Genomic DNA, 57,671 nt, shown 5'->3' on the forward strand with positions numbered 1-57,671 from the left:
TCTAGAGAGAGTTTCGGTTGATTTATTATAATTTTTAAAAAATTTATATAATAATTATATAATGAATCAATTACATAGTTTGTAGGAATTTGTAATTTCAAAAAAAACAATAATATTAATAATATTTCAATTATATTAAAAACATTAGATAAATCAAGGTGTTTTTTCATATTTGAAATAAACGAAAAAAATTTCAAAAAAAACATTTCGACATTTGTTAAAAAATATGTCGAAACACAAAAATGATTGGTAAAATTTAGTAATTTTAATATAATGTTACAGAATAGGTAAACAGTAGAGAATGTTAAAAAAGTGTGAGAAGTTTTTACTCAAAACGGCATAGCTTTGAAAATTATAAAAGTAGTAGAAAAGTAATAGTTTTTTTAGATAGATTTGAAATCTATTTTATTTTGAGTTTCTTAATCTTTTTAATGCATAACGATAACTAGACCGAACGCTAGATTCTTTCATATTTAAACTTTTTGCAATTTGAGGAAATTCATGATTATAATAAAAACGTTTTATTAGGATTTGCTTCTGTAAGGGAGAGATCCCATCTAGCAAACTTGTAAAATTAACGAGTGAAAATGATTCATCAAAATAGATTAAATCTTCACCATGGTCAGATGCTACAATTTGTTCATCATACTTAATTGCTTTGGATAGCTCATTTAATAAATAGCCTCTCACTGTAATAAAAGCATAACTTGAAAAGCTGCCCTTCTCAGTTTGATACTGTTGGTAAGCCCTCCATAATGCTATTTGACCAATTTGATAATATTCATCAAAGTTTTTATAGATATGCAGTTTCTTCATCGTTGCTTTTATCATTCGGGAATACTGGTTTAAGCATTCCTCGAATGTACTTGGCTTTAATTTTCCTGAAATTACTTGATAATCTACTTGTTCTTCACTACGCTTCATGCTTATAGCCTTTCTTAAAGGCATGCCCTTTTGTTTATTCCGCGGTGAAGTAACTATATAAAAAAATAGGAAATATATCATATCTGGAAATATCAATTAAGAATAAATGAAATAGAGAGAAAGTTGAGTATTGAAATTAAAACTTTAAATTTACTGGGAAAAATCGATTGAAAATATAATTATTAGTATTTTTAAAGGAAGGTAAAGTTTACTAAATCACTGGTTAACTCGTCATAGAAGTTTCAAAAATGCGGGAAGATAATTTTGATATAATCGAAATGTAAAAAATCCTAAAAAGGAGACGTCTATGTCGAAATTAGATTATGTTGTATCTTATGAAACAATGCTAATTGAAGCTGCGGAACATCCAGAGTATTTAACCAAAATAACAGATAAAGACAAAGGAGTAATCTATTCAAGACGACCAATGAAAGCAATCTTGAATGAATCCGCCCTTTATCATAATCAATCTATTAAAGGCCATCTCGAAGTCGTAAAAAGTAAATATCCAACTATGAAAAAGATTCCTCTTATGATTAATCCCACATTATCAATTATTATGATTCCTACATCTTCTCAAAATAACATATCTTGCAAATGGTTAAATTTTATCCAAATAAATAAATATATAAAAGAAAAAAGAAAAACAAAGATTCAGTTTAGGAATGGGGAAGAGAGGACATTACCAATTTCTTATTACATTTTTGATAAACAAATCAGTAAAGCTTCAAAGATTATTAGTATGTATTTAAGTCAGAAAGTAGAATACAAGCTAAAATCAGATGAAGAAAAGTTAATGATGATTAAGGAATTAATAGAAGGATATTCTTCTAATAAATAGGCTTAGCAGGGGAAGGGAATACAAAAAGCAGGCCTTAAGATCCTATTTGATCATAAATCCTGCTTTTAGCTTAATTATGCTTTAAATAACTTCTTGATCAGGTACTCTAATTGTCCATTGCGAGAACGTATTTATCTCTATTAGATCCTTAGGGAAGATAAATGTCCATGGTTTACTCGTATTTGCCTGGATTGTTAATGGAGGTAAGGTAAATAAACCTTTCGCAATTATTTCACCATTCTCATTTAACATTTCTAGTGGTAGTAATTCTAGATTAACTGCTTGTGTTGAACCATTTCGAACTAAAATATTGACTCCTAAGTTTCCTTCTTCATTATAGCTCGCTCGTAAAGCGTGTAAACTTACTTCATTTATGCGTAATTTAGGTAAAGAATTTACAAGATTGCTTAATTCTGCAATTTGTTCTTCAGTAAGTCGGCCTTCCCATGATGGATCGATATCTAATCTGTGAATAGTTTTTGACAAATCAAATGCTAATTCAAATCCTTTTTCAGGCAAGTCCTCTTTTAGTAAATACTCTCGTTCAAATACGAAGCGCCACGGGCGGCTACTACAAGGAGGCATTTCGCCAAGTTCTTCCAATCTAAATCCTTTTCTTGCTAATAGTTCACCTTCTTCACTAATCAATAATAGTATAGCATCTTCTAAACGAACTAATTTTTCTAAACTGTTGCGAACGAATGCTGTAACAGTTGCACTTCCATCATCATTCGTTTCAAGTTCAATTGCAGATAATGACAATTGATTTGGTTTTAAAGGAGAAAGCTCATTATTTAAAAATTGATAGACATAACGCTTTTCATCTTCAATATGCATTAATGGATGGAATGAAATTTTAGGATGAATTTCAACCACTTCATTTTCTTCAACTTGAACTGCTTGATCAGTAGATGTTTGTTGCAATAATTCATTCGATGAGACTGTTGAATCTTTTCCCTTTTGTAATAAACGCTTAATCGATGATAACATTTTGTTTTTCTACCCCCTGTGGACAAGATCATTCTTGAAATGCTGAAGCAAGACTTGCTGATATTTCTCTTTGTACTTTAGCTATTAGTATGTTCAAACAGAGTAAATCCTTCATATTTAAATGGTTGAATTGGACATCTTGTTGATACTGTCTTAAGTGTATCCCCTCAATCAATTGTTGTAAATACTCTAAATGTTCAGTCTAATATAAAAATTTAGCACTTAATGCCATGCTTTTTAAAATAATAAATTGTTTTTTTTATTCAACTAATAGAGAATGTCCCTAATTCCTCTGTGGGGATAGGGATTTTTTATTTATTAATATAGTATTTTTAAAATAGGTCTTTTCAATTGTGTTAACAACGTATTAAACTTCTATTAAAAGAATTGGATTTTAAGCAAATAGATTAGATAATATGATAAGTGTATCTATTTATAACTGTAATAGAGGAGTGAAAGATTTTGGCTAATAAGGAAGAAAACAAAGTTGAAAGTCGTTCAGAACATAGAAAACTTAAGAATAAGGAAGATGGTTTTAGTATTAAACGATACTTTTCATTAATAATATCGATAGCTGGGGTACTTATAATAGGTGCTACAGCAATTTTTTATGTTTACCCAAAAATAATGAATGAAGGTAATTTTCATCCAAAAAATGCTTCTACAGAGGTAGAAACGAAAAAGGTCGTAAAAAAAGAAACAAAGAGTGAAAAGACGACTGAAACAAAATCTAAGGAAGTTGCTAAAGAAACGACTAAAAAGGAAACAAAAGTTACCGAAGAAGAGAAGCAATCAACAGATTACGTTTTACCAGATAGTAATAGTAGAAAACTAACGAGTGCAGATCTAAATAAACTAGCTCGAAATGAATTGCGTTTAGCTCGAAATGAAATTTTCGCTAGACATGGTTTGGTATTTAAATCAAGCGACTTGACGATTTATTTTTCTTCTAAGTCTTGGTATAAACCAAATCCTGCATATGGCGGAGAACTTAATGATATTGAAAAATATAATTTAAATTTAATTAAATCAAGAGAATAGTTGGAAATTCAACAGTACCTTCTTTAATTAATTAACAAGAAAGCAAAGTTCAGTGATTAATGAACTTTGCTTTTTATCATTTTCATAGCTCCGCTTTCCTTAACTACTTCCTTTGCTGTCATTCCATCCATCTGATAATTCTGCCCCTTTATGAATTAGGGTTACTTCCACTATCTTATAAAAAAATTTCTTTTTACCCTTTAAATAAAAAATAGTATGATAGACTATAGTCTACTTTTTTAAAGTATTTATTTAGATTCATTTTATATGGTAGAAACAAGCATTAGATAGAATGAAAATTTAAGGGGAAGTTAAAAATAAATGGAAACTCAATTAAGAGAACAAAATTCCTTGTCAAGAGCGGGTATACGAACCATGAGAAAAAAACGAATACCTAGTTTTAAAAGAAAATGGATGTTTATTTTAATACCAATATTCGCTATCTTAATTACACATTTAACATTAAAATACTTAAATTCACCAGAAAGAATAGTAAAGATTTTTGATAAAGCAGTGTCAGATAATAATTATAAAGAAGTAACACAGATATTACAAAAAGGTGGTACTGCAGCATCTCTAGATGAAGAGTCAGTAATCGCATTTATGGATTACTTGAATAGCTATAATGTATTAGATCAATTAGACGATATGATTCAAGATAATAAGGTGATTAATAGTAAGTTAATAGATGGGCGTGGAAATTATGTACTATCAATTAGTAAAGGTAGTAAATTTTTAGGGATTTATCAAACGTATTCAATAAGTGCTCAGCCATTCGAATTAAAGATTTCTTCGCCAATTGATGACATTGAGTTAAAATTAAATAATCATATTATCCATTTAAAAAAAGACGAATACGAAACAACATACCATAAAATTTTACCTGGAAAGTACACTATGGCTGTTTCATATAAAGGTATTTATAGTGATGTTAAGGATGCTGTTGATATCGATTTTTCTTCAGCATCAAAAAATAAGTTATCTCAGGAATTAACTTTTAATGTTAGTTATGTCCAAATTTACTCAAACGAACCTGAGGCAGAACTTTTTGTAAATGGAAAAGATACTGGGCAAAAAGTAAGTGAACTAGATCGCTTTGGGCCGTTTTTATTAAATGGTAAAACAGTAGTTCACGCTGAAATTGAAAAGAATGGTGAATTATTTAAAACGGATGATGTTCCAATTACAGGGAAATATGTGGATTTAATGTTTGATATGCCAGTTGAAGACCAGGATGAGAAACAAAACGATGGTTTCTTTGCAGGGCTTAAACGATTTTTTGATAAGTATTTACCTAGTCCTAAGCCTTCTTCTGATTTAGAAGAAAAGCAACTAATTAACGGATTGTTTAATCAAAATGGCCAAGCATTCTTACAGTCTAAGGAATATCAAGACAAAATTAAGAAAAAAGGTACAACGCAAAAACTCATAAGCTTTTCTATGAAAAATTCAAAGCAAGATGATACGGGTATGATTATTACAACAAATGAGTCGTATGAGATAACTGATAAACATGGTAAGACTAAAATGAAATCATTTGAAATTACTTACCACTTTTCAAGAGAAAATGATGAATTAAAAATGGATCGTATAGTAGGAGTAAAAGAAATAAAATAAATGATAGTAAAAGAGTCTAATTTAAGTTGGACTCTTTTTTTTGTTGATTTAAAGTTAGAGGATTTACATTTATTAGGTTAGGTTTCAAAAGAAGAACAATTCTATTAAATGTTTATAATAAGAAATATTTCTTTTTTCACATTTTAATGTCAAATATATGTAGTTTTGACACATAGCTTTTTTAAATAGGAATATTCGTTATAATGTATTAAAGAGAAATGTTTGGAGGTAATGGAAAAGTATAGAATGTGGAAATTTATTAAAAGACTTCTTTTATTTATACTTCTGATGTCAATTATTGGATTATTTGCGATTTATCGTTATTATTTCCAGGATGTACTGAAGTATGAAACACAAGTTTATTATGAATTAAAGACGTCAAATTTAGAAGATTACACCCCTTTATTACTAGGACTAATGATGCAAGAAACGAAGGGGAAAGGAACAGATCCTATGCAAGCTTCAGAATCGCTAGGCCTTGCAAAGGATAGTATACAAGATACTTCAAAAAGCATACAACAAGGTGTCTCACACTTTATAGATGTGTATTCCTATGGTAAAAAGCAAGGCGTTGATTTACAAACCATCATACAAAGTTACAATATGGGAATTGCCTATATTGATTTTGTAAAAACACATGGAGGTAAACATTCAGATCAACTTGCTAAAACCTATTCCTTATCGATGGTAGAAAAGAATCCTGAGCTTTATACGTGTAATAATAATAAGAAAAATTTCAGATATCCATATTGTTATGGTGACTTCACATATAGTCAAAAAGTAATGAAGAAATCAAAGTACTTCGAGATTCTAGTTCCGCTTAAACATAATATAGTAGGAAAACCATAGTCCATGGAGAAGAGTTAAATGTCTTCTTTATGGACTTTTTAACTTTTTTTTTTGAATTATGTCAAATTAATTACAAAATAGTTGTCGTTTCGATAAAATATAACAATTCCCTTTTTTTACCTATATAATAAATATAAAAAATATTTCAATTTCCGACATTTTATGACTTATACTTAACTTTAGGATTAATTTTTTATTAATTTTAATTTTAAAAAATTTATAGTTTATTAATTTTAGTAGCTTAATAGAATTGGATTATTTTATTTTACGTTTTAAATGTAAAAGAGGTAGGAAAGGGAAGTTAAATACATGAAAAAAATAGGAAGAGTTCTTTTGGTATCAACAGGTATTCTAGTAGGCACATCCAGCATATCCTGTCCTAATATTGGCTTGGAAAGATTAAAAGCGAGTGCAGCAATCATAAACATTAAAACAAAGTATCAAACGACAGCAAGTCTAAATTTAAGACAGGGTGCAGGTACAACCTATAAGTCAATCTTGACTATTCCAAAAGGAAAAGTAATAACTGCAACACAAATAAATGGTAAATGGTTTAAGGTGACTTATAATTCCAAAACTGGTTGGGTAAGTGGTACTTATTTAAAGGAATACTATAAATATACTACTCAAGCGACTGCTTATTATTTTACAAATAAAACGACTAAGCTATATCCAACGCCTGATACAAAAAAAGCTGCAGTCTATTCAGTAGCGTCAAATAATGGTTTTAGTAGTACTCAAAACATAGTGAATAGCATTGGCCAGACTTGGTACCGTGTTAGTTATAATGGTAAAACATTGTATGTAAATAGCTCAGATGTTACAAAAAGTGCTGTAACTACTTTTGCTAAGGCAAATTATAAAGCAATTAAAATAGCTGGTTTATATCAATCATTTGGAAATTCGTCTAAACTGCTAGCGAAAATACCAATTGGTACTATAGTTGCATCATCTAAACGAATTGGTAACTGGTATAACGTTACGTATAATGGAAAAACAGGTTATGTTTATATCAGTAATTTTACGAAAGCAAATGAAATAAAATATGAAACAACAAGTACTGCATACTATTTTTCGAAAGCAGTCACTAACTTATATGCAACTCCAGATACTACAAAACCTGTAGTAACTACAGTTAGTGGAAATAATGGCTTTGCTTCAACTCAAAAAGCGACAGATTTGGTAGGGAAGATCTGGTACCGAATTAATTATAATGGGCAAAATCTTTATGTTAAGAGTGAGGATGTAATTGCAAATAGCTTCACAACATTTACAACGACGAAGTATAAAGCAATTAAAATGGCTGGTTTATATCAATCATTTGGAAATTCGTCTAAACTGCTAGCACAAATACCAATTGGTACCATAGTTTCATCATCTAAACGAATTGGTAACTGGTATAATGTTACGTATAATGGAAAAACAGGTTATGTTTATATCAGTAATTTTACGAAAGCAAATGAAATAAAATATGAAACAATAAGTACTGCATATTATTTTACAAAAGCAGTCACTAACTTATATGCAACTCCAGATACTACAAAACCTGTAGTAACTACAGTTAGTGGAAATAATGGCTTTGCTTCAACTCAAAAAGCAACAGATTTGGTAGGGAAGATCTGGTACCGAATTAATTATAATGGGCAAAATCTTTATGTTAAGAGTGAGGATGTAATTGCAAATAGCTTCACAACATTTACAACGACGAAGTATAAAGCAATTAAAATGGCTGGTTTATATCAATCATTTGGAAATTCGTCTAAACTGCTAGCACAAATACCAATTGGTACCATAGTTTCATCATCTAAACGAATTGGTAACTGGTATAACGTTACGTATAATGGAAAAACAGGTTATGTTTATATCAGTAATTTTACGAAAGCAAATGAAATAAAATATGAAACAACAAGTACTGCATATTATTTTACGAAAGCAGTCACTAACTTATATGCAACTCCAGATGCGACAAAACCTGTAGTAACTACAGTTAGTGAAGATAATGGCTTTGCTTCAACTCAAAAAGCGACAGATTTGGTAGGGAAGATTTGGTACCAAATTAATTATAATGGGCAAAATCTTTATGTTAAAAGTGAAGATGTAACTGCAAATAGCTTCACAACGTTTACTGCTACAAATTATAAAACACTTAATGCAACCTATTTATACGAATCGTTCGGCAATGTATCGAAACAACTTACTCAAATTCCAAAAGATACAGTTATCTCGATTAGCGAAAAAATTGGTGATTGGTACCGTGTGAAATATAACGATATAAATGGATATGTAAAAGCGGTAGATTTCGAAAAAAGCGATGTCGTGACGATCACAAATATAACAGATACGACATATATTACGACTTCAGAATTGAATTTACGTCAAACTTATGATGCTTCTTCTCCATTACTTATAGTAATTCCGGTTAATATGGTTTTAATTGCAACTGATAAAACTTCTAACAACTGGTATAAGGTTAGTTACAATGGGAAAACGGGATATGTATCAGGAACATATATCAAACAAGTAAAAACTGGTGATCCAATGACATCAAGGGATAGCTATCAGTTTATTGATTTGCGTACACCTTCGCCTGTAACTGCTACGCAAATTAATAACTATATTGCTAGTAATGTGACAAGTGGCGTTAAAAGTATTCTGACTGGTCAAGGTCAATTATTTGTTGATGCTGGAAATAAGTACGGTGTAAATGCACTTTATTTAGCAGCACATGCCATTCATGAAAGTGGATTTGGTAAGTCTCAAATTTCTTTAGGAAAAAATAACTTATTTGGCTTTGGTTCATATGATGCAACACCATATATAGCATCTTACAAGTTTATGAGTGTACAAGAAAACGTAGAGTATATTGCACGCTCAATTAAATCAACCTATTTAAATCCAAGTAACTGGAAATATCATGGTGCATATCTTGGATTTAGTACAAAAGATATGAATAATGTAAGAATTGATCCAGCGAGTGAAGGAATGAATTTTTATTACGCGACTGATCCGAATTGGGGTATTTTGATTGCTCAACATATGCAAAAAATACTACCGTTTGATAAAGCGTACTATGATAAAGCTCAACCGAATACTATAATTCCAGGCAGTCCATCTACTCCTGTTGGTAGTGATGTATTCCCTGCTAGTATCCAAGCGGTTACAAAAGGAAACATCGATCTATATGCTGCAAAGGGAGACACGGCTAAAGTCAAATCGATAGCAGCAGGTACTGACTTCCTTCTGCTTGAAAAAACAAATGATTATTGGATTAAATTATCAATTGATGGGAATGTTTTTTGGACAAACAGTATCAAATTAAATGCTTATAGCCAAACTTTATCTGTTAAAAACTTAGGTAGAACAACAGGTGGTGTAAACCTACGCTCATCTGCAACTATTACTGGAAGCAATATAATTGATACGTTGAACGCTAATACTTATGTAAGTATTGTTTTAAATACAGATGGTACTTTAGCGATGGATAGTACAAAAAAATGGTTTAAAATCCAATTAGAGGATGGAAGCCTTGGATGGATATCTTCAAGCTATATTAAACAAGAATTAAAATAAAAAAAGTGACTCCGTGTGAGTCACTTTTTTACTAGTTTTAAAGAAAAGTATGTTTATATGATACAATGAAAAATAGAAAACTATTTAAGTAGATTGGGGAGGAGTGAAATTTTGAAATTAAAAATGTTAAAAGTAGGCCTATTAGCGACGCTTTCCATTGGCTTAGTTGCAGGAAAAGCATCAGCAGCAACGGATTGGTCTACTAAATGTTTACAAATGGGAGAAATTAAACAAAATGTAAATCCATCTACTCAACAAATTAACTGTTTATTAACGAATGCGGCATTAAGTAAGAATATTCCACCTGAGGTTGTAAAATCAATCGCAATGAAAGAATCATCTTGGAAACAATTTGATGAAAAAGGACAACCGGTAATTTCTTTTGATAATGGAATTGGAATTATGCAAGTAACGGATCCAAACATTGATACGGTAAAGTTAGAGAAATTAAAAAATGACATCGTATATAATATTGAGACAGGTGTTACTATTCTTAATCAGAAGTATGAATTATCATCATTACCAAAAATAAAGGATGCGGGCAGAGGAATTATCGAAAACTGGTATTTTCCTGTTATGGCGTATAACGGTACAATGCCCGTGAATAGTCCTTTGAAAAGAAATGATGGTCATTTAATCATAAGGAATTGGGAAACTTACCAAGATAAAGTGTTTAAAATCATTGAGGATCAAAGTTTATTAGGAAGTACAAAACTTGCTCAATATCCGTTTGCATATGATGATTTTAGTTATGATCCAAACCTAAACGAAAGTATAAAATTTAATAAATTGAACTATACAATGACAAGTGGATTACATGAATCTGCTTATTTATTAAAAAAAGGTGATATCGTCAAAGTAACAACAGCTGGCACAAAACTAAGAACTCAACCGAATACTTCATCTTCTTATACATCCCAAGCTTTAAATAAAGTATTTGTTATTGATGGAGAATTTAAATATACTGAACCAAATAGTAGCTTAAATCACTTTGTTTGGTTCCCAGTAAAATCAACTGATGGAAAAACATCGGGCTATATTGCTTCTTCATATATTGCCAAAAAGAAAGATTTTGTAGCTCCAATCGTAACTGGGGTTAAAAATACTATTTCTTATAATAAAGACGTAAAGATTACATTTGATGAAGGTACTGCTTTATTAAATGGTGCAGTATTTAAAAATGGTCAAATAGTTAGTAAACCAGGCAAATACACTTTAGTTGTAAAAGATGAAGAAAGTAATACAACGACAATCACGTTTACGATCGATAAAACGAAACCGACAACACCAACAATGAATACAGTTTCAGATCAATCAACTACTATCACTGGAACAGCAGAAGCAAGTTCTACAGTTAAACTATATCTTAATGGCAAGTTTCAAAAAAGCACAATAGCCGCATCGAATAAAAGCTATAAGTTTACAATTTCAAAACAAAAAAGTGGAACGACAGTTAGCGTAACTGCTACGGATAAAGCCGGAAATGTAAGTGCTACAAAGTCTTTAAAAGTCTTAGATAAAACACCACCAGCTCTTCCTGTTGTTAATAAAATTACTTCAAAATCAAAAACTGTAACAGGTAGTGCTGAGAAATATGCTTCAGTGAAGGTTTATCGAGGTACTACATTAATAGGTCAAAGCTCGGTGAATTCAAGTGGTAAATTTTCTGTTACAATAAAAGTACAGAAAGCAAACACATATTTAAAGGTTTATGCCATTGATAAATCAGGAAACAAAAATTTTCGTACAATTAAAGTTGTAAAATAATTAAAATGTGATGTGATAAGTATTTTTCTTATTGCATTGCATTTTTTTGTTTTTACTAGTTCTTAGTGGAAAGATGCTCGATCAATTAGTAATCGATCATCTGTTTTTACAAAATATATGTTTAAAATGAATGCAATTTGTTTTTAATATGTGGATAACTTGTGAATAAATTTAATACTTATCGACAGGAAAAAAGGTGTAACTTTTTTCATTTTAGAAGAATTTTGTCGTATCTTTATATTTCTTAGTTGCTTATATTAATTTATAAACAATTGGTTTGTGGATAAGTATTAAATGTTATCCACAAATTGTTAATAAACTTCTGAAATTGTGGGTAATTTTCGGAATTTAAAATGTTTTTTACTTTAAAATATATTTTATTAATCGACTCAATTTAATTTTAAAGAAATTAAAAGGCCTTTTCCCATGTGAGAAAAAGGCCTTTGCTAAACTATTCTAATTTTTAGTATAGAGAATTCTAAACTTTTCTTACATTCATTAACGAGCACCTTCACCGGTTAAGACAACTTTAATGGTTTTAAACATAATTCGAATGTCCAACATGATTGATTGATGTTCAATATAATGTAAATCCAAGGCTAATTTCTCTTTTGGTGTTAATTCATACCCGCCATTCACTTGTGCCCATCCAGTTAATCCTGGTTTGACTGTTAAGCGATTAGTAAAGCCTGGTACTTCATGATTAAATTTGACTAAAAAAAACGCTCTTTCTGGTCTAGGTCCAACAAGGCTCATATCTCCACGTAAGACATTGACAAACTGCGGTAATTCATCAATACGAGTTTTTCGCAGAAAGTGACCTAGTTTTGTAATGCGAGGATCGTCTGTACTAGCCCATTGTGGTCCATTTACCTCTGCATCCATACGCATTGTTCTTAACTTATAAATATTAAAAATTTTCCCATTTAATCCAACTCGTTCTTGGATGAAAAGAGCAGGACCAGGAGAATCAATTTTAATTAATGCGATAAAGAACAATACAAATGGTAAAGAAGTAACAAACGCGAGCGACGCAAAGACTATATCCAATGTTCTTTTTATAAATGAATAAAAAATACTTTTCTTTTTTAATGACTCAAGTTGTTGAATGGAATAGCGGCTTTCAACTTTTTGTTGAGTATTCTGTAAGGCCATTTAAACACCCCAGTTTATAATTTAGGCCCATTCTTGCAAGTGTATTGCAACATGTCCTAATGTATAACGTTTACGTTTTATAACATCATAACAATTATAAATGTTAGCAGAAAAAAATCAAATTATTTTTATGTTACAAGCTAATTACTCCACATAAAAAGTTCACAAGGGTACCTTACACTTATAGTGTGTGCAGTAAAATTTATTAATCGGCATTACAATAATTAGTAATTGATCAAATTCTTATCCAGGTCGACTTTTTAGGTATTATTATTTTGACATAAAGCAAGTGGAAAAATACGTTGAGTTGATTAGTACTTTTCCAAAGGAATTAGTACCCGCATATTTGCCTTTATACTTTATACGCATTATCAAACGTTATTGTAAGGAAATAACTAAACGCATTTTGTTATAAGGATTACCTTTGTATTGTAACTTGGTATGTAATAACAATATTTTGATGATTCTCCATATAATTTATTATGAATAAATTTAGCTATTTTATCCTTCCTTTAAATCGTAAGTAAATTTGTATTTCTTTTAAATATCAACTCCCTTATTAATTGATATTTCTTCGTTTAGCACTTTTCATTGTTTTTATATTGCTATTAAATTTGGTGAGCGCAATTTTATTATTTATGTAGTCCTAAAGGAAGACACTTTCACTTTAGTTTTAATTGCCGCATTATTAAACTTATTATCGGAGAAGAAATATAATTCTAATATTTTTACTTAAAAGGGGTAAGCAGAATAATTATTAAATGAAAAAACAAATAAATTAGTGGGGACATTGTTGAATATGACGAAAAATGAAATGTATTTATCACTTAGTTTCATTCATTTTAATTTAAATTGAGTAGAAATCTGTGGAATCAGTTTCTGTTCCAAATTTTTTATGCAAAGTAATAGAGTGTTTAATATTCGGATGAAATTGAAAATTTTACTGAGAAATGATTCGAACAATTGGTTAATGACATTAGCTGTTTAATGTTTTCAAACTGATTTTAAGCATTATTACCTATGTTACTTTATAAAATCCAGTCAGTAAATACTTACTTATGAAGAATTTTAGTATTTTTTAAGGAATGGAATGAATAATTGTAGTAATATATTGAAGTGAGTCGAAAAAATTTTGTTTAATTTAGTCGAAAGGTTAGGTGTTAAATGCTAGCGAATTATTTCACTGTTAGTGGCTTTGGTAGTCATGAGATTGAGATTGAAAAATCGAAATTTATTTGTTACATAAATGAAGCGAAGACTGAAGTTGATGCACAACGATTCATTTCAGAAATTAAAAAAAAGCATTTTGATGCTACGCATAATTGCTCAGCCTATTTAATCGGTGAAAATGATGAGATTCAAAAAGCCAATGATGATGGCGAACCGAGTGGTACTGCTGGGGTGCCAATGTTAGAAGTTTTGAAAAAAAGAGGTCTAAAAGATACTGTTGTTGTTGTAACAAGGTATTTTGGCGGTAAAAAGCTTGGAGCAGGAGGTTTGATTCGTGCATATGGACAAGCAGTCAGTGAAGGGTTAAACACTGTTGGAATTGTTGAGCGCTCATTAGTTAAAGTAATAAACATAAAGATTAATTATAAATTGTTAGGTAAAGTAGAATTCGCATTACGTAACTCGCATTATCATTTAGAAAATGTTAGCCACATGGAAGAAGTAAGCTTTGAACTATGGATTAAGGTTGATGAAGTAGATAGCTTCAAAAACTGGATCGTTGAGTTAACAAATGGTAGTTGTCATATAAATGAAAGTATTGTTAAATACATGTAGTAGTTTAGCTATTATAAATAGTTAATTTTTGATTAATTTCAAATAGAACAATCATACTAACTTTAAAGGAGGTCTCTTCGAACATATGAATTATAATCATTCTCGAAAAATGGCCAAGAGAAGAAGAAAGAGAAAGAGAGGCTTAATTGCTAGGGTATTATTACTAGTCATTATTGTAGCCTTAATCTTTGTAGGATATAAAGGCGTTAGAACATATCTTGAATTAAATAAAGCAACAAAAGGTGAAGACATTTCATCAAACTTAAGAAATGAAAAAGTTACAATATCAAAAGATCCAATATCAATACTCTTCTTAGGGATTGAAAACTATTCAACTGGCGGAAAAGGTGGACGAACTGATTCGATGATCCTTGCTACCTTTAACCCAAAAGAAGAAACAATTAAAACAATGAGTATTCCTCGTGATACATATGTAAGTATCCCAGGACATGATGGAAAAACTAAAATAAACCATGCATATTCATATGGTGGTTTACAATTAACAGTTGATACAGTTGAGCAATTCTTAAATGTACCAATTGATTATTACGTTACAGTCGACTTTAATGGTTTTAAAAATATAGTTGATGCAGTTGGTGGGATTGATGTAGAAGTACCTTTTGATTTCTGGGAAAATACAGATACTTCACCAAGGAAAAAGCTTTACTTTACAAAAGGTCCGATGCATTTAGATGGACAGCAGGCATTAGCATATTCTCGTATGCGTAAACGAGATCCTCGTGGTGATTTTGGGCGTGAAGAAAGACAACAACAAGTAATTCAATCGATCTTAAAGGAATTAAAATCACCTGAAACAATCGTGAAAATGGATAAATACGCGAAAGTGATTAGTAATAATATTAGTACGAACATGAAACTAAGCGGCGGTATTTCACTTGCGAAGCATTTACCTAATATCAATGAAAATGATCTAGAAACAATAAAAATAAAAGGTCATGATGCTACGATTAATGGTATTTACTATTATGTTCCTGAAGAGGAAAGTGTAAGGGAAATTACTAGCAAATTCCGTGTACACTTAGGTTTAGAAAAGCCACCTGCAACTAACACAACAAATTCAATTAATTCGGATAGTAGTTCTGAAAATGAAAATAGTACCAATCAATAAATAGGTAAAAAGCTGATTCTTTTATGAGAATCAGCTTTTTTTTAGGTCGATTGTAATATAGTTGTAACACTTGTTAACATTGTGTTAAGGATGTTATAGAATGGTTGTTTTTTTTAAAACTTATAATACAATACCAATATACATTGGTAATATAAGGGTTAAATCGGAAAATATAAAAATTTTAGCTTATTTCAAATTTTTGTACAATTATAATCCTAATTACATTATAATATGAAATATACATAAATTTATTAGTCATATAGTAATAGGCTAATGGGGGAAAAAGTGAATGTCATCTAGGAAAATGGACAATCAGACACTAGACGAAATCATGGATAATATGCTCTCATCTATTATAGATAGTAAGTCCCATGTGTTTGGAATAGTTGAAGATACTCGCTCTGAATACGAGACATTAAGAGTAGCGCTTGAAGAAGTAAAATTACAAGTAGTGGAAAAGGTTGAAAATACGGTTCGATTAGACTTATTAGCTCGAGAGGCACGCAAAAAATTAACTGAAGTAGATGGGGAGAAAAATAGGTATGAATCCCATGTAAAGGCAGCATATGAAACTGCTAATAATCTCCAAAAACAGTATTTTCTTTCATTAAAGGAAGAAAAAGTTCTAAACCATCGTAGAAAAGAGTTAGAAAATAAACTTCAGACTTTGTTAGAGAAACTACAAAAAGCCGAATTGTTAATTGCCCGTATTTCAATTGTTCTAAATTACCTTAATACAGACTTTAAGCAGGTTAGTCATTTACTTGAGGATGTAAAACGAAAACAAGAATTTGGATTTCAATTGATACAAGCTCAGGAAGAAGAGCGTATAAGGTTATCACGCGAAATACATGATGGGCCTGCCCAAACGTTAGCCAGTATATTAATGCAGTCAGATTATTTAATCAAAACATATCGCCAAAGAACAGAAGAAGATGCAAAAAAGGAACTAGGTGATATAAAGGAACAAGTCCGTTGTGCACTAGGGGAAGTAAGAAGAATAATATATGACCTACGCCCAATGGCATTAGACGATTTAGGATTAGTTCCAGCCCTTAATAAATATTTAAAATCGCTTGAGTCGTATAAGCATATTGAAATTAAATTTGAATATTGTGGGCAAAACGAAAAAAGACTTAATTCAAAAATAGAAATTGCGATCTTTAGGATCATCCAAGAGGCAGTTCAAAATGCGTGTAAGCATGCCAATCCAACAACAATTTTTGTAAGATTAGAGTTTTTAAGAAATAAAATTAATGTTTTTGTTCAGGATGATGGTGTTGGATTTCCTGTTGGAGAAAACCAAAGAGAAAACTCATTTGGATTAAAAGGAATGAAAGAACGCGTCGAGTTATTGAATGGAGATTTTATAATCGAATCGATACTAAACATTGGTACGACAATTAGAATTACTTTAAATGTAGAAATAGAGAGTGAAATAGAAATGGTAGAAATGGTAGAAATGGTAGTTCAAAATGAAGCGTCTGAAAATTTCTAAAAGTAAAACTTTATTTCGTGTTTTGGGAGATTTGCGTCGAAACCGTTAATAGCATATGGTAAAATATACTATAATTTGAAAAAAATAACAATTTCTACAAATTTCGATAGATTAGCAAACTAGAACAATGAACAGAGGGAGTAATGAAATGAAAACTAGAATTGCAATTGTAGATGATCATAAACTATTTCGTGAAGGAATTAAGAGAATCCTAGATTTTGAAGAAAGCTTTGATGTTGTGGCTGAAGGTTCAGATGGTACAGAGGTTGTAAGTATCATGGATGAACATCAAGTAGATGTATTTATTGTTGATATAAACATGCCGACAATGAACGGAGTAATTGCTACAAAAGCATTACTAGAAAAATATCCTGAAGCCAAAGTAATCATTTTGTCAATCCATGATGATGAATCATATGTAACACATGTCCTAAAAGTGGGTGCAAGAGGCTATTTATTAAAAGAAATGGACTCAGATACACTAATTGAAGCGATTAAAGTCGTTACAAAAGGTGGATGCTATTTACACCCGAAGATTACCCACAACCTAGTAGAAGAATTTAGAAGGCTATCACTTAAAGAACAATTATTTAAATCTCGCGAAGTAGAAGTGCGCCGTCCATTACATTTACTGACTAGAAGAGAATGTGAAGTACTTCAAATGTTAGCAGATGGTAAAAGTAACCGTGCTATTGGTGAAGCCCTTTTCATTAGTGAAAAAACTGTTAAAAATCATGTAAGTAATATTTTGCAAAAATTAGAAGTAAATGACCGTACTCATGCTGTAGTAACGGCAATTCGTAACGCTTGGGTAGAAGTGAAATAGTAAGATGCCAAAAACAGAGTATCGAATGAGCGGTACTCTGTTTTAGTTTGTGTACATAATAAATTTGATAAACGAAGATGAATAAAATGCCCAATTTTTCTTTTCAATAAATAGGCTTTTAAGTATAATAAACCTTTCTAAGTTCAACAGAATTGTCGAAATGGCTCAGAGTAAAGAGAATGAAATACAATGATTTTGCTTAATTAGTTGTGTAAAATTAAACCAATAAATACATAGTTAAACGTTACTATATATAAAAGAAAGGATATGACAATGAGAACTGCAATTGTTACAGATAGTACATCTTATATCCAAAAGGAAGTTAGAGATTCTTTAGATATACATATGTTGCCTCTTAATGTAATCTTCGGAGATGCATCCTACCAAGAAGAAGTTGAAATTACAGCCGAACAATTTTTCCTCAAGGTCCGTGAACAAAAGGAACTTCCAAAGACTTCACAACCTGCATATGGTATGATTATTGAAAAACTTGAACAGTTATCAAAAGAATATGAGGCTGTTGTTGTAATCACTCTATCAAGCGGAATTAGTGGAACATATCAAAGTATTGTATCCGCTAGTTCAATGATAGATAACTTAGAAGTTTTCGCTTATGATTCGGAAATTAGTTGCATGGTCCAAGGCTTTTATGTCATTGAGGCTGCGAAAATGGCAAAGAAAGGTGCCAGACCAACTGAAATCGTTGAGCGTTTAGATGAAATAAAACAATCTGCCAATGCATACTTCATGGTTTTTGATTTAGATCACCTACAACGAGGAGGAAGACTTTCAAGTGCGCAAGCATTTGTTGGAAGTTTGCTGCAAGTAAAGCCTATTCTAACATTTGTAGACAAAAAAATTGTGGCCTTTGAAAAAATCCGAACAGAAAAAAAGGCAATGAAACGGATCACAGATTTATTTGGCGAAGTTGCATCAAAAGGCGAAAAAATGAAAGCAGTCGTCATTCACTCAAATCGTGAGGAAGATGCAAAAAAATTAGCCCAACAACTTAGTGAAACTTATCCGAATGTTGAAATAGAAATTTCATATTTTGGCCCAGTAATTGGAACGCATCTTGGCGAGGATGCTTTAGGATTGGGTTGGTATGTTATTTGAGTAGGAGCTCCTTTATTTAGGGGCTTTTTTGTTTTTTTCTGTAAAAATTGGTTATCGCAATAAAACTCTATAATTTTATTGTAGATTTTTGTTTAATTCTCTTAAAGTAGTTAATTTTTTAGGTGTCTTTATAGAATTTAATAATGTTTCAGTTTTAACTCAAACTTCACAATATATCTATATTTTTGACAAGGAAACTTCACTGTATTTTACGTCGTTAGTGACTGATTGAATGTATTATTTAAAGATGACCATAATTATGTAGATTCTTTTTATTTACTCCAAAGTCGTCTCCCTCAATATATTAAAAAAAGAAAGTAGGTTAATTAATGGACAATTTTTACGGCAGAAAACTCCAACTTTTCCCCACGATAAACCTTCAAGACATTCCCCCAACAAGTCTAGTCATTCAAGCAGTTCAAAAAGTTAAATCTCGCTATATATGCTTTCGTTGCGGTAATCAAATTCAAGAATTTTTCGCTACTCATTTTTGTGCGAAATGTTCGTCACGGTGTACGTATTGCAGAAAATGTATCATGATGGGAAAGATGTCGACATGTACAAATCTAGTCATTAATGAGGTTGATATGAAATTAGATCATTCAATTACTGGACTCGAATGGGATGGTAAACTTTCACCTCAGCAAAAAGAAGCATCAATTAAAGTAGTTGAAGCTGTAAATGCAAATCAAAATTTGCTACTTTGGGCAGTATGTGGTGCAGGTAAAACTGAAATGTTGTTTGAAGGGATTGAAGCTGCACTTTTGCAAGGTAAATTCGTTTGTATCACAACACCTCGAGTAGATGTAGTTTTAGAGTTAGCAATTAGATTTAGACAAGCTTTCCCTACTATTTCAATTGCAGTACTATATGGAGGTAGTGAAGAGAGGTGGAATGGAAATCGGATAACAATTTGTACAGTACATCAGTTAATGAAATTTAGGCATGCATTCCACGTATTGATTATCGATGAAGTTGATGCTTTTCCTTATAATATCGAAAAACATTTGCATTGGGTCGCAAACGAATCAAGAACAATTAAAGGTTCAACAATACAAATGACTGCCACCCCCACTAGTGAACAACAATCCCTTGCGTTAAAAAATAAAATCAAAAATGTAATGGTCCCCGCAAGATACCATAGGCAACCCCTACCAGTACCGAGCTTTGAATGGATTGGCAACTGGCGTAAAACGATCCGTAAAACACAAAAACTTCCAAACTGTTTAGAGAAATGGATAAAATTATTTCTTCCAAAAGGCTGCCCCATCTTTTTATTTGTTCCTACTATTAATGAATGTGTTTTTATAGAAGAAGCTGTAAATAAGATAACAGTTAAATCTGCTTCAGTTCATAGTCAAGATCCACAAAGGCATGAAAAAGTAAGTGCTTTTCGAAGTGGGGACATTCAAGTTTTAGTCACTACGACAATTTTAGAGAGAGGCGTTACGATTGTAAATAGCCAAATTGCGGTACTAGGTGCTGATGAAGAGATTTTTACTGAAAGTGCACTAGTTCAAATTGCTGGGCGTGCTGGTAGGCATATTAATTATGCGAATGGAGAGGTTATCTTTTTTCATAATGGAATTAGCGAAGAAATGGTTAAAGCTAAAAAGCAAATACTTTTAATGAATCATTTAGGTATGGAGAAAGGTTGGTTGGATTGTAAATGATTTGTGTATATTGTGGTACTCAATTTGTTGAGAAGTTTTCCTTGCATAAATTTTTTTTTCGAAATGAAGAATCAGCTTGTTCACAATGCCTAGCAAAGTTTGAAAAAATTATCGGTCCTGTTTGTGAGTCTTGTTGTGGTAAGGTTTTAGATGATCAAAAGCAATGTGAAAATTGTATAGAGTATATGAATTTAAAGCTAGATATTCCATTAATTATCAATAAGTCGATCTATACTTACACGAAAGAAATAAAAGAGTGGCTTACGAATTTTAAATTTTATGGTGATGTACAGTTAGCAGTTTTATTTGCAAGTGATTTAAGAGAATACTATGAAAATTCTTTCAAAAATTATAAAATAGTTCCTATACCTCTAAGCGATGCAAGACTAAAGGAACGAGGATTTAATCAAGTAGAAGTGCTCGCACAATATGCAGGTTTAAACTTAACAAATTGTTTAGAAAGAATTCATACAGAAAAACAAAGTAAGTTAAACCGTTATGAAAGACTAAGCCGAGAACAAGTTTTTTCCTTTTGTGGTGAGAGGAAAATCGATAACGAATCAGTCGTAATACTTGATGACGTGTACACAACTGGTAAAACGGTACAAGATGCCGCTGCAATATTGTTAAAAAATGGTGCTACTGAAGTACATTCCCTCACATTAATTCGAGCATAAAGCTAATTAACTTGATATGCATAAAGTCTCCTAATTTTATTCGGGTTTTACGATATAAATAATGGTCATTGGACAGAATAAATCAAAAATATAGAAATAAGACGAAATTAATAAATAAAGACGAGGTATAAAACGATTAGCGATGAGGTGGGAAAAATGAAGGATAATATATCTGATGAGGATCATGTTCATGTGCATCCGTACAACGTAGAAAAAAATGAACAAAATAAAGTAGAACAAAAAATAGAAACCTCCCCCCATGCGAAGGATAATCAAATCGTCAATCAGATAATCGCAAAACGTGATAAACAGATACAGCAATTAAAGAAACAAATAGAAGAGGGCACATACAAAGTTCAACCAATGAAAGTGGCTGAAAAAATGCTTAGCTATTTTAATAAGAAATAAAAGTTAACAACAGAATAAGGTTGTTACTAAAATTATTTCTTTTATAAGAAAGAAATAGGAAAGGACTTAACAAAAACGTTAAGTTCTTTTTGTGTGTAGTACGGTAATAATGGATTTTCAATACAAAACGAAAGCCTTTGCTATTTGATTCCTTAAGTTTTTAATATCTCATTTCGTTTTTTGTATTTTAATTTGATTTAGAGGGAAGTTAATATTAATTATTTTGAAAAGAACTTAATAAAATTATGGAAAGATTTTCTTAAAATATCACACTTTTTTTTCTAATAATGTGATAAACTCAAATGGTTTGGATTTTAACTTATTATGTAGAGGTGTACATATGTTATCGATATTAAAACGATACTTAATTGGTAAACCACTTAAGTCAACAGAGTTAAGTGAACAAAAGTTATCGAATGCGAAGGCCTTGGCAATCCTTTCGTCAGATGCGCTTTCATCAGTAGCATACGGTCCAGAGCAGATTTTGATCGTTTTAACTACGGTTGGTGCGGTAGCGTATTGGTATTCGGTTCCGATTGGTATAGGCGTACTGATTTTATTATTAGCATTAATTTTATCTTATCGCCAAATTATTTTTAGTTATCCTCATGGTGGCGGCGCTTATGTCGTATCTAAACAAAACTTAGGTGTAATTCCAGGTTTAGTTGCCGGTGGATCCTTGCTAGTTGACTACATATTGACAGTAGCGGTTAGTGTGTCAGCAGGAACGGACGCGATTACGTCCGCCTTTCCATTTTTGCACACTCACACAGTCTTTATAGCTGTTATTTTAGTTATATGTATTACAATTTTAAACTTACGAGGACTAACTGAATCTGCTTCGATTTTGGCATATCCAGTTTATTTATTCGTTGTAGCACTTGTTATTATTATTATCGTAGGGTTATATAATGTGTTTACAGGTCATGCTCCACAAACAGCACATTCACCGATTGGTACTGTTGTTCCGGGGATTTCGCTTTTTATTCTTTTAAAAGCATTTTCATCTGGTTGCTCCGCTTTAACTGGTGTAGAAGCAATTTCAAATGCTATTCCGAACTTTAAAGTGCCTTCAGATAAAAATGCGGCAAAAACACTATTGATGATGGGTTCGATTTTAGCAGTACTATTCTCGGGAATAATGTACTTAGCTTACTGGTATGGAATTGTACCAAGTGCAGAAGAAACAGTTATGTCCCAATTAGGTTCTGATATTTTCGGGCGAAATATAATCTATTTCTTTATACAAGGGACAACTGCATTAATCCTTGTATTAGCAGCTAATACGGGATTTTCAGCATTCCCATTACTTGCTTATAACTTAGCTAGTGATAAGTTCATGCCTAGAATGTATTTACTTCGAGGAGATCGTCTAGGTTATTCTAATGGTATTATTACACTTGGTGTAGCATCAATTTTATTAATTATTGCTTTCCAAGGTAAAACAGAAGAATTAATCCCACTATACGCGGTTGGTGTATTCGTACCGTTTACACTTTCACAAACCGGTATGGTTGTTAAATGGATTAGAGAAAAACCGCCTGGCTGGTTCCCTAAGTTAATTGCAAACTTCGTTGGTGCATTTATTTCAGCAACAGTTTCGATTATTTTCTTAACTACTAAGTTAAATCAAGTTTGGTCGATCTTTGTTTTCTTACCTTTGATCGTTATTCTATTCTTAAGAATTCGTAAGCACTATGAAGCAGTAGGTGACCAATTAAGATTAAACAATGATATTCCTGAAAAAATTAATGGAAATATCATGGTAGTTCCTGTCGCTGGTATTACAAAAGTAGTAGAACGTACAATGCAATATGCGCAAGGGATTGCTGATGAAGTCTATGCTGTTTACATTTCTTTTGATAAGGAAAGTGAAGAGCAAATGAGAGAGAAATGGGAAGCTTGGAACCCTAACGTAAAATTAATTGCTGTTCACTCTGAGTATCGAGAAATTACTAGACCTCTTTTAAAGGTAATAGATGAAATGGAAGCTAAAGCTCATGAACAAGGCTTTGAAATTACAGTTTTAATACCACAGTTTATTACAAGGAAAAATTGGCATAATGTTTTACATAATCAATCAAGCTTATTACTGCGTGCGTATTTACTTCATAAACGAAGTGTTATTGTAACTACAGTACCTTATAGATTTAAGGTGTAGTAGGAAAAATGATATAAATTTTCTTTTTATAAAAATAGGAAAAAAATAATGGGACAAGTCAGAAGGTAAGCGAATATGATAGGTAAGGAAATAATTAGAATTTTTCGTTATTTGTCGAATTCGTGAAAAAAAAGGCGATAAGCTACTTTTGACTTGTCCTAGTTTTATGATGTATAGTTGAATTGTGGAGAAGATTCACAAGTTTTCGACTGAAGGGAATGGATTTGAATGCAAGGTAAAGTAAAATGGTTTAATGCAGAAAAAGGTTTTGGATTTATCGAGCGTGAAGATGGAGACGATGTATTCGTACATTTCTCAGCTATCAACGCAGAAGGTTACAAATCTTTAGAAGAAGGCCAAGCAGTTAGCTTCGAAATCGTTGAAGGTAACCGTGGACCTCAAGCTGCTAATGTTACTAAAATTTAATTTTTCCGTTAATAAGTAAATATTTGCTTATATAGATTCGGACCACGAGGGCTTGCTCATTTTGAGTAAGCCTTTGTTTGTTTGGAAAATTTTTGAGTATTATTAAATTAGTATTAAAATATAATCTGATATAAACAAAAAAGTTCATTAAATGGTCAAAAAAATTTCTCATATTTGACAAATATTTCAAGGAGGAAAATGAAATAGAGGTGTAGAATATAAGTATGACAGCTTTCATTTTTGGAGCTTGATGAAGGAGGAAACCCATATGATGCTAAACATCCGAGGCGAAAATATTGAAATTACTCCAGCAATTCGTGATTACGTAGATAAAAAATTATCGCGATTTGATCGTTATTTTGACGAAGAGTTAACGGCGAGAGTTAATGCTAAGGTATTCCACGACAAGCAAAGAATTGAAGTAACTATTCCTGGAACGTATATGTTATTACGTGCAGAAGAAGAGCATGCAGATTTGTATGCAGCTGTCGATTTAGTTATTGATAAACTAGATCGTCAAATTAGAAAACACAAAACGAAAGTAAATCGTAAGTTAAGAGAAAAAGGTTCATTAAAATTCATGTTTGCACCATCAATTACTGAATCAGCTGTTGCAGTAGAAGAGCAAGAAAATGATATTGAGTTAGTTAAAACAAAGCAATTTGATTTAAAACCTATGGATGCAGAAGAAGCAGTGCTACAAATGAATATGTTAGGTCATAACTTCTTTGTATTCTTAAACGGTGAAACGAATAAAACGAACATCGTTTACGCAAGAAAAGATGGGCGTTATGGTTTAATTGAAGCCAAATAAAATTAAAAAAATAATATTAAAAGGACTGAGCTGAACAATTAGCTTAGTCCTTTTTTGCTTTTTTTGCTTATTTTCAAAAATATTAATTAATTCTAATGAACAATCTCGACATAAGGTTGTCACTTATCTTCATTTAATGATAAAATTAGAAATAGTATCTACTAACTTAATGACATTTTAGTTTATGACTTTAAAATAGAGGAGCGTTACGAATGCTTGGAATGATAAAAAAGGTTTTTGATCTTAATCAGCGACAATTAAATAAAATGCAAAAACAAGTTGATCAAATTTTATCTTTACAGGATCAGTATACAAAATTATCTGATGATGAACTTAGAGGTAAAACATTTGAATTTAAAGAGCGTATTCAAAAAGGTGAAACTCTTGATGATATTTTAGTTGAAGCGTTTGCCGTTGTTCGTGAAGGTGCTACTCGTGTACTTGGTATGACTCCATATCCTGTACAATTATTAGGTGGAATTTCCTTACATGAAGGTAATATTTCAGAAATGAAAACCGGGGAAGGTAAAACGTTAACTTCCACATTACCAGTTTATTTAAATGCATTAAGTGGTGAAGGTGTTCACGTCGTAACTGTCAATGAATACTTGGCAAGTCGTGATGCTCGTGAAATGGGTCAATTGTATGAGTTCTTAGGACTTACTGTTGGTCTAAATTTAAATAGTATGGAATCAGATGAAAAGCGTGAAGCTTATGCTTGTGATATTACGTATAGTACAAATAATGAATTAGGATTTGACTATTTACGTGATAACATGGTTGTATACGCTGAACAACGAGTACAACGTCCACTAAACTATGCTATTATCGATGAGGTTGACTCAATTTTAATTGACGAAGCACGAACTCCATTAATTATTTCTGGACAAGCGAAACAGTCTGCACAAGCTTATATTGCAGCGAATGCATTTGTTGGAATGCTTAAGTTAGACAAAGATTATACGTACGATGTTAAAACAAAATCTGTTTTATTAACTGAAGATGGTATTTCTCGTGCAGAAAAAGCTTTTGGCGTTGAAAACTTATTTGATTTGAAAAATGTTAACTTAAATCATCATATTACTCAGGCATTACGTGCTCATGTTACAATGACTCACGATGTCGATTATGTAGTTCAAGATGGTGAAATTGTGATCGTTGACCAATTTACTGGTCGTTTAATGAAAGGTCGCCGATACAGTGAGGGTCTTCACCAAGCGATTGAAGCGAAAGAAGGATTAAAAATTCAAAACGAAAGTATGACGCTTGCGACAATTACTTTCCAAAACTACTTCCGTATGTATAAAAAACTTTCGGGGATGACAGGTACAGCTAAAACTGAGGAAGAAGAATTCCGTAATATTTACAATATGAATGTTCTAGTTATTCCTACGAACCGACCAATCGCTCGTATTGATAAACCTGATTTAGTCTACAAAACAATGGGTGGTAAATTTAATGCTGTTGTCGATGAAATTGTTGAGCGTCACAAAGCTGGCCAACCGGTTCTAGTTGGTACTGTAGCGATCGAGACTTCAGAGTTAATCTCTCAATTGTTAAAACGTAAAGGTGTTAAACATGAAGTATTAAATGCGAAAAACCATGAACGTGAGGCTGATATTATCGCATTAGCTGGTCATCGTGGTGCAGTTACGATTGCAACAAACATGGCTGGTCGTGGTACAGATATTAAATTAGGCGAAGGTGTTCGTGAACTTGGTGGATTAGCTGTTATTGGTACTGAGCGTCATGAAAGCAGACGTATTGATAATCAGTTACGTGGTCGTTCTGGTCGTCAAGGGGACCCTGGTGTGACAACTTTCTATTTATCAATGGAAGATGAATTAATGCGTCGTTTTGGTTCAGATAATTTATCAGTTATGATGGACCGTTTAGGATTAGATGACTCGCAACCGATTGAAAGTAAAATGGTTTCTCGTGCAGTTGAATCCGCACAAAAACGAGTAGAAGGAAATAACTTTGATGCTCGTAAACAATTACTTCAATACGATGATGTACTACGTCAACAACGTGAAGTTATCTATGCTCAACGTTCTGAAGTTATTGATTCAACTGATTTACAACCAATCGTTAAAAATATGATTGAAGGTACTATTAATAGAGTAGTTCAAGCTCACACTCCTAACGAGCAGCTTCAGGAAGAGTGGAATTTAGAAGGAATCATTGATTTCTTAGAAGCGAACTTAATAAATGAAGATGAAATTTCAGTTGAACAATTACGTGTAATTGAACCAGATGAAATGGTTGAACTAATTCAAAAAGTAGTTTTCGAGCGTTACGAAGAAAAACAATCAGCTTTACCAGCTGAACAAATGCGTGAGTTCGAAAAAGTTGTATTATTACGTACTGTTGATAACAAGTGGATGGCTCATATTGATTCTATGGATCAACTTCGTGAAGGAATCCATTTACGTGCCTATGCACAAATTGATCCTCTACGTGAATATCAAATGGAAGGCTTCGCGATGTTTGAAGAGATGATTGCTTCCATTGAAGAAGAGGTATCTCGCATTATTATGAAAGCTGAAATTGAAGCTGACGTAGAGCGTGAAGCTGTACAAGGCGATGCAATCCATGTAAGCAATGATGGTGATGGTGAAGTAAAGAAAAAACCAATCGTAAAAGGTGAAGAAATCGGTCGAAATGAAGATTGTCCTTGTGGATCAGGTAAGAAGTATAAAAACTGCCACGGAAAAGGAATCTAATAAAATAGAAACTATATGAAAAGGGGCAAGGGCAAGTAGTTATTAAAAGAGAGGGTAGCTATTAATGGTTATTCTTACTTTACTACTTGTCTTTACCTGCTTTTTATTGTCGTAAAATTTAATCGAGGTGTAATGTAATGGAATTAGTAGAAGTAAAGCAAGAACTAGAAAAGATGGCGAAACGCCTTCAAGCATTTAGGGGGTCTCTTTGACGTCGAAACAAAACAAGCAAGACTAGATGAACTTGAAGCATTTATGTCAGAGCCAGATTTTTGGGATGATCAAAAAGCTGCACAAGTAGTAATTAGTGAAGTAAATGGTTTAAAAGAAGTTATTAATGAATTCAATGATTTAAATGAGGGTTATGAGAATCTTGAAGTAACATATGAGTTAGTTAAAGAAGAAAATGACGATGAACTATTTGAAGAACTAGTTACTGAAGCAAAATCTTTAACTGGGAAACTGAATGATTTCGAACTTCAATTATTATTAAGCGAGCCATATGATAAAAATAATGCAATTCTTGAGCTTCACCCTGGTGCAGGTGGAACCGAGTCACAAGATTGGGGTTCAATGTTGTTACGTATGTATACAAGATGGGCTGAAAAACGTGGATTTAAAGTTGAAACTTTAGATTATCTACCTGGTGATGAGGCTGGTATTAAGAGTGTAACTTTAGCAATTAAAGGTCATAATGCTTATGGTTATTTAAAAGCAGAAAAAGGCGTTCATCGTTTAGTACGTATCTCTCCATTCGATTCATCAGGTCGTCGTCATACTTCATTTGTATCTTGTGAAGTAATGCCTGAGTTTAATGAAGAAATCGAAATTGATATACGTACAGAAGATTTGAAAATTGATACGTATCGTGCAAGTGGAGCAGGTGGACAGCACATTAATACAACTGACTCAGCGGTACGTATTACACATGTTCCAACTAACATTGTAGTAACATGTCAAACAGAGCGTTCTCAAATTAAAAACCGTGAACAGGCAATGAAAATGTTAAAAGCAAAACTTTATCAACGTAAAATAGAAGAGCAACAAGCTCAATTAGATGAAATTCGTGGAGAACAAAAAGAAATTGGCTGGGGAAGTCAAATTCGTTCATACGTTTTCCACCCATATTCAATGGTTAAAGACCACCGAACAAACACAGAGGTTGGTAATGTACATGCAGTAATGGATGGAGATCTTGATCCATTTATTGATGCATACTTACGTTCTAAGATTTAATGTTGAAAAATGGGCTGTTAAGAATGGAGGAAACTTCTTTCTTACCAGCCCTAATCTTTGGGGACAAAAGAGGTATATTCTATTATTAGGTTAGTCCTTTTATCCATCTTTTGACCTAAGCCATCTTTTATCAGGCAGCCCGCCAAACACTTGCAGCTAGTCTGATTATCAATTTTTTGGACTTTGTCTAAACAGACATCTTCGTTAGGAGATGTTATTCTTTTGAGCTTTTTTCTTAAGGGGATTAGTAAGTATTTTCACTTACTAATGTGAAGGAGTTACATGAATCATATTTATTTTTAAGAAGTTTTACAAATTGAAGAAAGTAAATTTTGTTTATATGTAATTAAATCTTATTGTTTTTTTCATAATAAAAAATAGAGAGAGTATCCGATAAAAAGGATATAAAAAAGAAAAGTTGTCTGTAAGTGAGAAATATTGAGGGGGATAAGTTTGAAAAAGTTCAGATATTCTACTGCTCTAACTGTTGGGTGGGGAAAAACGTTTTTTGAGTATTTTTTTGTATTAATTGGTTCTGCAATTATTGCTGTAGCGTTTTGTGTGTTTTTATTACCAAATCATATTGCTTCCGGTGGAGTAAGCGGTATTTCGACGATTCTAAAAAGTACGATGGGATTCAATCCTGCGTTTGTGCAATGGGCTTTTAATATCCCTTTATTTATAGCTGGTGTATTTTTCTTAGGTAGACAATTTGGTGTTAAAACATTAGTTGGAACAATTTTTATTCCACTTGTTGTTTATTTGGTTGATTTATACAATATAAAACCTGCAACTGATAATCCGCTATTAGCGTCAATTTTTGGTGGGCTATTTATTGGTTTAGGTCTAGGAATCGTATTCCGTGGTAAAGCTTCTACTGGTGGAACAGATTTAGCAGCTCAAATTGTTCATAAATATACTGGTTTATCACTTGGGATTTGTGTTGCATTTATCGACGGATTAATTGTTCTTACATCTGCAATCGTATTTAATCTGGAAAGTGGTATGTATGCACTGATTGCCTTATTTGTTACAAGTAAAACAATCGATTTAGTTCAAATTGGACTTGCTAGATCAAAAATGGCACTAATCATTACTTCAGAAGTGGAGCCTGTAACAACAGCAATCGTTCATGAATTAGATCGTGGGGTAACAAAGCTTACAGGTGTTGGCGGATATACAAATGAAGACCGTTTAGTATTAATGTGTGTACTTGATCAAACTGAATTTTCTTCTCTGCGTGATATCGTTCGTTCGGTTGATCGAAATGCTTTCATTACTGTCGTAGATGCAACAGAAGTTCTTGGTGAAGGTTTCACAAATTTGACATAAAAAGGAAAAATAAATACTTTTTTTAGTAGTAGACTAAAGTTATGGGATAAATAAAGGGGCGATGATTTTGTGAAAAAGCTACTTCTTGCTTTTATAACTGGTGGCATGTTATTAACAATTACTGCTTGTGGTTCAAATAATAATACAAGTAAAAATAATGATTCAGGTGAGCCGGTTTCTGTTGCTAATGGAGAAAAGATATTTAAACAAAGTTGTGCTAGCTGTCATGGTGGCGAACTCGAAGGGATAATTGGACCAAGCTTAAAAAAGGTCGGAGCAAAATATTCTGAAAAGGAAATAGAAAATATTATCCATGATGGAAGAGGTTCAATGCCTAGTGGAGTTGTTCAAGGAAATGACGCGAAAAGTGTAGCGAAATGGCTAGCAACTAAAAAGTAAAATGTTTTATTTTGTATAGAAAAAAATTAAAGAAGCAGACAATTTTCTGTTAATTAGAAAAGGTCTGTTTCTTTTCATTTTAGTTACAATTTTCCATAATTTGTTAAATAAACTTTTAAATCGTTCAGAAACAATCTTGCTGTTTATTAAAATGTAACATAAATTTATCAATTTTGACATTTTTTAAGTGGTATAATAGAGGAGCTTAGCTGAAATTATCGAAATATGTAAATAGTAGGCGAAATAATAAGATCAAGTAATTTTTTAGTATAATTTCATCCAGAATGGATCTTATATAGTTTGATAGAAGAAAACGGAACAAAAAATTAAGGAGAATGTCATGATTGAGTTAAAAGATGTTTATAAGACTTATCCTAATGGTGTTCTTGCGGTAGATGGTATTAATGTAAAAATTCGCCAAGGTGAATTTGTGTATGTCGTAGGACCAAGTGGTGCCGGAAAGTCGACATTCATTAAAATGATGTATCGTGAAGAAAGACCATCAAAGGGTACAATCTTAATTAATGGAATTGATTTAAGTCATATGAAGGATAAAAAAGTTCCTTTATTACGTAGAAATATTGGGGTAGTTTTCCAAGACTATAAATTATTACCGACCTTATCAGTTTATGAAAATATTGCATTTGCACTTGAAGTTATTGAAGAAAACCCAAAAACTATAAAGAAGAGAGTTATGGAAGTACTTGAACTTGTTAAGTTAAAACACAAGGCTCGATCATTACCAACAGAGCTTTCTGGTGGTGAACAGCAACGTGTTTCGATTGCCCGTTCTATTGTAAATAAACCAAAAGTAGTAATCGCCGATGAGCCAACGGGTAATCTAGACCCTGAGACTACGTGGGAGATTATGGATATATTTAAAGAAATCAATGATCGTGGAACAACTATAGTAATGGCGACTCATAATAAAGAAATCGTAAATACGATTAAGCGACGTGTAATTGCAATTGAAGATGGAAAAATTGTACGCGACCAAGCGAGAGGAGTGTACGGTTATGAAAGCTAGAACTGCAAAAAGACATGTTCGTGAAGGGCTACGTAGTTTAAAACGAAATGGTTGGATGACGTTTGCATCGATTAGTGCTGTTGCCGTTACGTTAATGCTTGTTGGCGTATTTTTAGCCGTAATCATGAATGTTAATCATATTGGAACTACTCTAGAAAAAGATGTTGAAGTACGTGTTTTAGTTGATTTAACAGCAAACAAAGAGCAACAAGCTACTTTAAAAGAGGAAATCAAAAAATTAAATCATGTAACTACTGTAAAGTTCTCATCTAAAGATCAAGAACTAAACAATCTAATTAAAAGTATGGGAGAAGATGGGAAAGCATTCCAACTGTTTGAACAGCAAAATCCGTTAAATGATACGTATATTGTTAAAACCGATTCTCCAGATCAAATTGCACCAGTAGCCAAAAAAATTGCAGGCTTAAAATATATTGATGATGTAATTTATGGTAAAAAACAAGTTCAAAAACTATTTAATGCAGTTTCAGTCGGTCGTAACATCGGTTTAGTACTGATTTTAGGACTATTATTTACTGCGATGTTCTTAATCTCTAATACGATCAAAATTACAATTATGGCAAGACGACGTGAAATTGAGATTATGAGATTGGTAGGGGCGACTAATAACTTTATTCGTTGGCCGTTCTTATTAGAAGGTTTACTTCTAGGTGTTCTAGGATCAGTTATTCCAATAGTTTTACTTTTAACTGGCTATAACGTCATTTATGATATGCTAATGCCAAAATTAGCAGGAACAATGTTTACATTATTACCATTTTCACCGTTTGTGTACCAGCTATCTGCAGTATTAATCGGTATTGGTGCAGTAATCGGGATGTGGGGTTCTGTTATGTCAATTCGTAAGTTTTTACGTAAATAAGATAAAATTTTTTATTTATAGTTTTATTTTTTAATAGAGTAATACGATTGATAAGCTCTAGTTCCGAATTTAACGTCTGTCTGAGTTGATACAGGTACTAGGGCTTTTCTATATACATATAAGGAGGGATCTTAGATGAATAAGAGAAAATCATCGAAAGTAATAACGATTATGTTATGCAGTACTTTCATCATCGGTGCCATCCCATCCGTTTCTTTTGCTGAAAGTAAATACCAGTCTGAAATTGATCGCATTATAAAGAAGCGTAGTGAGGTTAAGGATAAGACGGATGCAACAAAAAATAAAATTGCTGATATAAAGCATGATCAGCAAGAAGTCGTTGCGGAACTTAAAAAACTTGATGTTCAGATGAAACTGACTAAGCAAAAAGTAAGCCAAACTGAAGATGCAGTTAGTGATGGGAAAAAGCAAATTTCAAAACTTAAAGAAGAAATTAAGTTTATTGAAGAACGTATTAAATCGCGTGAAGAATTGTTGAAAAATCGTATGCGTTCTCTTCAAAAAGCTGGCGGCATGGTATCTTATATTGATGTCATTTTAGGTGCTAATAGTTTCGGAGATTTAATTCAAAGAATGAATGCTGTACAAACTATTATGAAGGCCGACGAAGACATTATTAATCAGCAAAACTTGGACTTAAAAGAAGTAAGTGCTAAAAAAGATGATTTGACTAAAAAGCAAGCAAAAATCGAAAGAGATTTAGCGAACTTAAAGAGTTTAAATAATCAACTTGCAAGTCAGGTTAGCGAAAAGAACGAATTAATGGCTTCATTAAAAGCTAAAGAAAGTGAAGCTCATGAAGATGTTTTAGATTTAACGGAACAAGATCAATTACTAGCAAGTCAGCAGGCTGCAATGCAAAAAGCGCTAGAAATCGCTAAAAAACAAGCTGCTGAAAGAGCTGCGGCTGAAGCAAGACAAAAAGCAGAGGCTAAACGTAAGGCTGAAGCTGAAGCTGAAGCTAAAGCTGCTGCTGCTGCAAAAAGCAAAAAGCCATCTACTAGTACAAATCATTCAAATGGATCTGGAAGCTCTAGTAGTTCAGTTAATGCTAGTAACTCAGATAGTACTAGTAGTTCTGAAAACTCACCAACTGTTTCAAGTGGTAATTTCACAAGACCAGCAAACGGCTATGTCTCTTCTGGATTTGGACAACGTTCATTTGAAGGTGGAGAGTTCCATGAAGGAGTCGATATCGCCTCAGCGGGTAGTGTACCAGTTGTAGCGGCAGGTGATGGGGTTGTAATTCGTGCTTATGTTTCATCATCTTATGGTAATTGTGTATTTATTACACATAACATTAATGGTCAAGTTTGGACGACCGTATATGCTCATTTAGCTAGTTTTAATGTATCAACTGGACAAACTGTTTCAAAAGGTATGAAAATTGGTTATATGGGAAATACAGGTCATTCTACTGGACAACATTTACACTTTGAATTACATAAAGGTGAATGGAATTACGCTAAATCAAACGCAGTAAATCCTATGAGTTATATTAATTTTTAGTTTACTTAAAAACCTATCCTACAATTTTAGGATAGGTTTTTTTGGCTATTTAATAAATTGAACAAGCGCTAATTGTGGAATCGTAATTACTTTTATAACTAAGTAGTTCTACCTACAGTGTTATGTGAAAATTATGCTCGATCAAACTTCTAGATTATAATAATTATAATTTGATATTGATTTTCATTATAAGTTAGATTACTATAGAATTATTACTAGATTATAATTATTCTAATTAAGGAGAGACGATATGACAAATAACCGATTAACAACAAATCAAGGCGTGCCAATTGGAGATAATCAAAATTCACTTACAGCGGGACGTAGAGGTCCAACTTTATTAGAGGATTATCAATTAATTGAAAAACTAGCTCATTTTGATCGTGAAAGAGTACCTGAACGGGTTGTCCATGCACGTGGAGCTGGTGCACACGGTGTTTTTATAACAAAAAATAGTATGAAAAAATATACAAAAGCTAAGTTTTTACAAGAAGCCGGAACAGAAACACCAGTTTTTGCTCGTTTTTCAACAGTTATTCATGGTTTACATTCTCCTGAAACATTACGTGATCCTCGAGGATTCGCTGTAAAATTCTATACAGAAGATGGGAACTATGATTTTGTAGGTAATAATCTTCCGGTATTTTTTATACGGGATGCAATGAAATTCCCTGATATGGTTCATGCATTAAAGCCGGATCCAAGGACTAATTTACAAACACCTAACAGATATTGGGATTTCATGTCTTTAACACCTGAGTCAACAAATATGTTAGTACATCTATATTCTGATGAAGGTATTCCAGCGAACTATCGTCAAATGAGAGGTTCAAGTGTTCACGCATATAAATGGGTAAATGAATATGGTAATACTGTTTACATAAAACTTCGTTGGGTACCTAAGCAAGGAATTGAAAATCTATCAATGGAAGAAGCTAGTGAGATTCAGGGCAAAGATTTTAATCATGCAAGCCGAGATTTATACGATTCGATTGAAAATGGGGATTTCCCAGAGTGGGACTTATATGTTCAAGTATTAAATCCAGCAGATATGGAGGATTTCGACTTTGATCCATTAGACGCTACAAAAGATTGGTTTGAAGATGTAATTCCTCGACAATTTGTTGGAACGATGATTCTTAATCGTAACCCTGAAAATGTATTTGCAGAGACTGAATCAGTTGGATTTAATCCTGGCGTGTTAGTTCCAGGTATATTACCATCTGAGGATAAGTTACTACAAGGAAGATTATTCTCTTATTCAGATACACAAAGATATCGTATTGGGGCAAATTATATGCAACTTCCAATTAACTGTCCTTTTGCAAAAGTAGCAAATGGTCAAAGAGATGGTCATATGCCTTTTGGTCAGCAAACACATCAAATTAATTTCGAACCAAATAGCTACTCCGATACGCCGAAAGAGGATACAGATTATGTTGAAGTAGCTCAGCCATTAAGTGGTGTTTCTGAGCGCAAAAAAATAGAAAAAACAAATGATTTCGGCCAAGCAAAAGAAGTGTGGAATAGATACAGTAAAACGGAACAAGATGCTGTTGTTAAAAATATTAGTGCTGATCTAGCAGATGTAGATGAAAAAATTCAGCTTCGTGCAGTTTGTAACTTCTATCGTGCAGATACAAAATTAGGTGAGAGACTTGCAAGTAAATTAGGTATTAATTTAACACCATACTTACAACATTTGCCTAAATAAATTAAACTCTTCAAATAAAAATTTATTAAATCGTGTTCTACTTGCAAACATAAGTGATACAGGCTTATCATATAATAGAACAGAAATGGCATCGCACATCTGTGTGATGCTTTTTCAAATACATACACTATTTAATAGATTTGTACGTTCTTAAGGAACGAAAAATAGGAGGTTCTGTATGAATCGTAAAACGACGGCGCTACTTGCAACAGCCACATTTGTTGTTGGTATGGGGGTAGGTACATTTGCATTTAATGATGGTACAAGTACAATTGTTTCAAAATTCTCTGAGAGTAAAGAAGTAAAAGCTTCTGAAGATGAAAATATTGCTAAAATACAAAAGGCTTACGAAATTATTGCAAATCAGTATGTGAAAAAGATTGATCCGGATAAATTAACTGAAGGTGCAATCCAAGGTATGGTAACAACTTTAGATGATCCGTTTTCTACTTATATGGATGGAAAGACGGCTAAACAATTCCATGAATCACTAGGTTCATCTTTCCAAGGAATCGGTGCGGAAGTTTCTAAAGATGGTGAAAAACTAATTATTGTATCCCCAATTAAGAATTCACCTGCGGAAAAAGCTGGTATAAAACCAAAGGATGAAATTTTATCAGTCGATGGTAAGAGTGTAAAAGGTTTATCACAATATGATGCAGTGCTAAAAATCCGTGGTAAAAAAGGAACAAATGTAACGATTGAAATAAAACGCCCTGGAGTTCCGGACCCAATTAAATTTACAATTAAACGTGATGATATACCAATGTATACAGTATTTAGTTCAGTGAAAAACGTAAAGAACGAAAAAATTGGTTATATTCATATTACCTCATTTAATGAAAAAACAGCTGACGAGTTTAAGAAAGAATTGAAAAAGCTAGAGGATCAAAACATCCAAGGTTTAACAATTGACGTTCGAGGAAATCCTGGTGGTTACTTACAAGCTGTAGAAGGCGTTTTAGAAGAATTAGTTGTAAAAAGTGAGCCTTATTTACAGGTTGAAAATAGAAATGGACAACGTGAAAAGTATTATACTAAATTAAATAAAGCGAAACCATATCCAATTGATGTATTAATTGATAAAGGAAGTGCATCTGCGGCTGAAATTTTAGCAGCAGCATTAAGTGAAGCGGGAGATTATGAATTAATTGGGGAAAAATCTTATGGTAAAGGTACTGTCCAATCTACATTAGATTTCAAAGATGGTAGTAATATTAAGTTAACTCAATTTAAATGGTTAACTCCAGATGGTACTTGGATTCACAAAAAAGGTATTAAACCAGATGTTGCTGTGAAACAACCTGATTACTTCTACGCTACACCAATTGATAAAAAGAAAACATTTAAATTCGATGACAATGATGAAAATATTAAGCAAGCACAAATCATGTTAAAAGGTTTAGGATACGACCCAGGCCGTAAAGATGGATATTTTAGCAAGCAAACAGAGACTGCAGTTAAAAACTATCAAAAAGCTGTTGGGATTACTGTTAATGGTAAGATTGATCCCCTAACTTCGGAAAAACTTGAATCATCGTTAATTGATAAAATTAAAGATGAAAAGAATGATCTACAGTTAGAAAAGGCTTTAGATATGGTAGCTCAATAATATAGTACAAAGAGGACAATTTTGTATTGTCCTCTTTGTATCGATTTATTTCGTCCCCATTTGACATAATTCCCGGGAAATAGATTTGAAATTACAATCCGTGCAGGAGTTTTAACTTAGTATGTCGAAAGTACACTTTATGGAGAAGTGTGCTTTTTTTATTGCTTTGTAGTATATTCTCTTTGAAAAAACATCAATAAACCGATAACATAAGTATATCAATCTATTATATAAAAAAGGTGGTGAATGTTATGTGGTCAAATTTATTATCTGAACTATTAGTTGGATTAGGTAAGCTATTTTTAAATCCATTTACTTATATATTTTTTATCGCATCAATTTTCTGTGGTAATTTACGCGTAAAACGAGAACGAAAGCATTTTTCAGTGCGAAATTTTAATGTAACGTTCGAATGGAAAACTTCACTATGGCATGGATTAATGATTGGATTAATTCTCTCGGTTATCACATTGGTAGCTGGAATTAGCATCCCGGTTGAAATGGTTTATTTACTAAGTGTATTAACGATTATTTGTGCACTAATTTTACAATTCAGATGGATGTCTCCTGCTTATCTATTTGGACTAGCATTAGTTGCTCTTCCATTACTAAATAGAGGGCAAGATTCAGTACCTTTTTTGAAAAATTTTATACCAAATGATCTGAATGCGATGCTCCCTGCTATAACAATTCTATTGGCTTTACTTTTACTAGCTGAAGGGATTTTGGTTCAGCGTAATGCTGCAAATCATACAACTCCTTTATTTATTGAGAGTAAACGTGGAAAAAGAGTAGGGGCACATGAGTCAAATAGATTATGGATGGTGCCATTATTTTTATTAATACCAAGTGGTTCAATCGTTAGTGACTATTCATGGTGGCCTTCACTAGCATTAGGTGATAGTGGGTATTCAATTCTTTGTGTACCTTTTGGAATTGGATTTTATCAATTAATTCAAGGAATGCTACCAAAGGAATCAATTAAGGTTGTTGGTAAACAAATTGTGACTTTAGCAATGATAGTTAGCGTAGGCGGAATTTTAAGTTATTTTATTGGTTTTGTTGCATTTATAGCTGTAGCAATTGCAGTAGTGGGACGCGAAGCTATAAACTATATCCATAAAAGTAAAGATATTAATACACCATCTTACTTTACAGTAAAATCAACTGGCCTAATTGTTTTAGGAATTTTACCTAACTCTGTAGCGGATAAAATGAATATAAAAGTAGGCGAAAGCATTACAAAAGTAAATGGACAAAATGTCTCTACTGTTAATGAGTTTTATGAGGCACTACAAATTAATCGTGCGTACTGCAAATTAGAAGTAGTTGATTTTAATTCTGAGATACGTATAACTCAATCTTCTGTTTATGAAGGTGAACACCATGAGTTAGGATTTTTATTCCCAGAAGAAGAATCAAAATATAGTGGACAGGTCGGATAAGGGTAGTAAGTTGGAAGCTTTCATTCTTACAATACAAAATTAGAAGGAACATATTCATCAATTGGGTATGTTCCTTTTTTCTATTGTTTATGTCAGTTTATGAGGCTTATGTATTGGTGTTCTCGTAGGTATTATGTTGTATTTTTAGGTGAGTTTAGAGACCTATTGCCCAGGTAGGTGAAATCTATCATTCTATTAATAAGAAGAGACTATAGTTAAAGATAGTTTAGCCCTTTTAAATTTTGTCACATCAGTAAGTGACAAATACGAATATTCATTTCATTGTATTGAAACTGTAAGCGTTTTATCATTTGAATATAAGCTACAAAAGGGAGGTAAGATTTTGAATACAGATAGGAACAATCATATAAAAGTAAAAATTCAACGGTTTGGTAGCTTTCTAAGCGGTATGGTAATGCCAAACATTGGTGCTTTTATTGCATGGGGATTAATAACAGCACTATTTATACCTACTGGATGGATACCTAATGCTAAGTTAGCGGTATTAGTAGGTCCAATGATTACTTATTTATTACCATTGCTAATTGGTTTTACTGGTGGAAGAATGGTTCATGACGTTCGAGGTGGAGTTATTGGTGCAATTGCAACAATGGGGGTAATCGTTGGTGCAGAGATGCCGATGTTCCTTGGTGCAATGATTATGGGACCACTTGGCGGTTTGGTGATTAAGAAATTTGACCAAGCTATACAAGGAAAAGTTAAGTCAGGATTTGAGATGTTAGTTAATAATTTCTCAGCGGGTATTTTAGGAGCAGTTTTGGCAGTAATTGGCTTAATAGGTATTAATCCAGTTGTATCAACACTAACAGAAGCATTAGCGAATGGCGTTGATCTGATGGTAAGAGCAAATGTCATTCCATTGGCTAACATATTTATCGAACCGGCAAAAATCTTATTTTTAAACAATGCTATTAACCATGGAATTTTGAGTCCAATTGGACTAGAGCAAGCAAAATCAGCTGGAAAGTCACTTCTATTCTTACTTGAAGCTAATCCAGGGCCGGGCTTAGGCGTACTATTAGCCTATACGATATTTGGCAAAGGTACAGCTAAACAAACAGCACCAGGAGCAGTAATTATCCATTTCTTAGGTGGGATTCATGAAATTTATTTCCCATATATCTTAATGAGACCTTTATTAATTGTTTCGGTTATCGTTGGTGGTGTAGCTGGTACATTTACTTTTAATATATTAGATGCAGGTCTAGTAGCAGCAGCTTCTCCGGGAAGTATAATTGCCATTCTAGCAATGGCACCAAAAGGTGGTTACTTACCAATTCTTGCGGGAGTATTTGTTGCAACAGCCGTTTCATTTATAGTTTCAGCTGCAATTCTGAAATCATCTAAGTCAGTTGCTTCAGATGAAGATTTAGAAAGAGCAGCTCAAAAAACACAAGACTTAAAAGGAAAAGAAAGTAAAGTAGCTAGTCTATTACAGACTGAAAAAGAAGTAGCTAGTTCAATTGGTATTGATAAAGAAGTGGAGAAGATCATTTTTGCTTGTGATGCTGGTATGGGATCAAGTGCCATGGGAGCATCAATATTACGCAAAAAGGTAAAAACAGCGGGGATAGAATTAGAGGTTACAAATGTAGCAATTAATAATTTACCAAATGATGTAGATGTTGTCATAACTCATAAAGATTTAACTGATCGGGCGAAAGCAAAAGTACCGAATGCAGTTCATATCTCAGTAGAAAACTTCTTAAATAGTCCAAAGTATGATGAATTAGTGAATTCTTTAATAAAATAATTAAAATTTAAAGAGGTATATATGTATATATCAGCAAGAGAAAGAGAAATCATTAATTTATTGTTGGATCATCCGGATGGAATCAATGTTCAAGAAATTGCAGAGAACTTAAATGTTAGTAGTCGAACTGTGCAACGGGAATTAAAGGGAGTCGAAAGTATTGCCTCAGCACACAATCTTTCTTTTAAAAAGGTATTAGGTGTTGGAATGTATCTTGAAGGGACACCTGAGCAAAAAAATGAGCTTCAAATTTCAATATTAAAAAGTGCACAAGAGTTTACTCAAAAAGAAAGACAAGAGTTAATTTTATGTTCCTTATTAAAAGAACCAGAATCTATTAAACTAAGCTCACTAGCAAAAGAGTTACAAGTTACCGTTGCTACAGTTAGTAATGATTTAAATAAAGTAGAAGAATGGTTAAAGGACTTTGACTTAGATCTAATTAGAAAGAAAGGGTTTGGCATTGCTTTACTAGGCTCTGAACGAAAAAAAAGAAAAGCACTAGGACATCTAATTGCACAGCAATTAAATGAATACGAGTTTTTATCTGTAGTGGAAGATGAGTATGAGTCTAGGGATCGGTTCTCAAATGGATTAGTAGAAATAATAAAACTAGAAAAACTCACCATGATCGGAAAAATGATTCGAGATATTGAACAACAATTGCCTTATTCTCTAGCTGATAGTGCGTTTATGACATTTACGATTCACATATCTTTAGCCATAGAAAGAATTATTCAGGGCGAGGTCATACAAATGGATCAAGAGGTTCTTGAGGAATTAAGAACCTCTAAGGAATTTAATATCGCAAGTCAGATCGTCATGGAATTAGAAGAAGTGTTTAAAGTTCATATTCCAAATGCTGAAATAGGGTATATTACGATGCATTTATTAGGTGCAAGGCAGCGACAAGAGAAAAATGATTGGTTAGAAGAGAGTAGTACAGAAATTATTGTAGGCTCAAAAAAGTTAATCAATTATGTATCTAAAGAACTTGAACTAAATTTTGATGAAGATAAAGCCTTATTTGAAGGATTAATAACCCATATTGAACCAGCAATCTATCGAATTCAAAAAAAGCTAGATGCAAATAATCCTTTGGCAGGTCAAATTCAAGAGGATTACCCTGCACTTTTTAGAATCATTCATGAAGGATTAATTGAAGCTTTTCCATCGATTGTGTTTCCAACTGAAGAAATAGCTTATCTTGTCTTACATTTTGCCTCATCTCAAGTAATCTATGATAACAGTAAAGTGGTTAGAGCGCTTGTATTATGTTCAAGTGGAATCGGTTCTTCTAAAATGCTAGCGAGTCGAATTAAGAAAGAAATTAAAGAAATAACTGATATCGAAGTATCATCGTTAGCAAATTTAAGAAATATTCAAATTGACCAATTTGACATTATTTTATCTACGGTTGAAATGCCGGGATTTTCGAAAAAATATATTACCGTAAACCCTTTATTGCCAAAGAAAGAGGCTGAGCAGATTCGCCATGAAATAAAACGTAATTCACTTACAACGGAAGCAGCTCTATTAAGAAAGCTCCATAATAAAAAGTCAAAAAAGCAGGTGAAGCCTGCAACGCCTGAATGCATTAAACAAAATTTTGAAGTAGTTCATCAGTACTCAGAAACTGTACTTCATATTTTGAATACATTTGAAACAATTTCATTACCATTTATTCCAACTAGTTCCGTTTTATTATTGGAAGTATGCAAACAGGCAAATAGTAGAGGATTAATAGGTGATTATTTTGAAGTGACTAATCAATTGGCGGAAAGAGAAAAGAAGGGTGGCTTAGGGATACCAGGTACTAGCATAGCTCTTTATCATTGTCGTTCAGAATATGTTATGAAACCAGTGTTTTTATCCTTTTTGCTTCATGAGCCATTGGTAGTCAAAGCAATGGACAATTCGTCAATAAAAATCAATACATTACTTTTATTATTAGCTCCAGTTGATCTGCAAACGGGTCAATTAGAGGTGTTGAGCACAATTAGTTCAACAATTATTGAAGATGAAGAATCAACACGGATTTTTACATCTACTAACTATACAGATATATATAACAAATTAAGCTATGCATTATATGAAAATTTACAAAAAAGATTTAAGAATTGAGGTATTGGATAATGATTCAAACAGTATTACCAACAGAAAATGTTTTATTAAATGTAGATGTGAAAACAAAAGATGAAGCTATTCGTTTAGCAGGGAATCTTTTAGTAAGTAACGGTTATGTAAAGGAAAATTATATTGAAAAAATGATTGAAAGAGAAGAGTCCTTAACAACTTATATGGGTAATTTTATTGCGATTCCACATGGCACTGAGGAGTCTAAACAAGAGGTAATCTCATCTGGGATTTCGATTCTTCAAATTCCTAACGGAGTAGACTTTGGGAACGGAAATATTGTAAAGATTGTATTCGGTATTGCGGGCAAAGATAATGAGCATCTTGAGCTATTATCCCAAATTGCGATCCTTTGTTCAGAAGAAGAAAATGTACATAAATTAGTTGCGGCCACATCAAAAGAGGAACTAATTTTAATGTTTAGCGAGGAGGAGTAAGATGTTAGCTGTACATTTTGGCGCAGGAAACATTGGAAGAGGATTTATAGGACAATTATTACACAAGGCAGGATATGAGATTTGCTTTGTTGATGTAAATGAAGAGATTATTAATGAACTAAATGAGAAGAAATCATATACTGTCATGTTGGCAGATCATACCCAAGAAAAAATAAAGATAACAAATGTTAGAGGGATTAACAGTCTGAAAGATCCCCAGGAAGTAGCAAAAGTAATCTCACAGGCAGATATTATAACAACTGCAGTAGGTCCTTCTATTCTTCCTAAAATAGCAAAGCTACTTGCCGACGGTTTAATTGAAAGGATTGAGAAATCAGATAAAGCGTTAAATATAATAGCATGTGAAAATATGATAGGTGGAAGTACTTTTTTAAGAGAAGAAGTTTATTTGAACATGACATTATCTCAGAAGAAAAAAACTGAACAGTCGGTCAGTTTTCCGGATGCTGCAGTTGATCGAATCGTTCCAATTCAAAATCATGAAGATAAATTATTAGTAGCAGTAGAACCATTTTATGAGTGGGTAATAGATCAATCAAAAATGATAGGTGAAGTTCCAGTAATTAATGGTGTGACTTATGTAGAGAATTTACTTCCTTATATTGAAAGGAAATTATTTACTGTAAACACTGGCCACGCAGCGACTGCATATTTAGGGAATTTCTACGGATATAAAACAATTAAAGAAGCAATTTCTGATGAGAATATTAGAGATACTGTTAGTTCTATTTTAGACGAAACAGGTAAGTTATTAGTTAAAAAATATAACTTTGATTTAGATGAACATAGTACTTATATTAAAAAAATAATCGGTAGATTTGATAATGAATTCATTTCAGATGAATTAACTCGAGTGGCTCGTTCTCCAATCCGTAAATTAGGAGCTAATGACCGTTTTATTAAGCCAGCAAGGGAGTTAATAAACTTTGGGATAACGCCTAACTATTTAGTTAAAGCGATTGCAGTTGCTCTATTTTATAAAAATAATGATGATCATGAAGCCGTTGCACTACAAAGATTCCTACAGGATCATTCTGTAGAAGAGTTGCTCGTTAAATATTCAGAATTATCAGACTCGAATGACTTAATTAGTTTAATTGTTGATGAATACAATCAGTTAGAGAAGGACTTACTTGTACATTAATTTTACTGGAATGATAGATTTTCTAAAATCATTAAAAGGGACAGATTCAAATGGATCAGTCCCTTTTGAGTGTTGAAGTATATTGTAGTCAATATTGAAAAATTGGAATACTATATGAATTTCAAGGAAAAAGAATTTTTATTATTTTTTTGTCATCTTATTGAAAAAACAGTGGTATTGCTTGAAAAATAAATGTTTTAACTACTGTCAAAAATTAAAAATATGTTCTTTTTGACAATCAATATTTGCAAAGATGTGTAAGTCGTCTCCATTAGTTTTTCAATTTGATGTTGAAGAATAAGTGTAATTCATCCGTTCAAATTGAATATTCCAATGTTTTTAAGATTATTATTTTTCATAAAGAATTTGATTGGAACGAAAGGTTGCCAGGCTCCTATGGGAGATGCGGGAAGGCTGAGACCCCACAGGCGGGACGCCGAGAAGGCTCAGGTCTCGCCCCATGGAAAGCGAGCAACCTGTAGTGGAAATCAACGCGACACTTATTACCTATCAATGATCATCCAACAATTTAATTGACAAATTCTTTTTTCAACGGCGTGAAAGGGACAGATTCTAAATCAGTCCCTTTTAGCTATTATCCCCACTTTGAACTGCTTTTTCATACTGTTAGTTTAGGGAGAAAAATAAAGAGAATAAAAAAACAGAAAATCTTTCCCTTACTTTTTTCTAAACACTACTCTGTCTTAATCTAGACAAACACTCAAATCTCCATTTATGCATACAGTATTATGGAATAAAGAGGAGGGGAAGGTATGTATTCTTATCAAAATTCAAATTATTATTTTGATTATTATAGACAGATGGATACAGAGTTAGAAAGAGATATTGAGAAAGCAATTAACTTAAAATATAATGCAATCAATTGCTATGCAGAGTTAGTCAGCCAAGCGCCTAACGATGCTACAAAGAAAGTAATTAATGAAATTCGGGAAGATGATGTTCGACATTATCAAGCGTTCCAGCAAATTTATCGAATTTTAACTGGAAGAACCTATACAGGAAGTATTACTCAAGTATGTGCTAAGACCTTTAAACAAGGTATTGAGGGCTCATTTATCGGAGAACAATACGATAGTCGTTTTTATTTAAAAATTGCTGATAGTACAACGAATCAAACGATTAAAAATGTCTTTTATCGTGCAGCCATTGAAGATGGTATTCATGCAAATTGGTTTTTATACTATATGATAAAAAATAAATAAGAATTCGATGGAAAAGCATTACTAGAAGTAGTGCTTTTTTTGGTTGATGAATGAAAATCATAAAAGTTTAAAGTAAACTAGACATACAATATCATGCTAATTAGGTTAATGAAATTCAATTCAACAGTTCTTTGGGCAAAAAAAGACTGATTCAATTAAAATTGAATCAGATTTTTTTATTTACCATTCATTTGGTTCGTAATTTAATTCTCTAAATAACTGAGTTTTTTCTTTCTTAGATAAGTCTCTCCATTGACCAATTGGTAGATTACCTAGATGAATATTCATAATTCTAGTTCTTTGTAATCGATAGACTTCATATCCAAGCGCCTCACACATACGACGAATTTGACGGTTTAAACCTTGTGTTAAAATGATTTGGAAATCATATTTTGAAAGTTGTTTCACTTCACATGGTAAAGTTTTCGTACCTAATATTTTTACCCCTTCAGACATTTTGGTTAAAAAGTCAGAAGTTATTGGTTTATCGACTGATACGATATATTCTTTTTCATGCCTATTTTCAGCACGTAAAATTTCATTTACGATATCTCCATCATTTGTAAGGAGAATCAAGCCTTCAGAATCCTTATCAAGTCTTCCAATATTAAAGATACGTAAGGGGTGGTTTACAAGATCAACAATATTCCCTTTAACACCTTTTTCAGTAGTACTTGTAATACCTACTGGCTTGTTTAAGGCTATATAAACATGATTTCGAGCTAGTCTAATATGTTCACCATTTACAATTACTTCATCACCAGGTTCAACTTGATCGCCGACTTTTGCTACTCTACCATTTAATTTTACTCTTCCTTCACTAATTAACTTATCCGCTCCACGTCTCGAAGCCTTTCCAGACTCACTTATAAATTTATTTAAACGAATGTTAAACAACCCCTTAAATTCTAAATTATAGTTTCAGAATAACATATATAGCATTTTAATGAGAATACCATTCGACTTTTCCTAAAGGTACCTTTACACAATTGTTATTTACTACTATTTTATCCACATTCATTATAATATTTTCTAAATTATATAACAATAATGTTTTTGTTGACAGACTGTAAGGTAGGTCGTATGATGGAAAAATATATTAATATTTTCTCATATAAACTTGGAAATATGGTTCAAGAGTTTCTACCTAGCATCCGTAAACTGCTAGACTATGAGGAAGAGCTCTGGATTTTTGTTTTCTTTACAATGTAAAACTGCCTGCTTTTTCTCCTGAAAAGTGGGTAGTTTTTTTATTTTAGTATAATAAAGGAGTCGTTACATGTTTCAACTTAAAGAACGAAAAACTTCATTTAAAATTGAAGTTTTAGCCGGTTTAACTACATTCTTAACATTGGCTTACATCATTATTGTTAATCCTATGATTTTAAAAGATGCGGGTGTACCATTTAACCAGGCGTTTTTAGCTACTATTTTAGCTACAATTATTGGCACTTTAACAATGTCATTAATAGCTAATTATCCAATCGTTATTGCACCTGCTATGGGGTTAAATGCCTATTTTACTTATTCTGTAATTGGAGGACATAATCTTCCATATTCAGTAGGTTTTTCTGCTGTTTTTATTACTGGACTTTTATTTTTACTACTTTCTTTAACATCTTTCCGAACAAAATTGATTCAAGCAATTCCTGCTAACCTAAAGCATGCAATTGCTGCTGGAATTGGTTTATTTATCACCTTTATTGGTTTGCGTTTATCAGGTATTGTCGCAGATCATCCTACTAATCTAGTTCAACTTGGTGATTTTAGTTCCCCTAAAGTTGCACTTACATTGATCGGTTTACTAATAACAATTGTATTTATGGCACTTAACTTAAATGGAGCATTATTTCTAGGGATGATTACGACAGGTGTAATTGCCTATTTTACCGGTCAGTTAAATTTTGCAAATGGCTTTGTTGCTATGCCTCATTTACCAAAAGGAATTTTAGTATACAACCCAATTGATTCAGTGAGAGACATTATTGAGTATGGACTTTATAGTGTAATATTCTCATTCTTACTTGTTATGTTATTCGATACAACAGGAGCTTTACTAGCAATTGTTAAACAAGCAGGTCTTATCAAAAATGATAAGTTAGAAAAGGGAGGAAGTGCATTCTCTGCTGATTCAATTGGTACAATTGTTGGTGCGATGCTAGGAACAAGTCCGACTGCAGCAACAGTAGAATCCTCTGCTGGTGTTGGTGCTGGTGGGAAAACTGGTTTAACATCATTAACTGTTGTAGTGCTATTCGTAATTGCAGCATTTTTTAGCCCCATGATCGGTTCTGTATCAGAAGTTGCTGCAATAACTGCGCCTAGCTTAATTATCGTTGGCTGTTTTATGATTAAGAGTATTTCGGAGATTAAATGGGATGATTTTGAAGAAGCATTCCCTGCATTTTTAGTCATTGTTAGCATGCCATTAACTTCAAGTATTGCAAACGGTATTGCTTTAGGCTTTATTTCTTATCCGATTATGAAAATCGTAAAACGTAAATTTAAAGACGTGCATCCATTTGTTTATTTATTTGCTGTATTATTCTTAGTTCAATTATTATTTTTTGCACATAAATAATAGAAAACATAAAAGCAGGTAAATGATCGTGAATTCTTTTACCTGCTTTTTATTAACTTTAAAATCTTATTATCTATTAACTTGCTTTATATTTTTCATCGCTTGTAATCGTTGACTTTAGTTTCCAATAAACAGGTAAACCAACAATTGCAATACCAATTGACACAAGTGCATCTAATGGTGCATTTATAATCGTACTACCAATGATGTAAAGTGTACCTATAATTGCCACAATCGGGGTAATAGGGTATAAAGGTACTTTATATAATTTATTTCCACCTTTATCTTTTTTACGTAATATGAAGATCGCATTAAATGCTAGTCCATAAAATAAAAAGACTGCAAATATAGCCATATCAGAAAGTCGATCTGGGTTCCAGAATATCATCATTGCTAATGCTAAAACAATTTGAAAAATTGTTGAGCCTACTGGCGTATTAAATTTAGGGTGAATACTAGATAATACTTTTGAACCAGGTAGGAAGTTTCGTTCTGCCATTGCAAATGTAACCCTTGGGAATGTAAGAATTTTGCCATTTAAACAGCCAAAAATAGAAACTAAAATTCCGATGGCGAGAATTTTTCCACCGATATTTCCAAATAGTGAAGAAGCTGCCGCAGTAGCTGCATTAGGACCTAATTCAACAATTTTACTTGCAGATAAAACATGTAGCATTGCGATATTAACAGAAAGATAAGCTAAAATAACAATTACAATACCAGAAATAATTGCTCTAGGAAGAGTCTTTGAAGGATTCTTCATTTCACCTGCCATAAAACCTACATTCATCCAACCGTCATATGCCCATAAAGTGGCTAATACTGCTGCGCCCATACTAATTGCATGAGTAGAACTACCGCTCTCTGCATTAAAAACTGATACGTCCCCTTGAAGAATACCAAAAACCGCAATTAAAATAATAGGAACTAGTTTTCCTGCAGTAGAGATAGTTTGAATAAATCCACCAAGTTGAGTGCCTAATATATTTAGACCACCAAGCAATATAATTGTGATAATACCAATCAATTTGCTACTTCCCTGAAAACCGAAAAAATCTGCCAATAAAGAGCCAAAATAAAGACTAAGAGCACCCATAACAGCTGGTCCATAGACAATGGTTTGTACCCAACCGCATAAAAATCCCCATTTCTCACCATAAACCTCTTCAATGTAAGCATATAATCCACCAGTTCTAGGGATTTTTACACTTACTTCAGCAATCGTTAATCCACTTGCTAGTGTAATAACGCCACCGATAATCCACGCTAAAAGAGCCATAGTAGAGTTAGCAGTTGAAGACAGTACGATTCCAGGTTTCATAAAGATTCCGGAACCGATTACTGTACCGATTACTAAAGACGTTGATACGAAAAAGCCAATATTTTTCTTTAAATTTAGTTCTTTTCCCACATTAAACGCTCCTTCCAGGACTATAATTTATAAAATTAGAAGAATTATAGCATATTAATTTTCTAATTTATTTTTTTCTGAAAAGTTAAATTTATGTCTTTGTATTTTTCATATAGTGGATCAGGCTTTTTACTTCTGATGAATCGATCATACTATTTATTCGTAATAATTATAGAACATATAGATAAAAGGTTATTTGTCTTAAATATCGAACACTATAAAGTAAGTATTTCAGATCTATTTAAGTTATGCAAAGAATGCTCTATATTTTGTGGAGGTGAAGACGTGGAAGTTTCTTTTGAACGGGTGGTCGATAACATATACGCATTAGCGATATGGGATACCGAATGGAAGTCATATAATAATTGCTATTTTATCATTCAAGATAATGGTGTTACTCTTGTTGATTCAGGAAAAAAAATCCATTCCCAGTATATTAGGAAAGCTCTGACTGAATTGGGTAAAACAACAGAAGACGTCCATCTCTTCTTAGCTACACATGGACATGAAGATCATATTGATGGTTCTCGTATTTTTAAAAACGCTAGGAAATTTATCCATTCAAATGATAATGCTTTAATTGATTCACTTGAATTAACTCAATTTAGTAATGACCTTGATGATTTTGAAGTAATAAAGGAATTTGACTATGATTTAGTTGGATATCATACACCAGGTTCAGTCATTTTTTATCATCGTCCAACAAAAGCAGTTTTTACTGGTGATTTCTTATGTTTCTTTGGTGATCCTTTATCAAAAGACGGACTAGTCTCTATAGGAGATGACCTTAGAAATGAGTGGATAAAGTATTTGGGAGATGGAGGAGTATCAACAGAACACTTAGAGTATTTTCTAAGTGGACTAAGAAAAATAATTCGGTTTGATAGTAGTGTAATGTGTACAGGTCATGGCGGTGTACTAGTAGGTAATATTAAAGAGTTTATAAGTGAACTAATTGAAGTCGGAGTACAATATAGTAAAAGAGGAGGCTGATTCTATATAAATCAGTCTTTTCTTATTGGGAATAGTCGATCTAAAGTGCTTAATTTTGCACTTTAGATCGGTTAGCATGGAATATTCTTACCAATAATGGACTATATAGACAGTAAAAGGATTTCTTTAAAATACTTAAAATTACTTTAATGGGAGTGTATTATAATGAGTTTAAAAACATTAATTGGACTATTATTAGGTTCATTGACAACATTCTTCATTTTAAGTTTTCTAAGTAATAAACTTACCAATAAAGAGTACTGGTTTTATGCATCAATCTATCTTATTTTTATGGTATTAGCTTACTTTGCAATTAATGTAATTCGAAAAGTTAAGTCATCAAAGAAGACTGATTCATATTGAAAATGGATGCACTCTTGCAAAGAACGTTGAGTGAGATCGATTTCCACTAAAGAATGCTCGCCTCCCACATTTTCCATAGGAGTCGATCAACATTCGTTCCAATCAATTATTCGACAAGATAAGGTTATCGTAAAAATCCTAGAATAATTGGTCGAAAAGTCAAAGAAGACTGATCCCTAAAAAATGAATCCTAACTATTTACCTGTTTTATCAAATCTTTTATTATAAGAAAAATAAATGATGATAAGATGGATAATAAGTAAATCTAATACTAGGAGATAGAGTATGGATCAAATACTTTTAGTTTTTATGGCGGTCGCTGAGAAAAGGAACTTTTCAAGAGCGGCAGAAGAGTTACATATGACTCAACCATCCGTTAGCCAGCAAATTCAATTACTTGAAAAGCATATTGGTGCAAAACTTTTAATTAGAACGAATAAATATGTTCAGCTAACGAAGGCTGGAGAAATTGTTTATTTGCATGCTAAAGAAATAACTGGTTTATACAAGCGTATGTCGACACTTGTAAATGATTTGATGAATGAGGCTAGTGGCTATCTTAAAATAGGTGCAAGTTATACATTTGGAGAATATGTATTACCTCAAATTTTAGCCGAAATGAAGAGGCTTTACCCAAACGTCATTCCATCAGTGCAAATAGGGAATACTCGGGAAATTATTCAGGCTGCACTAAGCTATCAAATTGATATTGGTATAGTTGAAGGAGTAGCAAATCATAAAAATTTAAATATACAACCTTTTGCAAATGATGAAATGCACATTATTGCGGGGACTAATAGCGAAATCTATGCTATTGAAGCTGTGACATTGAATCAAATTGAAAATGAAACTTGGATTGTAAGGGAAGAAGGATCTGGCACAAGGGAAGCGACTGAACGACTATTTGAATTATTAAAGATACGTCCTAAAAATATAATTGAGTTTGGTAGTACACAATTAATTAAAGAAGCGGTTGAAGCTGGTATGGGAATTACCTATCTATCTGAGCTAGCAATAAAAAAAGAAAAGCAGTTAAATACGATTGATTACCTTAAAGTAGAAGGAACACCAATCCAACGGAATTTTTCGATTATCACAGATAAAATCGAACTTCATACGAAATCGATGGAAATATTTATTGAATTAATTAAAAAGTATTACGAGAAATAAAGTAGGAATCTTTTTTAAATTAGTTGAACAAAGAGTAAAGAAAACAATAAAAAATACAGTCTAATCATTAGGCTGTATTTTTTAGTTACTATTTATTTACGCATTACCCATAATAATCTGTTCAAGTGTATTTGCTACATCTTGTGCACTATCTGAAACTGATTCTAACATTTCATAAATTTCTTTGAACTGAATGATTTTGATTGGATCTTTTTCATTTTTAAATAACTCTTTAATGGAAGTACGCAATAACGCATCACACTGTGACTCATAATCTTTTACTTGGATCGCATGTACGCGCATTTCCAATAATTTCTTTCTTGAAAGTAACTGAATTGCTTTTAATATTTCATTCGCAGCACTTCGGATATTTTTGACAAATTTCACCATGAACTCATCAATTTGAACGATGGAGTACATTTCAAACGTTGCTGAACATTGCTCCATTCCGTCTAGTACATCGTCCATTTTATTAGCTAGTTCTAGTATATCTTCACGTTCAATTGGTGTAATAAATGTTTTATTTAATTCAACGATAATTTGATGAATATATGTATCACCCTTTGTTTCAAAAGCTTTCATTTCTTTAGAGAATGTTTTTAAATCAGTGGCATTTTTTATTTTAAAGTCATCAAAATAAATCGAACATTCATTTACATTATTTGCAATATTTAAGAGCATTTCAAAGAATGTGTCATTTTTTTTACCTAGTCTCAAAGTATGGTTCCTCCTAAAAAATAGCTTTAAAATCCTTACATATGTTGCAGATGAGAATGATCTATAATAAATAGTATCTTTTAAAAAACAGGTCCAATTGCATTAATTTTTGCTTTTACGGAAGTTTTAAACTTCACATCCTTATAGTCTTTCTCCCAATTTATTTTTTTCCATAAATCCGGATAAGAGCTAGATAAGATTCCTCCAATTCCTAATGCATCACAATTAGCCTCGAGTAATGAATTAGTGATTTCATTTGCCTGCTTAGTAAGCACTTGTGAAATATCTTTATTTAACTTCTCTTTGTTTAGCTTTTGGCCTGCATTATCTGCTGTATAACTAATGACTGATAAATTTATGACCAAATTTAGTTTACAAGTAATTTTCTTCGTCTTTTTATCCACTTTAACATCTAAATCTCTTTTTATTTGTTTAACCCTAAAAGAAAGTGATTTATGTTCTCCTAACTCTATAGACATTTCACCATATTTTGTTAAACGATCCATTAATAACAATAAAAGACTACCTTTTTCGTTAGGTAAACTAATTCCTGTAAACTTATCGCCATTAAATAGGTCTACCCCACCGATCGTAATTTTGTCATTTTCGTCTTTTTTTACAAAAGGTAAAATGATATCTCTACCTGTATCTGTAATTTGGGTCCATGCTGTAAAAGCAGTTTCTTTCGGAATCTTTGTTGTATTTTCAGCAGATTGTAGTCCTTTTAATATAACAAATGCAATAGGGCTAGTGCCAGAATCGAGTGATATAAGGTCTGATGCTTTATCTTCCGCAATGACGACCCTACTTGAAATATAAGCTTGTCTTGGTCGATAGATGAGCTCTAAAATAGGGTTAATTCCTTTCTTTGCCATATCTCTACCAATTAAGAGAATATGAGCTTTACTTACATCAATTAGTCCAGGTAATTTATTATTAACGTCAATTTCCATTCCTGATACACTAGGTCGCTTTATTTTAACAAGTTCATCCTTAAGTTCAAACTGTCCGCCACCTTTATTCTCTATATTTAAGGCCCTCACTATAGCTAATACATTATCTTCTTGATCTAAATCAAAGCTAATGCCATTAACCATTTTTTTATTTACTAGTAGATTTTGGTCCCAACAGCTAGCTAAAAAAAAGGTAAACAAACATAACGTAATTAAGAAAGGTTTTCTTATAATTGCTCACTCCTTACAGTTTTAGAAACGATGATGGATAGGCATAGCAGTATAAGAGGTAGTCCAAATACAACTACATAGCTTAAATATGTTACATATTTATCGAAAATAACTAGTTGATCCTCATCAAACGGTATGACTGTGATGAAAAAAATTAAGATTCCACTAATAAAAACATTTTTTTTAAATGACTTTTCATTACTAATACTTTTAGCTGATAAAAATAAGTAAATGATTACTGAGGTTGTCATTGGTACAATCCAGACCGACAAAAAAATCAAATCTAAGCGGTCAATCATTTCAAATGAAAGGGCTTTAAATAAATATAAAACCGGTTCCCTAATTTGCAGAAGTTGAGTTGGACTAAAGCTTACTAAGCAAATAAAGGTAAAATATGTATAAAATAATGTAACAGACAAATTGGCAAGACTCACGGTTTTTAAGATTCCTTTTTCAGTATCTAGCACAAAAGGAAAAATTAGTAAAAGACTTTCAAATCCTAATACTGAGAGTAATGATTTATGACTTCCTAAAATGATATTTTTCACTCCTGAATGCCCTATCGGCAGAATAAAGCGAAATTCTTTTGGTAAATAAAACGTAAAGAACGATAGTAAAAATAGAAGGATGATCAAAACCGAGGCTAATACAAAAAATCTCGATATGATTCTTAAGTCACTAATTGTTAAATAAATGCTTGATAAAATTATAATTAATGATAGAATCCACATAGGAGTTAACGGTAATAACCAAGAATTTATGCTTCTGATAAAAAGAGTACAAGCTAGACTTCCAATCATAATAAAATAGATATAAATAAATAAGTTACAGAACTTTCCTACATATTTACCAAAAATTTTTTTTGTAATGTCTGTATACGTTGCATTTGGAAATCTTCTTAATAATAACCAATAAATAAATGTAGTAATTTGGACTGCTACACCTGCAATTAGGGTCGAGATCCACCCGTCACCTTTTGCCGTAGTTTGAACCGCATTTGGTAATGAGAGTAGTCCAATGCCGATTTGGCACTGTATAATAAAAAAATAGAACTGTAATTTAGAAATGGAATTACTATTCGTTATCATTTTTTCTTCCACACCCTAGATATTCTTTGCTGTACAACTTTTTGTGGACGTGCATCAGTTGGCCTTGTATTTTGTTTCCAAGAAGGGAGTCTAAAGAAAGTATCCTTTATATCTTCCTTTCGAAAAGGTGCCATCGGAGAAAAATATGGCATACCAAATGATTTTAATTTACACATATGCATAAAAATTAACATTAAAGTTAGTGTGATCCCAAAGAAGCCTAGTACTGAAGCCATAATCATCGTCGGAAAGCCCAATAATCTCATACTAGTACCCATTTCACTAACTGGTGCTACAAACGAAGCAATGGCTGTAAAACCAATTACAACGATCATTGTGTTTGATACTAAATGTGCTTCAACTACTGCTGTACCAATAACTAGCCCACCAACTATACCAATAGTTTGAGCGATGGGAGACGGTAGTCTAATAGCGGCTTCCTTTAGTAGCTCTAATATGATTTGCATTGCAAAAGCTTCGACGAGAGGGAGAAATGGTACAAACTCTAAAGAAACCCTAATTGAATAAAGAAGACCTAATGGTAATACTTCAGAGTGGAAGGATACGGTTGCAATGTAAATGGCAGGTAAGCTAATTGCAATAATAAAACTAATTACCCTAATAATTCGAAAAAATGATCCAATCAACCAACGATGATTATAATCATCGGGAGATTGATAAAAAGCGAAAAAGGTAACTGGCACTATAGAAACTGTAGGACTCCCATCTATAAGTAAATTTATTTTTCCGTCTAAAAGATAAGATACAGCCCGGTCTGGCCTTTCTGTATTTAATACTTGTGGAAATGGTGAAAACGTACTATCCTCAATCAATTCTTCTAGTTGTCCTGTTGAACGAAGACTGTCTAATTCAAGCCCTGAAATCCTTTCTTCTATGATCTCGACAAGTTTTCGATTTGCAATTGAATCGATATACACCATAGCAACTTTCGTATTCGTAATCTTACCAATCGTAAAATACTTAATCTTTAACTCAGGTGTACGGATTCTTTTTCTTAGTATTTGTATATTTGTATTGATACTTTCTATAAAACCATCGTGAGCACCATTAATATTTTGTTCATTAGCAGGTTCTTGAATTGCGCGTTCCTTATCGTCTGAAGCTGCTGCCAAAATTCCAATTGAACAATTTTCTTCTAAAATTAGACAAAATCCGTCTAATAAACTATCTCCTAATTCTGAAATAATTTTTGAGTTTTTTATCTCATATGATTTCACAATATTGCCTGTTTCATCTTTTCGATCTCTTAAAATAGGTTCAATAATATATGATTGAAGCGATTCTATTTTTATCATTGATTCAAGAAATAAAATAGCAAAAATTTGATCATTTTTATGGATGATCTTTACAACCAAATCTTCTGTATGTCTTAAATACTCTTGAACCATTTCAATATTATTTTTAAGATTATTAGATAAAAATTCTTCTTTATTCGACTTAATTGTAGTTGTATTGGTTCTCATATTGATACCTCATTGATGGAAGGTCTAATTGGTTTTATTCTTTCCAAAATTAGGTTGTGTATGCAATGAGACCTCTTATGAAAAAACTTTATGATTCTATTTTTTAGCGTAACAAAAACGTATAGGATTGATTTTCGAAAAGTAGAAAAATCGAATCTTGTAGAATTAAACTTGTTGACTTTTTATTTTTTGCATAATAATATAAGGACAATTAATTTAAAAAAACATCCATAATTACTTTGCGTTGACGAAGAGTAGTAACGATTACGGAAACTAAAGAGAGCTGATGGTTGGTGCGAATCAGTGTGAAAGTAATCGCGAATGGACTTCCGAGCATTCAAACCGAACCTTAAACAAGTAGTAGGCTTTGGCGAGTAGTCTTCTCGTTATAAAAGACGGGTATTCAATGAAAAATTGATTGGATACCGACAAAGCGAGCTGTTAATCAGCTAATGAAGGTGGCACCACGGGTCTCTCGTCCTTTTTAAGACGAGGGGCCCTTTTTGTATTTCTTTAAAATTAAATCATAATAAATCGCTGAGTAAGAAGAGTAAATATTGGTGAATGTCACAGAGAGTTAGACAATGGTGAGAGTCTAATACAGGAACCTTTATCGAATGGGCTTACGAGAGGCATCTTGAACAATAAAGTAGGGATGCACGGATTTCCACCGTTAAAAGGATAGGATATCGGAATTGAAAACGTCATTAATTCCCGTATCTGAAAAGTGGGATTCAGATCCAATCTGATCCAATCTGAGGTGGTACCGCGGTA

General features: G+C 32.4%; 45 protein-coding genes, 1 pseudogene, 2 riboswitches and 2 other annotated features (2 of these 50 only partly in view). Of the genes and pseudogenes, 37 read left to right on the forward strand and 9 right to left on the reverse strand.

From position 1 onward, the window contains the following. A riboswitch (cyclic di-GMP riboswitch) is annotated at positions 1 to 6 on the reverse strand (it extends 125 nt beyond the left edge of the window). Positions 7 to 405: 399 nt separating this feature from the next. Continuing rightward, entirely contained in the window at positions 406 to 924 is a 519-nt protein-coding gene (locus tag ACSBO6_RS01305; protein ID WP_180232877.1) for a sigma-70 family RNA polymerase sigma factor, read from the reverse strand. Between the two features lie 307 nt (positions 925 to 1,231). Here ACSBO6_RS01305 and ACSBO6_RS01310 point away from each other — a divergent pair, with 307 nt between their 5' ends. Next, positions 1,232 to 1,765, forward strand: coding sequence for a competence protein ComK (locus tag ACSBO6_RS01310; protein ID WP_098845482.1), 534 nt, complete (start codon positions 1,232 to 1,234; stop codon positions 1,763 to 1,765). 81 nt (positions 1,766 to 1,846) lie between these two features. Here the strand turns inward: ACSBO6_RS01310 and ACSBO6_RS01315 are convergent, their stop codons facing one another. Next, positions 1,847 to 2,755: an accessory Sec system S-layer assembly protein gene (locus ACSBO6_RS01315; RefSeq protein WP_098845483.1), complete on the reverse strand. Its 909-nt coding sequence runs from the start codon at positions 2,753 to 2,755 to the stop codon at positions 1,847 to 1,849. Between the two features lie 462 nt (positions 2,756 to 3,217). Here ACSBO6_RS01315 and ACSBO6_RS01320 point away from each other — a divergent pair, with 462 nt between their 5' ends. From ACSBO6_RS01320 to ACSBO6_RS01340, 5 genes are all read left to right on the forward strand, one after another. Further along, positions 3,218 to 3,796, forward strand: coding sequence for a YARHG domain-containing protein (locus ACSBO6_RS01320; RefSeq protein ID WP_098845484.1), 579 nt, complete (start codon positions 3,218 to 3,220; stop codon positions 3,794 to 3,796). A gap of 375 nt (positions 3,797 to 4,171) precedes the next feature. Next, positions 4,172 to 5,413 carry a TcaA 3rd/4th domain-containing protein gene (locus ACSBO6_RS01325; RefSeq protein WP_142339197.1) on the forward strand — a complete coding sequence of 414 codons (1,242 nt, stop codon included), beginning with the start codon at positions 4,172 to 4,174 and terminating at the stop codon, positions 5,411 to 5,413. Between the two features lie 231 nt (positions 5,414 to 5,644). After that, the gene (locus tag ACSBO6_RS01330) at positions 5,645 to 6,262 is read left to right on the forward strand and encodes a lysozyme family protein (protein ID WP_498844044.1); all 618 of its coding nucleotides are present in this window, start codon (positions 5,645 to 5,647) and stop codon (positions 6,260 to 6,262) included. Positions 6,263 to 6,571: 309 nt separating this feature from the next. Then, entirely contained in the window at positions 6,572 to 9,832 is a 3,261-nt protein-coding gene (locus ACSBO6_RS01335) for an SH3 domain-containing protein (RefSeq protein ID WP_498844045.1), read from the forward strand. A 111-nt stretch (positions 9,833 to 9,943) separates the two neighbouring features. After that, complete coding sequence (locus ACSBO6_RS01340) at positions 9,944 to 11,599, forward strand: Ig-like domain-containing protein (RefSeq protein WP_498844046.1); 1,656 nt, start codon at positions 9,944 to 9,946, stop codon at positions 11,597 to 11,599. Between the two features lie 498 nt (positions 11,600 to 12,097). Here the strand turns inward: ACSBO6_RS01340 and ACSBO6_RS01345 are convergent, their stop codons facing one another. Continuing rightward, positions 12,098 to 12,754: a sugar transferase gene (locus ACSBO6_RS01345; protein WP_498844047.1), complete on the reverse strand. Its 657-nt coding sequence runs from the start codon at positions 12,752 to 12,754 to the stop codon at positions 12,098 to 12,100. Between the two features lie 1,164 nt (positions 12,755 to 13,918). On the opposite strand from ACSBO6_RS01345, the gene ACSBO6_RS01350 reads away from it, so the two are divergent. The 27 genes and pseudogenes from ACSBO6_RS01350 to ACSBO6_RS01480 all read left to right on the forward strand — a co-directional run bounded on the left by ACSBO6_RS01350 (position 13,919) and on the right by ACSBO6_RS01480 (position 45,906). Continuing rightward, positions 13,919 to 14,539, forward strand: a complete 621-nt coding sequence (locus ACSBO6_RS01350; RefSeq protein WP_098845488.1) for a YigZ family protein — start codon at positions 13,919 to 13,921, stop codon at positions 14,537 to 14,539. A gap of 85 nt (positions 14,540 to 14,624) precedes the next feature. After that, on the forward strand, positions 14,625 to 15,668 hold the full coding sequence (locus ACSBO6_RS01355; RefSeq protein WP_098845489.1) for an LCP family protein: 1,044 nt from the start codon (positions 14,625 to 14,627) through the stop codon (positions 15,666 to 15,668). 289 nt (positions 15,669 to 15,957) lie between these two features. After that, positions 15,958 to 17,166, forward strand: coding sequence for a sensor histidine kinase (locus ACSBO6_RS01360; protein WP_498844048.1), 1,209 nt, complete (start codon positions 15,958 to 15,960; stop codon positions 17,164 to 17,166). A gap of 148 nt (positions 17,167 to 17,314) precedes the next feature. Further along, positions 17,315 to 17,992: a response regulator gene (locus ACSBO6_RS01365; RefSeq protein WP_098845491.1), complete on the forward strand. Its 678-nt coding sequence runs from the start codon at positions 17,315 to 17,317 to the stop codon at positions 17,990 to 17,992. Between the two features lie 273 nt (positions 17,993 to 18,265). Then, positions 18,266 to 19,108 carry a DegV family protein gene (locus ACSBO6_RS01370; protein ID WP_498844049.1) on the forward strand — a complete coding sequence of 281 codons (843 nt, stop codon included), beginning with the start codon at positions 18,266 to 18,268 and terminating at the stop codon, positions 19,106 to 19,108. Between the two features lie 329 nt (positions 19,109 to 19,437). Next, positions 19,438 to 19,668: pseudogene (locus ACSBO6_RS01375) on the forward strand (hypothetical protein); the annotation flags it as partial. Between the two features lie 27 nt (positions 19,669 to 19,695). Further along, on the forward strand, positions 19,696 to 20,781 hold the full coding sequence (locus ACSBO6_RS01380; RefSeq protein WP_498844637.1) for an ATP-dependent helicase ComFA: 1,086 nt from the start codon (positions 19,696 to 19,698) through the stop codon (positions 20,779 to 20,781). Positions 20,782 to 20,822: 41 nt separating this feature from the next. Continuing rightward, complete coding sequence (locus ACSBO6_RS01385) at positions 20,823 to 21,458, forward strand: ComF family protein (RefSeq protein WP_498844050.1); 636 nt, start codon at positions 20,823 to 20,825, stop codon at positions 21,456 to 21,458. Positions 21,459 to 21,614: 156 nt separating this feature from the next. Next, entirely contained in the window at positions 21,615 to 21,866 is a 252-nt protein-coding gene (locus ACSBO6_RS01390; RefSeq protein WP_098845495.1) for a flagellar biosynthesis anti-sigma factor FlgM, read from the forward strand. 340 nt (positions 21,867 to 22,206) lie between these two features. Continuing rightward, on the forward strand, positions 22,207 to 24,027 hold the full coding sequence (locus tag ACSBO6_RS01395) for an APC family permease (protein ID WP_498844051.1): 1,821 nt from the start codon (positions 22,207 to 22,209) through the stop codon (positions 24,025 to 24,027). Between the two features lie 228 nt (positions 24,028 to 24,255). After that, positions 24,256 to 24,453: a cold-shock protein CspD gene (gene cspD / locus ACSBO6_RS01400; RefSeq protein WP_056469532.1), complete on the forward strand. Its 198-nt coding sequence runs from the start codon at positions 24,256 to 24,258 to the stop codon at positions 24,451 to 24,453. 268 nt (positions 24,454 to 24,721) lie between these two features. Further along, positions 24,722 to 25,267 carry a ribosome hibernation-promoting factor, HPF/YfiA family gene (gene hpf, locus ACSBO6_RS01405; RefSeq protein ID WP_098845498.1) on the forward strand — a complete coding sequence of 182 codons (546 nt, stop codon included), beginning with the start codon at positions 24,722 to 24,724 and terminating at the stop codon, positions 25,265 to 25,267. Positions 25,268 to 25,479: 212 nt separating this feature from the next. Further along, on the forward strand, positions 25,480 to 27,993 hold the full coding sequence (gene secA / locus ACSBO6_RS01410) for a preprotein translocase subunit SecA (RefSeq protein ID WP_498844052.1): 2,514 nt from the start codon (positions 25,480 to 25,482) through the stop codon (positions 27,991 to 27,993). A gap of 137 nt (positions 27,994 to 28,130) precedes the next feature. Next, positions 28,131 to 29,229, forward strand: a protein-coding gene (gene prfB / locus ACSBO6_RS01415) for a peptide chain release factor 2 (RefSeq protein ID WP_286138283.1) whose coding sequence is annotated in 2 segments (ribosomal slippage) — positions 28,131 to 28,193 and positions 28,195 to 29,229 — 1,098 coding nt in all. Because the reading frame shifts where the segments join, the coding sequence is not laid out codon by codon here. Positions 29,230 to 29,682: 453 nt separating this feature from the next. Beyond that, positions 29,683 to 30,561 carry a YitT family protein gene (locus ACSBO6_RS01420; protein ID WP_098845501.1) on the forward strand — a complete coding sequence of 293 codons (879 nt, stop codon included), beginning with the start codon at positions 29,683 to 29,685 and terminating at the stop codon, positions 30,559 to 30,561. Between the two features lie 69 nt (positions 30,562 to 30,630). Then, a complete protein-coding gene (gene cccB, locus ACSBO6_RS01425) occupies positions 30,631 to 30,960 on the forward strand; it encodes a cytochrome c551 (protein WP_353616064.1) in 330 nt (109 codons plus the stop codon). A 340-nt stretch (positions 30,961 to 31,300) separates the two neighbouring features. Then, the gene (ftsE, locus tag ACSBO6_RS01430) at positions 31,301 to 31,987 is read left to right on the forward strand and encodes a cell division ATP-binding protein FtsE (RefSeq protein WP_098845502.1); all 687 of its coding nucleotides are present in this window, start codon (positions 31,301 to 31,303) and stop codon (positions 31,985 to 31,987) included. After that, positions 31,977 to 32,870: a permease-like cell division protein FtsX gene (gene ftsX, locus ACSBO6_RS01435; protein WP_498844053.1), complete on the forward strand. Its 894-nt coding sequence runs from the start codon at positions 31,977 to 31,979 to the stop codon at positions 32,868 to 32,870. Before ftsE ends, ftsX begins: the two co-directional genes overlap by 11 nt. A 135-nt stretch (positions 32,871 to 33,005) precedes the next feature. Next, the gene (locus ACSBO6_RS01440) at positions 33,006 to 34,400 is read left to right on the forward strand and encodes a murein hydrolase activator EnvC family protein (RefSeq protein WP_498844054.1); all 1,395 of its coding nucleotides are present in this window, start codon (positions 33,006 to 33,008) and stop codon (positions 34,398 to 34,400) included. 250 nt (positions 34,401 to 34,650) lie between these two features. Further along, entirely contained in the window at positions 34,651 to 36,114 is a 1,464-nt protein-coding gene (locus ACSBO6_RS01445; RefSeq protein WP_498844055.1) for a catalase, read from the forward strand. 178 nt (positions 36,115 to 36,292) lie between these two features. Further along, positions 36,293 to 37,726, forward strand: coding sequence for a S41 family peptidase (locus ACSBO6_RS01450; RefSeq protein WP_498844056.1), 1,434 nt, complete (start codon positions 36,293 to 36,295; stop codon positions 37,724 to 37,726). A 251-nt stretch (positions 37,727 to 37,977) separates the two neighbouring features. Then, positions 37,978 to 39,171: a PDZ domain-containing protein gene (locus ACSBO6_RS01455; RefSeq protein WP_498844057.1), complete on the forward strand. Its 1,194-nt coding sequence runs from the start codon at positions 37,978 to 37,980 to the stop codon at positions 39,169 to 39,171. Positions 39,172 to 39,511: 340 nt separating this feature from the next. Continuing rightward, entirely contained in the window at positions 39,512 to 40,945 is a 1,434-nt protein-coding gene (locus tag ACSBO6_RS01460) for a PTS mannitol transporter subunit IIBC (RefSeq protein WP_498844638.1), read from the forward strand. A gap of 21 nt (positions 40,946 to 40,966) precedes the next feature. Further along, positions 40,967 to 43,069 (forward strand): BglG family transcription antiterminator, encoded by a 2,103-nt coding sequence (locus tag ACSBO6_RS01465; protein WP_098845509.1) that lies wholly within the window; start codon positions 40,967 to 40,969, stop codon positions 43,067 to 43,069. Between the two features lie 11 nt (positions 43,070 to 43,080). Continuing rightward, positions 43,081 to 43,518, forward strand: a complete 438-nt coding sequence (locus tag ACSBO6_RS01470) for a PTS mannitol transporter subunit IIA (protein WP_098845510.1) — start codon at positions 43,081 to 43,083, stop codon at positions 43,516 to 43,518. A 1-nt stretch (position 43,519) separates the two neighbouring features. Then, the gene (locus tag ACSBO6_RS01475) at positions 43,520 to 44,683 is read left to right on the forward strand and encodes a mannitol-1-phosphate 5-dehydrogenase (protein WP_098845511.1); all 1,164 of its coding nucleotides are present in this window, start codon (positions 43,520 to 43,522) and stop codon (positions 44,681 to 44,683) included. 773 nt (positions 44,684 to 45,456) lie between these two features. Then, positions 45,457 to 45,906: a ferritin-like domain-containing protein gene (locus tag ACSBO6_RS01480; RefSeq protein WP_498844058.1), complete on the forward strand. Its 450-nt coding sequence runs from the start codon at positions 45,457 to 45,459 to the stop codon at positions 45,904 to 45,906. A gap of 180 nt (positions 45,907 to 46,086) precedes the next feature. Here the strand turns inward: ACSBO6_RS01480 and rluF are convergent, their stop codons facing one another. Next, complete coding sequence (gene rluF, locus ACSBO6_RS01485; protein ID WP_098845514.1) at positions 46,087 to 46,803, reverse strand: 23S rRNA pseudouridine(2604) synthase RluF; 717 nt, start codon at positions 46,801 to 46,803, stop codon at positions 46,087 to 46,089. A 193-nt stretch (positions 46,804 to 46,996) separates the two neighbouring features. Continuing rightward, positions 46,997 to 47,098: riboswitch (purine riboswitch) on the forward strand. Positions 47,099 to 47,185: 87 nt separating this feature from the next. On the opposite strand from rluF, the gene ACSBO6_RS01490 reads away from it, so the two are divergent. After that, positions 47,186 to 48,487, forward strand: a complete 1,302-nt coding sequence (locus ACSBO6_RS01490) for an NCS2 family permease (RefSeq protein WP_098845515.1) — start codon at positions 47,186 to 47,188, stop codon at positions 48,485 to 48,487. A 76-nt stretch (positions 48,488 to 48,563) separates the two neighbouring features. Here the strand turns inward: ACSBO6_RS01490 and ACSBO6_RS01495 are convergent, their stop codons facing one another. Continuing rightward, entirely contained in the window at positions 48,564 to 49,898 is a 1,335-nt protein-coding gene (locus ACSBO6_RS01495; protein ID WP_098845516.1) for an APC family permease, read from the reverse strand. Positions 49,899 to 50,183: 285 nt separating this feature from the next. Between ACSBO6_RS01495 and ACSBO6_RS01500 the strand changes: the two genes are divergently transcribed. The 3 genes from ACSBO6_RS01500 (at position 50,184) to ACSBO6_RS01510 (ending at position 52,424) form a co-directional block, all read left to right on the forward strand. Further along, positions 50,184 to 50,891, forward strand: a complete 708-nt coding sequence (locus ACSBO6_RS01500) for an MBL fold metallo-hydrolase (RefSeq protein ID WP_180232881.1) — start codon at positions 50,184 to 50,186, stop codon at positions 50,889 to 50,891. A gap of 165 nt (positions 50,892 to 51,056) precedes the next feature. Next, complete coding sequence (locus tag ACSBO6_RS01505) at positions 51,057 to 51,254, forward strand: hypothetical protein (RefSeq protein WP_098845518.1); 198 nt, start codon at positions 51,057 to 51,059, stop codon at positions 51,252 to 51,254. A 285-nt stretch (positions 51,255 to 51,539) separates the two neighbouring features. Then, positions 51,540 to 52,424, forward strand: coding sequence for a LysR family transcriptional regulator (locus ACSBO6_RS01510; RefSeq protein WP_498844059.1), 885 nt, complete (start codon positions 51,540 to 51,542; stop codon positions 52,422 to 52,424). A gap of 96 nt (positions 52,425 to 52,520) precedes the next feature. On the opposite strand, the gene ACSBO6_RS01515 is transcribed toward ACSBO6_RS01510, so the two are convergent. The 4 genes from ACSBO6_RS01515 to ACSBO6_RS01530 form a co-directional block, all read right to left on the reverse strand. Further along, a complete protein-coding gene (locus ACSBO6_RS01515) occupies positions 52,521 to 53,141 on the reverse strand; it encodes a DUF47 domain-containing protein (protein ID WP_498844060.1) in 621 nt (206 codons plus the stop codon). Positions 53,142 to 53,221: 80 nt separating this feature from the next. Continuing rightward, the gene (locus ACSBO6_RS01520; protein ID WP_498844639.1) at positions 53,222 to 54,328 is read right to left on the reverse strand and encodes a Ger(x)C family spore germination protein; all 1,107 of its coding nucleotides are present in this window, start codon (positions 54,326 to 54,328) and stop codon (positions 53,222 to 53,224) included. Next, positions 54,322 to 55,413: a GerAB/ArcD/ProY family transporter gene (locus tag ACSBO6_RS01525; protein WP_498844061.1), complete on the reverse strand. Its 1,092-nt coding sequence runs from the start codon at positions 55,411 to 55,413 to the stop codon at positions 54,322 to 54,324. Before ACSBO6_RS01525 ends, ACSBO6_RS01520 begins: the two co-directional genes overlap by 7 nt. Then, positions 55,410 to 56,897 (reverse strand): spore germination protein, encoded by a 1,488-nt coding sequence (locus tag ACSBO6_RS01530; RefSeq protein ID WP_498844062.1) that lies wholly within the window; start codon positions 56,895 to 56,897, stop codon positions 55,410 to 55,412. Before ACSBO6_RS01530 ends, ACSBO6_RS01525 begins: the two co-directional genes overlap by 4 nt. Positions 56,898 to 57,132: 235 nt before the next feature. Beyond that, positions 57,133 to 57,383 (forward strand) — a binding site (T-box leader). Between the two features lie 42 nt (positions 57,384 to 57,425). Next, positions 57,426 to 57,671: a binding site (T-box leader), on the forward strand; it runs 19 nt beyond the window's last position.

Source organism: Bacillus sp. AL-1R (assembly GCF_052180195.1).
Taxonomy (GTDB): domain Bacteria; phylum Bacillota; class Bacilli; order Bacillales; family Bacillaceae_G; genus Gottfriedia.

Bases quoted from the DNA above. Each gene is read 5' to 3' on its own strand.
- ACSBO6_RS01480 (WP_498844058.1), top strand. From the start codon at position 45,457: ATGTATTCTTATCAAAATTCAAATTATTATTTTGATTATTATAGACAG.
- ACSBO6_RS01345 (WP_498844047.1), bottom strand. From the start codon at position 12,754: ATGGCCTTACAGAATACTCAACAAAAAGTTGAAAGCCGCTATTCCATT.
- ACSBO6_RS01330 (WP_498844044.1), top strand. From the start codon at position 5,645: ATGGAAAAGTATAGAATGTGGAAATTTATTAAAAGACTTCTTTTATTT.
- ACSBO6_RS01445 (WP_498844055.1), top strand. From the start codon at position 34,651: ATGACAAATAACCGATTAACAACAAATCAAGGCGTGCCAATTGGAGAT.
- ACSBO6_RS01475 (WP_098845511.1), top strand. From the start codon at position 43,520: ATGTTAGCTGTACATTTTGGCGCAGGAAACATTGGAAGAGGATTTATA.
- ACSBO6_RS01465 (WP_098845509.1), top strand. From the start codon at position 40,967: ATGTATATATCAGCAAGAGAAAGAGAAATCATTAATTTATTGTTGGAT.
- ACSBO6_RS01380 (WP_498844637.1), top strand. From the start codon at position 19,696: ATGAAATTAGATCATTCAATTACTGGACTCGAATGGGATGGTAAACTT.
- cspD (WP_056469532.1), top strand. From the start codon at position 24,256: ATGCAAGGTAAAGTAAAATGGTTTAATGCAGAAAAAGGTTTTGGATTT.
- ACSBO6_RS01510 (WP_498844059.1), top strand. From the start codon at position 51,540: ATGGATCAAATACTTTTAGTTTTTATGGCGGTCGCTGAGAAAAGGAAC.
- ACSBO6_RS01455 (WP_498844057.1), top strand. From the start codon at position 37,978: ATGTGGTCAAATTTATTATCTGAACTATTAGTTGGATTAGGTAAGCTA.
- ACSBO6_RS01325 (WP_142339197.1), top strand. From the start codon at position 4,172: ATGAGAAAAAAACGAATACCTAGTTTTAAAAGAAAATGGATGTTTATT.
- hpf (WP_098845498.1), top strand. From the start codon at position 24,722: ATGATGCTAAACATCCGAGGCGAAAATATTGAAATTACTCCAGCAATT.
- ACSBO6_RS01315 (WP_098845483.1), bottom strand. From the start codon at position 2,755: ATGTTATCATCGATTAAGCGTTTATTACAAAAGGGAAAAGATTCAACA.
- ACSBO6_RS01440 (WP_498844054.1), top strand. From the start codon at position 33,006: ATGAATAAGAGAAAATCATCGAAAGTAATAACGATTATGTTATGCAGT.
- secA (WP_498844052.1), top strand. From the start codon at position 25,480: ATGCTTGGAATGATAAAAAAGGTTTTTGATCTTAATCAGCGACAATTA.
- ftsE (WP_098845502.1), top strand. From the start codon at position 31,301: ATGATTGAGTTAAAAGATGTTTATAAGACTTATCCTAATGGTGTTCTT.
- ACSBO6_RS01355 (WP_098845489.1), top strand. From the start codon at position 14,625: ATGAATTATAATCATTCTCGAAAAATGGCCAAGAGAAGAAGAAAGAGA.
- ACSBO6_RS01310 (WP_098845482.1), top strand. From the start codon at position 1,232: ATGTCGAAATTAGATTATGTTGTATCTTATGAAACAATGCTAATTGAA.
- ACSBO6_RS01365 (WP_098845491.1), top strand. From the start codon at position 17,315: ATGAAAACTAGAATTGCAATTGTAGATGATCATAAACTATTTCGTGAA.
- ACSBO6_RS01505 (WP_098845518.1), top strand. From the start codon at position 51,057: ATGAGTTTAAAAACATTAATTGGACTATTATTAGGTTCATTGACAACA.
- ftsX (WP_498844053.1), top strand. From the start codon at position 31,977: ATGAAAGCTAGAACTGCAAAAAGACATGTTCGTGAAGGGCTACGTAGT.
- ACSBO6_RS01470 (WP_098845510.1), top strand. From the start codon at position 43,081: ATGATTCAAACAGTATTACCAACAGAAAATGTTTTATTAAATGTAGAT.
- ACSBO6_RS01530 (WP_498844062.1), bottom strand. From the start codon at position 56,897: ATGAGAACCAATACAACTACAATTAAGTCGAATAAAGAAGAATTTTTA.
- ACSBO6_RS01390 (WP_098845495.1), top strand. From the start codon at position 21,615: ATGAAGGATAATATATCTGATGAGGATCATGTTCATGTGCATCCGTAC.
- ACSBO6_RS01395 (WP_498844051.1), top strand. From the start codon at position 22,207: ATGTTATCGATATTAAAACGATACTTAATTGGTAAACCACTTAAGTCA.
- ACSBO6_RS01490 (WP_098845515.1), top strand. From the start codon at position 47,186: ATGTTTCAACTTAAAGAACGAAAAACTTCATTTAAAATTGAAGTTTTA.
- ACSBO6_RS01525 (WP_498844061.1), bottom strand. From the start codon at position 55,413: ATGATAACGAATAGTAATTCCATTTCTAAATTACAGTTCTATTTTTTT.
- ACSBO6_RS01370 (WP_498844049.1), top strand. From the start codon at position 18,266: ATGAGAACTGCAATTGTTACAGATAGTACATCTTATATCCAAAAGGAA.
- ACSBO6_RS01305 (WP_180232877.1), bottom strand. From the start codon at position 924: ATGAAGCGTAGTGAAGAACAAGTAGATTATCAAGTAATTTCAGGAAAA.
- ACSBO6_RS01350 (WP_098845488.1), top strand. From the start codon at position 13,919: ATGCTAGCGAATTATTTCACTGTTAGTGGCTTTGGTAGTCATGAGATT.
- ACSBO6_RS01335 (WP_498844045.1), top strand. From the start codon at position 6,572: ATGAAAAAAATAGGAAGAGTTCTTTTGGTATCAACAGGTATTCTAGTA.
- ACSBO6_RS01450 (WP_498844056.1), top strand. From the start codon at position 36,293: ATGAATCGTAAAACGACGGCGCTACTTGCAACAGCCACATTTGTTGTT.
- ACSBO6_RS01360 (WP_498844048.1), top strand. From the start codon at position 15,958: ATGTCATCTAGGAAAATGGACAATCAGACACTAGACGAAATCATGGAT.